The organism is Providencia sp. PROV073, assembly GCF_033688125.1.
Classification (GTDB): Bacteria; Pseudomonadota; Gammaproteobacteria; order Enterobacterales; family Enterobacteriaceae; genus Providencia; species Providencia hangzhouensis.
Genome location: NZ_CP096355.1, coordinates 1 through 56,069 on the forward strand (window position 1 = coordinate 1; position 56,069 = coordinate 56,069).

The 56,069-nt window shown below is 51.2% G+C and carries 62 protein-coding genes (1 of these 62 running past the window's edge); 54 read left to right on the forward strand and 8 right to left on the reverse strand.

The genetic code is table 11. The features are described 5' to 3' along the window. Positions 1-138 precede the first annotated feature (138 nt). From M1F17_RS21270 to M1F17_RS21280, 3 genes are read left to right on the forward strand one after another with little or no spacing between them, the layout of a single operon-like run. Complete coding sequence (locus tag M1F17_RS21270) at positions 139-924, forward strand: ParA family protein (RefSeq protein WP_001151305.1); 786 nt, start codon at positions 139-141, stop codon at positions 922-924. 3 nt (positions 925-927) lie between these two features. After that, entirely contained in the window at positions 928-2,109 is a 1,182-nt protein-coding gene (locus tag M1F17_RS21275; RefSeq protein WP_088212650.1) for a ParB/RepB/Spo0J family partition protein, read from the forward strand. 48 nt (positions 2,110-2,157) lie between these two features. Next, on the forward strand, positions 2,158-2,430 hold the full coding sequence (locus tag M1F17_RS21280) for a helix-turn-helix domain-containing protein (protein ID WP_000703827.1): 273 nt from the start codon (positions 2,158-2,160) through the stop codon (positions 2,428-2,430). A gap of 52 nt (positions 2,431-2,482) precedes the next feature. Here the strand turns inward: M1F17_RS21280 and M1F17_RS21285 are convergent, their stop codons facing one another. Continuing rightward, a complete protein-coding gene (locus tag M1F17_RS21285) occupies positions 2,483-3,118 on the reverse strand; it encodes an N-6 DNA methylase (RefSeq protein WP_119564044.1) in 636 nt (211 codons plus the stop codon). Positions 3,119-3,209: 91 nt separating this feature from the next. Then, positions 3,210-3,353: a hypothetical protein gene (locus tag M1F17_RS21290; protein WP_172693091.1), complete on the reverse strand. Its 144-nt coding sequence runs from the start codon at positions 3,351-3,353 to the stop codon at positions 3,210-3,212. Between the two features lie 318 nt (positions 3,354-3,671). Between M1F17_RS21290 and M1F17_RS21295 the strand changes: the two genes are divergently transcribed. The 8 genes from M1F17_RS21295 to M1F17_RS21330 all read left to right on the forward strand — a co-directional run bounded on the left by M1F17_RS21295 (position 3,672) and on the right by M1F17_RS21330 (position 8,068). Next, positions 3,672-4,049: a hypothetical protein gene (locus M1F17_RS21295; protein ID WP_001125903.1), complete on the forward strand. Its 378-nt coding sequence runs from the start codon at positions 3,672-3,674 to the stop codon at positions 4,047-4,049. Next, positions 4,042-4,323 carry a hypothetical protein gene (locus tag M1F17_RS21300; RefSeq protein ID WP_088212652.1) on the forward strand — a complete coding sequence of 94 codons (282 nt, stop codon included), beginning with the start codon at positions 4,042-4,044 and terminating at the stop codon, positions 4,321-4,323. The genes M1F17_RS21295 and M1F17_RS21300 overlap by 8 nt, the downstream gene beginning before the upstream one ends. Beyond that, entirely contained in the window at positions 4,298-4,972 is a 675-nt protein-coding gene (locus M1F17_RS21305; RefSeq protein WP_088212653.1) for a thymidylate kinase, read from the forward strand. The genes M1F17_RS21300 and M1F17_RS21305 overlap by 26 nt, the downstream gene beginning before the upstream one ends. Beyond that, positions 4,965-5,471 carry a hypothetical protein gene (locus M1F17_RS21310; protein WP_088212654.1) on the forward strand — a complete coding sequence of 169 codons (507 nt, stop codon included), beginning with the start codon at positions 4,965-4,967 and terminating at the stop codon, positions 5,469-5,471. Before M1F17_RS21305 ends, M1F17_RS21310 begins: the two co-directional genes overlap by 8 nt. Positions 5,472-5,476: 5 nt before the next feature. Further along, entirely contained in the window at positions 5,477-5,788 is a 312-nt protein-coding gene (locus M1F17_RS21315; protein WP_002210541.1) for a hypothetical protein, read from the forward strand. 8 nt (positions 5,789-5,796) lie between these two features. Continuing rightward, entirely contained in the window at positions 5,797-6,297 is a 501-nt protein-coding gene (locus tag M1F17_RS21320) for a hypothetical protein (RefSeq protein ID WP_088212655.1), read from the forward strand. Positions 6,298-6,300: 3 nt separating this feature from the next. Next, positions 6,301-7,728, forward strand: coding sequence for a DNA cytosine methyltransferase (locus M1F17_RS21325; RefSeq protein ID WP_088212656.1), 1,428 nt, complete (start codon positions 6,301-6,303; stop codon positions 7,726-7,728). 61 nt (positions 7,729-7,789) lie between these two features. Continuing rightward, positions 7,790-8,068: an ASCH domain-containing protein gene (locus M1F17_RS21330; protein ID WP_227524197.1), complete on the forward strand. Its 279-nt coding sequence runs from the start codon at positions 7,790-7,792 to the stop codon at positions 8,066-8,068. A gap of 90 nt (positions 8,069-8,158) precedes the next feature. On the opposite strand, the gene M1F17_RS21335 is transcribed toward M1F17_RS21330, so the two are convergent. The 4 genes from M1F17_RS21335 to M1F17_RS21350 are packed head-to-tail and all read right to left on the reverse strand — an operon-like array spanning position 8,159 to position 11,650. Further along, positions 8,159-8,611: a hypothetical protein gene (locus M1F17_RS21335; protein ID WP_088212658.1), complete on the reverse strand. Its 453-nt coding sequence runs from the start codon at positions 8,609-8,611 to the stop codon at positions 8,159-8,161. A gap of 14 nt (positions 8,612-8,625) precedes the next feature. Beyond that, on the reverse strand, positions 8,626-10,818 hold the full coding sequence (locus M1F17_RS21340) for a DNA topoisomerase 3 (RefSeq protein WP_088212659.1): 2,193 nt from the start codon (positions 10,816-10,818) through the stop codon (positions 8,626-8,628). Next, complete coding sequence (locus M1F17_RS21345; RefSeq protein ID WP_001191890.1) at positions 10,818-11,051, reverse strand: hypothetical protein; 234 nt, start codon at positions 11,049-11,051, stop codon at positions 10,818-10,820. The genes M1F17_RS21340 and M1F17_RS21345 overlap by 1 nt, the downstream gene beginning before the upstream one ends. Next, positions 11,033-11,650, reverse strand: a complete 618-nt coding sequence (locus M1F17_RS21350) for a hypothetical protein (protein WP_001249395.1) — start codon at positions 11,648-11,650, stop codon at positions 11,033-11,035. The genes M1F17_RS21345 and M1F17_RS21350 overlap by 19 nt, the downstream gene beginning before the upstream one ends. A gap of 167 nt (positions 11,651-11,817) precedes the next feature. Here M1F17_RS21350 and mobH point away from each other — a divergent pair, with 167 nt between their 5' ends. From mobH to traN, 24 genes are all read left to right on the forward strand, one after another. After that, positions 11,818-14,790, forward strand: coding sequence for a MobH family relaxase (mobH, locus tag M1F17_RS21355; RefSeq protein WP_088212660.1), 2,973 nt, complete (start codon positions 11,818-11,820; stop codon positions 14,788-14,790). After that, positions 14,787-16,652, forward strand: a complete 1,866-nt coding sequence (traD, locus tag M1F17_RS21360) for a conjugative transfer system coupling protein TraD (RefSeq protein WP_000178857.1) — start codon at positions 14,787-14,789, stop codon at positions 16,650-16,652. Before mobH ends, traD begins: the two co-directional genes overlap by 4 nt. Positions 16,653-16,701: 49 nt before the next feature. After that, positions 16,702-17,247, forward strand: coding sequence for a hypothetical protein (locus M1F17_RS21365; RefSeq protein WP_247750980.1), 546 nt, complete (start codon positions 16,702-16,704; stop codon positions 17,245-17,247). Then, positions 17,204-17,833, forward strand: a complete 630-nt coding sequence (locus M1F17_RS21370; RefSeq protein ID WP_088212662.1) for a DUF4400 domain-containing protein — start codon at positions 17,204-17,206, stop codon at positions 17,831-17,833. Before M1F17_RS21365 ends, M1F17_RS21370 begins: the two co-directional genes overlap by 44 nt. Before the next feature lie 47 nt (positions 17,834-17,880). Beyond that, positions 17,881-18,057 carry a hypothetical protein gene (locus M1F17_RS21375; RefSeq protein WP_169342285.1) on the forward strand — a complete coding sequence of 59 codons (177 nt, stop codon included), beginning with the start codon at positions 17,881-17,883 and terminating at the stop codon, positions 18,055-18,057. A gap of 241 nt (positions 18,058-18,298) precedes the next feature. Next, entirely contained in the window at positions 18,299-18,676 is a 378-nt protein-coding gene (locus M1F17_RS21380) for a hypothetical protein (protein WP_088212663.1), read from the forward strand. Continuing rightward, positions 18,676-19,338, forward strand: a complete 663-nt coding sequence (locus M1F17_RS21385; protein WP_088212664.1) for a hypothetical protein — start codon at positions 18,676-18,678, stop codon at positions 19,336-19,338. Before M1F17_RS21380 ends, M1F17_RS21385 begins: the two co-directional genes overlap by 1 nt. Positions 19,339-19,518: 180 nt before the next feature. Beyond that, on the forward strand, positions 19,519-19,662 hold the full coding sequence (locus M1F17_RS21390) for a hypothetical protein (protein ID WP_172693090.1): 144 nt from the start codon (positions 19,519-19,521) through the stop codon (positions 19,660-19,662). Positions 19,663-19,673: 11 nt separating this feature from the next. Next, on the forward strand, positions 19,674-20,039 hold the full coding sequence (locus M1F17_RS21395; protein ID WP_001052531.1) for a hypothetical protein: 366 nt from the start codon (positions 19,674-19,676) through the stop codon (positions 20,037-20,039). 144 nt (positions 20,040-20,183) lie between these two features. After that, complete coding sequence (gene traL / locus M1F17_RS21400) at positions 20,184-20,465, forward strand: type IV conjugative transfer system protein TraL (protein WP_088212665.1); 282 nt, start codon at positions 20,184-20,186, stop codon at positions 20,463-20,465. Further along, a complete protein-coding gene (locus M1F17_RS21405; protein ID WP_001049717.1) occupies positions 20,462-21,088 on the forward strand; it encodes a TraE/TraK family type IV conjugative transfer system protein in 627 nt (208 codons plus the stop codon). Before traL ends, M1F17_RS21405 begins: the two co-directional genes overlap by 4 nt. Further along, complete coding sequence (locus tag M1F17_RS21410) at positions 21,072-21,989, forward strand: type-F conjugative transfer system secretin TraK (protein WP_088212666.1); 918 nt, start codon at positions 21,072-21,074, stop codon at positions 21,987-21,989. The genes M1F17_RS21405 and M1F17_RS21410 overlap by 17 nt, the downstream gene beginning before the upstream one ends. Next, on the forward strand, positions 21,989-23,302 hold the full coding sequence (locus M1F17_RS21415) for a TraB/VirB10 family protein (RefSeq protein ID WP_172693100.1): 1,314 nt from the start codon (positions 21,989-21,991) through the stop codon (positions 23,300-23,302). Before M1F17_RS21410 ends, M1F17_RS21415 begins: the two co-directional genes overlap by 1 nt. Next, entirely contained in the window at positions 23,299-23,877 is a 579-nt protein-coding gene (gene traV, locus M1F17_RS21420; RefSeq protein WP_088212668.1) for a type IV conjugative transfer system lipoprotein TraV, read from the forward strand. Before M1F17_RS21415 ends, traV begins: the two co-directional genes overlap by 4 nt. A gap of 78 nt (positions 23,878-23,955) precedes the next feature. Then, on the forward strand, positions 23,956-24,273 hold the full coding sequence (gene traA, locus M1F17_RS21425) for a TraA family conjugative transfer protein (protein ID WP_064754699.1): 318 nt from the start codon (positions 23,956-23,958) through the stop codon (positions 24,271-24,273). 200 nt (positions 24,274-24,473) lie between these two features. Then, a complete protein-coding gene (locus M1F17_RS21430; RefSeq protein ID WP_088212669.1) occupies positions 24,474-29,960 on the forward strand; it encodes an Ig-like domain-containing protein in 5,487 nt (1,828 codons plus the stop codon). A 148-nt stretch (positions 29,961-30,108) separates the two neighbouring features. After that, positions 30,109-30,816: a DsbC family protein gene (locus M1F17_RS21435; protein WP_001259346.1), complete on the forward strand. Its 708-nt coding sequence runs from the start codon at positions 30,109-30,111 to the stop codon at positions 30,814-30,816. Further along, positions 30,813-33,260: a type IV secretion system protein TraC gene (gene traC, locus M1F17_RS21440; RefSeq protein WP_088212670.1), complete on the forward strand. Its 2,448-nt coding sequence runs from the start codon at positions 30,813-30,815 to the stop codon at positions 33,258-33,260. Before M1F17_RS21435 ends, traC begins: the two co-directional genes overlap by 4 nt. A 14-nt stretch (positions 33,261-33,274) precedes the next feature. Then, a complete protein-coding gene (locus M1F17_RS21445; protein ID WP_000351984.1) occupies positions 33,275-33,592 on the forward strand; it encodes a hypothetical protein in 318 nt (105 codons plus the stop codon). Then, positions 33,589-34,119 (forward strand): S26 family signal peptidase, encoded by a 531-nt coding sequence (locus M1F17_RS21450; protein ID WP_001010738.1) that lies wholly within the window; start codon positions 33,589-33,591, stop codon positions 34,117-34,119. Before M1F17_RS21445 ends, M1F17_RS21450 begins: the two co-directional genes overlap by 4 nt. Further along, positions 34,082-35,347 carry a TrbC family F-type conjugative pilus assembly protein gene (locus M1F17_RS21455; protein ID WP_088212671.1) on the forward strand — a complete coding sequence of 422 codons (1,266 nt, stop codon included), beginning with the start codon at positions 34,082-34,084 and terminating at the stop codon, positions 35,345-35,347. The genes M1F17_RS21450 and M1F17_RS21455 overlap by 38 nt, the downstream gene beginning before the upstream one ends. Continuing rightward, complete coding sequence (locus M1F17_RS21460) at positions 35,344-36,015, forward strand: EAL domain-containing protein (protein WP_088212672.1); 672 nt, start codon at positions 35,344-35,346, stop codon at positions 36,013-36,015. The genes M1F17_RS21455 and M1F17_RS21460 overlap by 4 nt, the downstream gene beginning before the upstream one ends. Further along, a complete protein-coding gene (locus M1F17_RS21465) occupies positions 36,012-37,019 on the forward strand; it encodes a TraU family protein (RefSeq protein ID WP_000983282.1) in 1,008 nt (335 codons plus the stop codon). Before M1F17_RS21460 ends, M1F17_RS21465 begins: the two co-directional genes overlap by 4 nt. Before the next feature lie 103 nt (positions 37,020-37,122). Beyond that, positions 37,123-39,933 (forward strand): conjugal transfer mating pair stabilization protein TraN, encoded by a 2,811-nt coding sequence (gene traN / locus M1F17_RS21470; protein WP_088212673.1) that lies wholly within the window; start codon positions 37,123-37,125, stop codon positions 39,931-39,933. A 38-nt stretch (positions 39,934-39,971) separates the two neighbouring features. On the opposite strand, the gene M1F17_RS21475 is transcribed toward traN, so the two are convergent. Both M1F17_RS21475 and M1F17_RS21480 read right to left on the reverse strand, forming a co-directional pair. Further along, the gene (locus M1F17_RS21475) at positions 39,972-40,613 is read right to left on the reverse strand and encodes a hypothetical protein (protein WP_318837464.1); all 642 of its coding nucleotides are present in this window, start codon (positions 40,611-40,613) and stop codon (positions 39,972-39,974) included. Positions 40,614-40,954: 341 nt separating this feature from the next. Beyond that, positions 40,955-41,596 carry a hypothetical protein gene (locus tag M1F17_RS21480; protein WP_088212675.1) on the reverse strand — a complete coding sequence of 214 codons (642 nt, stop codon included), beginning with the start codon at positions 41,594-41,596 and terminating at the stop codon, positions 40,955-40,957. Between the two features lie 293 nt (positions 41,597-41,889). Between M1F17_RS21480 and M1F17_RS21485 the strand changes: the two genes are divergently transcribed. The 19 genes from M1F17_RS21485 to M1F17_RS21575 all read left to right on the forward strand — a co-directional run. Then, a complete protein-coding gene (locus tag M1F17_RS21485; RefSeq protein WP_000547566.1) occupies positions 41,890-42,210 on the forward strand; it encodes a hypothetical protein in 321 nt (106 codons plus the stop codon). A 303-nt stretch (positions 42,211-42,513) separates the two neighbouring features. Beyond that, complete coding sequence (locus tag M1F17_RS21490) at positions 42,514-42,699, forward strand: hypothetical protein (RefSeq protein WP_001186917.1); 186 nt, start codon at positions 42,514-42,516, stop codon at positions 42,697-42,699. A gap of 219 nt (positions 42,700-42,918) precedes the next feature. Further along, positions 42,919-43,887: an AAA family ATPase gene (locus tag M1F17_RS21495; protein ID WP_088212676.1), complete on the forward strand. Its 969-nt coding sequence runs from the start codon at positions 42,919-42,921 to the stop codon at positions 43,885-43,887. A gap of 10 nt (positions 43,888-43,897) precedes the next feature. Then, positions 43,898-44,806, forward strand: a complete 909-nt coding sequence (locus M1F17_RS21500) for a hypothetical protein (RefSeq protein ID WP_088212677.1) — start codon at positions 43,898-43,900, stop codon at positions 44,804-44,806. A gap of 60 nt (positions 44,807-44,866) precedes the next feature. After that, the gene (gene ssb / locus M1F17_RS21505; RefSeq protein WP_088212678.1) at positions 44,867-45,397 is read left to right on the forward strand and encodes a single-stranded DNA-binding protein; all 531 of its coding nucleotides are present in this window, start codon (positions 44,867-44,869) and stop codon (positions 45,395-45,397) included. Positions 45,398-45,491: 94 nt separating this feature from the next. Further along, complete coding sequence (gene bet / locus M1F17_RS21510) at positions 45,492-46,481, forward strand: phage recombination protein Bet (RefSeq protein ID WP_275146225.1); 990 nt, start codon at positions 45,492-45,494, stop codon at positions 46,479-46,481. Positions 46,482-46,543: 62 nt separating this feature from the next. Further along, a complete protein-coding gene (locus M1F17_RS21515) occupies positions 46,544-47,554 on the forward strand; it encodes a YqaJ viral recombinase family protein (RefSeq protein WP_275146226.1) in 1,011 nt (336 codons plus the stop codon). A gap of 199 nt (positions 47,555-47,753) precedes the next feature. Then, positions 47,754-49,016 carry a DUF3150 domain-containing protein gene (locus tag M1F17_RS21520; protein ID WP_275146227.1) on the forward strand — a complete coding sequence of 421 codons (1,263 nt, stop codon included), beginning with the start codon at positions 47,754-47,756 and terminating at the stop codon, positions 49,014-49,016. An 84-nt stretch (positions 49,017-49,100) separates the two neighbouring features. Continuing rightward, positions 49,101-50,897, forward strand: a complete 1,797-nt coding sequence (locus M1F17_RS21525; RefSeq protein WP_000039319.1) for a VWA domain-containing protein — start codon at positions 49,101-49,103, stop codon at positions 50,895-50,897. A 61-nt stretch (positions 50,898-50,958) separates the two neighbouring features. Further along, on the forward strand, positions 50,959-51,294 hold the full coding sequence (locus M1F17_RS21530; RefSeq protein WP_275146229.1) for a hypothetical protein: 336 nt from the start codon (positions 50,959-50,961) through the stop codon (positions 51,292-51,294). Between the two features lie 265 nt (positions 51,295-51,559). Beyond that, positions 51,560-52,099 carry a hypothetical protein gene (locus M1F17_RS21535; RefSeq protein WP_275146230.1) on the forward strand — a complete coding sequence of 180 codons (540 nt, stop codon included), beginning with the start codon at positions 51,560-51,562 and terminating at the stop codon, positions 52,097-52,099. Between the two features lie 116 nt (positions 52,100-52,215). Next, the gene (locus M1F17_RS21540) at positions 52,216-53,100 is read left to right on the forward strand and encodes a DNA adenine modification methylase (protein WP_163440215.1); all 885 of its coding nucleotides are present in this window, start codon (positions 52,216-52,218) and stop codon (positions 53,098-53,100) included. 65 nt (positions 53,101-53,165) lie between these two features. Continuing rightward, positions 53,166-53,390: a class I ribonucleotide reductase maintenance protein YfaE gene (gene yfaE, locus M1F17_RS21545; RefSeq protein WP_163440213.1), complete on the forward strand. Its 225-nt coding sequence runs from the start codon at positions 53,166-53,168 to the stop codon at positions 53,388-53,390. A 60-nt stretch (positions 53,391-53,450) separates the two neighbouring features. Then, positions 53,451-54,002, forward strand: a complete 552-nt coding sequence (locus M1F17_RS21550) for a hypothetical protein (RefSeq protein WP_113847811.1) — start codon at positions 53,451-53,453, stop codon at positions 54,000-54,002. Positions 54,003-54,011: 9 nt separating this feature from the next. Beyond that, positions 54,012-54,464 (forward strand): hypothetical protein, encoded by a 453-nt coding sequence (locus M1F17_RS21555; protein WP_275146231.1) that lies wholly within the window; start codon positions 54,012-54,014, stop codon positions 54,462-54,464. A gap of 4 nt (positions 54,465-54,468) precedes the next feature. Further along, positions 54,469-54,744 (forward strand): hypothetical protein, encoded by a 276-nt coding sequence (locus M1F17_RS21560; RefSeq protein WP_318837466.1) that lies wholly within the window; start codon positions 54,469-54,471, stop codon positions 54,742-54,744. 57 nt (positions 54,745-54,801) lie between these two features. Further along, positions 54,802-54,993, forward strand: coding sequence for a hypothetical protein (locus tag M1F17_RS21565; RefSeq protein WP_318837468.1), 192 nt, complete (start codon positions 54,802-54,804; stop codon positions 54,991-54,993). Between the two features lie 68 nt (positions 54,994-55,061). Further along, positions 55,062-55,415: a topoisomerase II gene (locus M1F17_RS21570; protein WP_275146232.1), complete on the forward strand. Its 354-nt coding sequence runs from the start codon at positions 55,062-55,064 to the stop codon at positions 55,413-55,415. A 629-nt stretch (positions 55,416-56,044) separates the two neighbouring features. Then, on the forward strand, positions 56,045-56,069 hold the start of the coding sequence (locus tag M1F17_RS21575; protein WP_413242994.1) for a phosphohydrolase. The gene runs 758 nt beyond the window's last position; only the first 25 of its 783 coding nucleotides appear in the window; the start codon lies at positions 56,045-56,047; its stop codon lies off the right edge, out of view.

Here is a 56,069-nt window from a genome sequence, read left to right on the forward strand (position 1 = left end):
CGTTTTTTTGTTTAATGTTTGTTTTAACAGAACCATAATTAGATATTGCAGTATCATTTTATGATCGCTACAATCTTTCACATGTGAAAGTTTGGGGGTGGTCTTGATCACCTGCGAGAAACCAAAATAGAGGTGGGTATGGCAAAAGTAATCAGCTTCGCCAACCAGAAAGGCGGAGTGGGTAAGAGTACCCTCTGTATCCAGCAGGCCTTTTATCTGGCGTTACAGAAGAAAAAGAAAGTGCTGGTCTTGGATATGGATGGTCAGGGGAACACGTCCTCTCGACTGGCCCCCAGACGAGAGCTTGAGGATGGTGACTACGAGCCCATCCTCACTGGAACCAAAACCGCAGAGCTGTTCGCTTACGAGCTGGACGGAATTGAGGTCATGCACTGCCCTTGCGGTGCAGACCTCATTCATACGCCGAAGAATGACCCGGATCTGTTTGAGATGGAGGCTGTGCCTCTTGACCAAGCCATGAATCCGGCTCGCCATTTGGCTGAGCTGTTTGAGAACTACGACTACGTGCTGATTGATTGTCCGCCTAGCCTCGGCAGAAAGCTGGTGGCAGCGTTGGTGATGTCTACCCATGTGGCATGTCCGGTAAAGCTCTCTGGCTTCGCTGTGGACGGCGTAGAAGGTCTCCTGAACACGATTATTGGTGTGCGCGAGGCATACAACCAAAATTTGGAGATCCTGGGCATCGTGATCAACGACATGGACCGCTCTGTCAATCACGACAAGGCCCTCAAGTCGCTGGAGAACACAGTTCCGGATCTGCTGTTTGAGAACAAAATTATGCACCGGCCTCCGCTCGATACGGCGACGACTGATGGCATCCCTGTCTGGGAGCTTCGCTATGGACATGTCGCGGCCAAAGAGGTTGAGGCGGTGTTGGAAGAACTATTAGAGAAGGTGGGCTAAGCGATGGCATTGAACAATTTAAAAGGCCTGTCCGAACTTGCTAAAGCCGCCAAAGGCAAGAAAGGCAAAGAGGTTCTTACCGTACCTGTTGACGACGTTGTATCCAAGGTCCAGGTTCGTAAGCGCTTCCGTAACATTGAAGAGCTGGCGGCAACCTTGCTGACCGAAGGGCAGCAGTCTCCGATCATCGTGTTCCCGAAGAACGAAGAAGGCAAGTTCGTCATCCAAAAAGGGGAGCGGCGTTGGAGAGCGTGTAAACACGCTGGTATCGAGACCATTGACTTGGTGGTGAATGATAAGGTCCAGAACAACTTGGACGAGACTGCTGGTGAGCTGATCGAAAACATCCAGCGGGATGACTTGACTCCGGTAGAGATTGCCGAGGCGTTAAACCTGTTTATTGAAGAAGGTTGGAAGCAAAAGGATATTGCTGATCGGCTCGGTAAGAATATCACTTTCGTATCTACGCATCTGTCGTTGCTCAAGCTACCTGACTGTGTGCGTGAGTTATACGATAATGAAGTATGTTCTGATACAGAGACCTTGAATAACCTTCGTCTCTTGTTCGATCTGAATGAAGAAAGATGTCGCGCCGTCTGCGCGGTGGCTATGTCTGACGGGATTACTCGTAAACAAAGCCGTGAGCTGCTGAATGATGCCAAACGTATCAAAGACGAAATGGAAAAAGGCCCACTGACTGGCTCCCACCAGAATGATGAGCTTGGCGCTGGCAACACCGACGAGCAATCCCTCAACTCGGGTGGGGATGGTACGTCGGAACAAACCGGGAATGACGACCTGAACCTTGCCCAGGAGGAACTGGAACGGGGTAAAAATTCCAATGGTCAGGACGATGATGACGAAGACCCTTTGCGTGATGAAGAGGGTGAGCACAAAGATCCTGTCAAGCAGCCAGATAACAGCGGCAAGGACAAAGATGAAGAAGGCGGTGATGCTCTTCCTCCTCTGCCGAAGGACAAGGAATGGAAGAACGTCCGGGCTGACAGTTTGATTTTTGCTGTCAACGTTAACCTGGATGGCGAGACCAAACGTGGAGTCATCATGACCGACCGTGTTGCTCTGGTTCCGTCTACTGTCTGGGTTAAAACGCTCGATGGCGAAGGCAAGGAAAAGCATGTTCATGTGCCTGTGTCAGACATTGAACTCCTGAGTGTCGAAGGCTAATAAAGGAGGCCCAGCCAGAGAGGTTGGGCCTGTCAAGAACAGGTGAATATGAAGATCTCACAGGACATGAAAAGAAAATTTGCTTTGGTGAATGCCCTGTCTAAAACGGAGAAGCCAAGTCTCCAAGACCTTCACAAGGCAACAAATATTCCTGAATCAACGATCAAGAGACAGTTGTCTGCCCTGCGTGATGAGTTCGGAATGAATATCTTGTTCGTCAGGGAGTCTACCGGCGAACGAGGTGCCACCGGCTACTACATGCTGACAGACTGGGGGATCTTAGACAGGTCTTCGTTCTTGAACCGGTACGGAAAACTGTAAGGTGCCATAGAGCAGCGCATTGAATGCAAAACCCGCCAATCGGCGGGTTTTTTTATGCTGCCACGGTAGCGGCGGTTGCTGGAGGTTTTTCGGCGTAGTAGGCGATGTTCTTGGTTCGTCTGCTAAGGGTGTCTATGCCGACGATACTCAGCGTTTTGGGAGTGGTATTGCGGGACTCGAAATAATGGAATAGCTGGATCATGCAGCACTTCACCATCAACGGATCGATGTCTTCCAGGTAGATTGAGGCTTCTCTCAATGCTTCGGGACCGTGGTTCTCGATCAGGTTTTCCATCCAGTGAATGGCGTTGATGCCAGAACCACAGCAGGGCTCATAAAAGTCTGCCGAAGACTGTGAGCCAACAATGAGTGACATCAAGCGGCCAATCTCTGGAGGAGTGGGGAAGTAATTGGTGCCCTTCTTGTGGAAGCCAGACATGCTTAGGACGTAACCCAAAACATCGCTGGTGGGGTCGCGCTTAATGGCGGCAGACAGGACGTGAGAGAGCTCGAAGGCGACCGGCTGAAGTTCTTCCGGGATCTCCTCCTTGGCTGGGTATAGGCCAGTCTGCAAGTATGCCCACTGGTCAATAAAGGCCTCAACAAACCGAGATGTGCCAATTCTGTATCGGGACTGCTCGATGAGAGATAAAGCCTTGGATGTAAGTTGCTGTGTTTCTGGTGACATAAGCGCTCCAGTTTGTTCTGACGAAACATTCAAGAGGTAGAAACGAAGAACCCCGCCGAAGCGAGGTTCTTTGCTTTCCTGCCTGATCGCCTTAATGCCGAAGCAAAGACGTCTTGATAAAGTCGGGGCAACCGGACATTTCCCGGTCGATGAAGTCCTGACGTTTCGCCAGCGACCATTTCATGAACGCCGCGAGCGGGATGCGCTTATTCGTGTTAGTATTGCCTTGCAGCATAACAAAGCTCCTTAATTGCTTGATTGTGTTGTAAGGGCTGCAACGAAGGTCGAAGAGCGATGCGGCCCTTATTTATGATTATTACAGCATCATAAAATAATATCAAGAGACAATAAAACGATGCCAAGAAACAAAACTTTCACATGTGAAAGTCTCCCCGCTGTCCACCTCGCACACTCCAAACGCCCAAATAACTTGTCTATCTGCCCAAAATGGGCGCGTAAGCGTCCGATAGAAAGTAATTGTTACTGAGATATTGACTACACGGAATATGGCTATATCATAGAATCATAAAATGATGCTGTAAAAGTGATATGTATGCCAAAGCAAGCAAATCATCTCCGTTTGAAGAAACCTTGCGCCAACTGTCCATTCCGGAAGGAGGGCGCTATCGAGCTGGCCCCTGGGCGATTAGAAGGCATCATCAACGACATCGTTGAAAACGACATGACGACGTTTCATTGTCACAAGACCGTGCATTCAAAGTCAGGTGGTGAATGGGATGAAGAGGGTAACTATGCACCTTCGGGACAAGAGTCGATGTGTGCCGGTGCTGCGGCTTACTTGATGAAAATAGGCAGGCCGACAGTGGCTATGCGAATTGCCTTTGCGTTTGGTGATGCAAAGGTGTCCGACTGGGACGAAGCTCAAGAGCTGGTTATCGAGCCTTTGGTACAAGGGGACCGAAATGAGTAAGCGATATGCGGTAGTGCCGCATCCGAAACTGAAACGAGAGTACAAAGGTCGGCTGGTCAGAATTACTCGGGTACTAAAAAACGGCTGGGGGTTGATCCCTCTAGGGGCTGTGGCAACGGTCACGCATCAGTCTCCCAAGGGATCAGAACTGACCTTTGAACCATGCGACTGCTGCGGCCTGAAAGCCATTATCAGTCATGTAAGCATGGACTCCATTGAATTTATCGAACCGATTACTGAGGAAGAAGATGGACGAGAACAAGCTCAACATTGAAACGGTCGATGGGCACAACGAGCTGGTAGTCAGCTTTTTGTCCAGAATGGTAAGCCTGAGTGACGAGGAAAAGCAGACAGTGTTGTCCTGCCTTCCTGACACCGACAAACAAACAATCACCCAGCTTTATGAGGCGCTGCGTTCTCAAGGGCACCAGGATCTTGCAGAGAAAGTCGAACCATACCTCCAGCAGGGGATGTTTGGGCCGATCTTCGATAACGCCAAGTCCAAGGTGCCCGTTCGGGACGAAGCGCCTTTTTTCCTCATGGATGAAAATCGTTTGAACTGGGATGACGCTAAAGCATTAAATCGCCTACGTATGAGTACGACCTGTGTTCTTGGCCGTGGCGGCTGGACTATCGGTGAGCGCTTTGATGACCGCTTTGATACCGAGGTGGGTGGAACACAGCTTATCGTCACCCAGTCACTCAACGAAAAAGGTGAGATAGAAGGAGGACTTCCTACCTCGATGCCGCTGAATGACTTTGCTGAGTTACCGAAACAGCCAAGGCCTCCTCAAATAGTTGATTACCAGGAAGACAAGCGATACACGCTTGAGGAAGCGGAAGCTATCCCTGAGCTCGCGCCAGTGGTTCGGCGTCTGAAAGAGCGCATCGAAAAGTATGAGGAGAGAAGCGCCCATGATTGACCTGACATGCCGCCTCTGTGCTGGTTCCGGTGTTTATGACATTTCCCCTTCCAAAGAAACCTGCGGTATGTGCCAAGGGCATGGGAAATTTGCTGACGCCAAAGCAATGCTGATGGCTGCCATCGAGCTGGCAAAGAAGCAGCGCGAGCCTGTCATTGAAGTGGTAATGGGGTTGGTGCTCCAGGGGGTGGATGTTAGAGGGAAGGAGCCTGGAGAGCGGTTCAAGGCTGCTCAGGCCTTTAACGCCCCAGGGCACAACCTATTACGATACGGTTGGGACGCTTGGGAGCTCTATGCCCTCCATGAGGGTGTAAGTCCAGAACTTGCATCGCTTGGCCGAAGTGTGATGCGCGAGTGGCATAGCCATTCATGGGGCCGGTTCAGTGGAGAGGTAGGCTTTAACGCCGCCGAGATCATGATCAAACAGGCCAAAGACAACCCAGAAAAAGCAGAAGAGCGCTGGGCGTTCCTGCTTAGTGAAGAATGGATGGTGGAGTAATTGTCGTGACAGAACAAACCAATAAGAAATTGATGCTGGATGAGTCTCCAGATATGCCCCTGCAATTCAAGTGGAGAAAGTTTGGTGGTGCGATTTTTACTGCCACGCAAACAATGGAGCACGTCAAGGAAGGACGTAAGCTCGGGCCGACTCCAGCAGGGATGCTACCTCAAGAAGTGTGGCTGAACCGCCTGATCGCTATGGAAGAAACCCTGCCACGAGGGAAGTTTTTTGACAGATTCCGCCGCCGCGACAAAAACGAGCAGTATGACTTGGCCGCCGATCATCTCCGTCTTGTCGGACAGAAAAAGCGATAGGGGGATAGATGAAAGCCCAGGCATACCCACCATCAGTCATTCGTAAAGGCGCTGTGTTGTACGAAGCCCTTTATTACATCTCTGATGATGATAAAGCAAAGGTTGAGGTTACAGAGTGGATAGTTCGCTCTATTCAGAAACGACGTAACTCAACCAGCGATCAACGCTATGTCAATCTTACCCAAAAGTTAGATGGGATTACGTGGGGGAAAAGGTCACGGAAGAATGGGGACTTTGGTTGGTTGCCATCTATACCGAGCTGGTGCTTGAAGCAGTTCCGGGAAGGTGGCGAATTGCCTTTTGGCGTTTATACGACGCGACTGGCCGCTCTCAAGTTTGCGAAAGTCAGCTTGCAGGAAGAGGTCCAATATTGCGAGGCCGAGCTGAAAAAGCCTCAGACAGAAGAGGATACTCAGGAACTCCAAGATGAGCTGGCGGAGAACCAGAGACTTCTGAAAGCTGCTGGAGCAATGGTGAAGCGCGAGCAAAACAAGAAGAAAAGAGGTTGACCAATGTTACCGATCGTCTCCCCCTCCGTAGTAACCAAACAACTTGCGTTCAATCGAGTAGGCGATAACCGCAAGGTTAGGGTTTCGTCCAACTTTTTGGATGTTATGGGGTTCAAGCCAGGTATGGGCATCGCCGTTGAGCCAAGGGAGGGGATGGGCGGTTTTTCGGTGATCCTGGCGACCGATGAACTACAGACACATCAAGTTTATCAGCGCCGGTATCAACCAAAGAGTCGCTCCAACAACCCGCTGGAAACCGTTATTGAGTTTTCGGGACAAGGGCTCATAGATAAGTGCTTCCCTCGCTATACAGAGCGTTTCCACGTCGAAATGCGAAAAGGTCGAGTAGTCTTCACTCCCGTCGCAAACAGAGCCTTTGCCATTGCTGATCGGTTCAGAAAAACCAGCCCTTTCCGTGCCTTTGTGGCATTGACTGGCGGGGTAGACATTCATGTTATGGAAGCGCTTGGCTGGAAGGCTGAGATTGTTTTGGAACATCGTCCAGTTGAAGCCAGAGACAGAGCATCCGGGCGGAACCTGAGTGAAGTACATGCGCTCAATACGCTGGTGAACAGCTCCCCGCGTATCCTGCTGAATGAAGACATTCATCACCTGGAGCTGGATCGCCTTGGAGCCTTGCTGGCGGAGTGCCCACCAATTGGTTTGGCCCATTACTCGTTGGGGTGTGATGACCACTCAAACGCCAAAAGTCCAAGGGACAAAGAGCGTTCTCTTGAAGATCTCTCCACCATGCTCGACATGGTTTACCCGGCACTAAAACAGATCGAGGTCGTGAACCCTGCCGTCGTGCTGGTGGAAAACGTCCCGAACTTCAAAGCATCCGGAGCCGGGGCGATGATGGGAACGACACTGCGGCGGATGGGGTACTTCCTCACTGAGATGGTCTTGAACGGTCTGGATTTCGGCGCGTACCAGGGGCGAGAACGCTATTACATGGTGGCGTCGGTCTTCCCTGGGTTCGTTCCACCGAAACCTGAGCAGAGAGCTGGTGGACGATTGTGGCCGGTGATCGAGAAGCACCTCGGGGATTGTACAGACGTCACAGCGTTGAAGTCAATTCAGGCCAGAGAGTCAACTTCTCGCAGGATGCCTGCGTTCTTGACGAGAGAAAGCACCAGTTGCCCGACCATCCTCAAGTCTCAGGATCGTGGGATAAAGGATGCTGTGTACATCCAAGACGGTGGCCGCATTTACAAGCCATCGGTCGATCTGGTTCAGGAGTTGATGTCGATACCTGATAGCTTTGATATTTCGTGGATGGCAAAAGAACAAGCGACAGAAACACTTGGGCAGAGTGTGGATTACAGATTGCATTCAGCGGTCATGGCCGCAGTTCGGGATCACCTGAATGTGAATTGCGGTCGCCATACCGTGGTGCAGCACGGTATCAGAAGTAAGGAAGGTAAATAATGGCAGTCATTTACTACGGCGAGGGAACCCAGATAGTCTGATGAGCTATCAGGTGGTGATTATGAAAAAGAGAATACTTCATCTGCCCGTAAAAAAGATTTACTTCGATCAGATCAAATCTGGAGAAAAACCAGATGAATATCGCCTCGTCACAGACTACTGGATAAAAAGACTAGAGGGGCGCGAGTATGATGAAGTCCATGTTAAGTGTGGCTACCCAAAGGCTGGAGATATGTCCAGGATAGAGATTCGTCCTTGGCGTGGCTTCTCAAGGAGCGTCATAACGCACCCGCACTTTGGAGATTATCCGGTTGAAGTATTCGCCATCCATGTGAATTGATTTTGGAATTCTGATTTAAAACTATTGTAGCTCAGGTATCAAAGGAACTTGGGTAATTAAAGATAAGGGGCCGACGGCCCCTTAATTGTTTTAGTTTGTGAAGCTACCTTTGTTGTTCGTCTTACGCAGTGCCACCAGCTCAACAATCAATTGGCTTAAAGCCAGTGATTGAGGCTCCCAGACGCGCTTGCATTTGTCAGCCATGTTGGCATTTACGTCTGTAATGACGTAGAGGAAATCAGGGACGTCTTTCAAGGTCCCCAGGCCTTTTGCCATATCAACAGCCTCAGGGTTTTGATAGCTTCGAGTGGCGCTCAGGTCATCGTGGGAAATATAGCTGGCAGATGTCTCAGCGAAACCTAACACCATGCCTTTTCCTGCGCTTTTTGCAATGGCCGAGCCGATAGCTAGAGTTGGCATGATGGCCTGACCTATTTGGCGGGTAGATGCAGTTGCCAAGCCTGAGGCGATGTTCTTCCCGGCATCTTCGGCAGTGGCAGAGCTGGTTGTGAGCATCGCAGTTAAAATGATTTTTCCAAACATACTTAATTCCTCTATCAATCCATAAAGTCCGACTTTTTGAAGGGCATAGTGCCTTTGCAATCGGGATACGCTGTGCAGCCCCAGAACTTAGAGGCTCGTTTCTTGCCAGGGGCTTTTCCTTTCCTGAGACGCATCGGGCTACCGCAATCTGGGCAGTCTGGACAATCCTCCGCCGCGATACGTTTCTCGGGTTTCCCTCGGTTGTCTGGGAACGTCTTCTTGCAAGCCTCGTTCTGGCAGCCCCAGAAAAAACCGTTCTTCCCTTTGATCCGGTGCATCTCTCCACCGCAGTTGAAGCATTCGTGTGAAGGAGGCTTCGCGCCCTCGAAGGCTTTAGCCATCGCGCCACCTTCTTTGGTCAGAACCGGTGCGGCCACTTTGAGCTGCTCAACCATTTGGCAGATCCAGGTGGAAATCTGCTTCATGAAGACAGACATGTTCCCGGAGCCGGAGGCAACTTTTTCAAGCTCCTGCTCCCAAGCCGCAGTCATGCCGGGTGATTTGATGGCTGGTGGAAGCACTGCTATAAGCGCATGAGCCTTATCAGTTGCAAGCAGTACCTTTTTCTGACGCTTGAAGTAGCCTTTATCAACAGCGCCCTGGATGATGCTTGCGCGTGTTGCTGGAGTGCCTAAACCGGCTGTGTCTTTGAGGATTTGTTTGAACTTCTCCTCAGTCACGAACCGGGCAATGTTCTCCATCGCGGCAAGCAATGTGGCTTCGGTGAAGTGCGGTGCTGGCCGCGTCATTTTGTTTGCCAGCTCGGCCCCATTTAGCAAGGCAGGTTCGCCCTGGCTAACCCTGGGGAGCTTCTCTTGTTCAACCGGCGCGTCGGTGTCTTCCCCCTCGTCCTTGGGACTGCTTTCACTATCAGAAGCAAACAAAACCTTCCAGCCTTGTTTGGTAGGTGTCTTACCAGCGGACGCAAAGAGGTGACGCCCACACTGCACCTCGATGGAGGTTTTGGTGAACTCGAACTCGCTGTAGAACTGCGCGATGTAGAAACGACGGATGGCGTCGTAAAGATTGAACTCGATCTCAGACATGGCACTGATGTCTGTTCTGGCCGGTGTTGGAATGATCGCGTGGTGCGCGGTCACTTTGGCGTCATTGAATACCCTGGCCTTGCGATGAGGATCTGCGCCAGCCACCAGCCCAGAGACGTTCTGATCGGACAAAATGAGCGCCTGGAGAATGTCCGGAATGTCTTCCTTTTGGCTCTCGGGTAGATAACGACTGTCAGTACGAGGGTAGGTGGTCGCTTTGTGCGTCTCGTACAGAGCTTGAGCTGCATCCAGTACCTGCTGAGCTGTGTATCCCCATCGTTTGCTCGCGTATTGTTGCAGCGACGTTAGATCGAAGGGGAGGGGGGCTGACTCTTTACCTGGTTTGGTTTCTGCTTTGCTGATAACAGCATTGGCACCATTGACCTGGGAGGCTACCTGCTCGGCATAGGCCTTATTGACGCACCGGCCTTGCTCGTCACTGCACTCTTCTGGTGGTATCCATTGGGCGGCAAACTGTCCATTCTGTACGGACACGTTCACACCCAGAGTCCAGTATGGTGAGGGGGTGAAACCGGCGATCTCTCGGTCCCGTTGACAAACAAGAGCGACGGTTGGGGTGATAACCCTGCCAACGTGAAGAGTGTGGTTGAAGCCGACATCTCGGGCCAGCACTGTGTAGAGGCGGCTCACGTTCATGCCTACCAACCAGTCAGCGCGTTGCCGTGCCAATGCGGCGTAGTAGAGTGAGACCGTATCCTTGCCATCCTTTACGTTGTTCAGCGCTTTCTTGATGCTTGACTCATCGAGAGCCGTCAAACAAACTCGGCGAATAGGGCCAGAGTAGCGGAATCGATCCAGAAGCGAACGGGCGATAGCCTCACCTTCTCGGTCGTAGTCCGTTGAGATGTAGATGGTGCTCGCCTTTTTGACCAGTCCCTCAACAATTTTGTACTGTTTGAACGCACTCTTGCGAACGTTGTACCGCCATGACTCTGGTGCAATAGGGAGGGTCTCCAGTGACCATGACTTGTAGCGTTCGTCATAATCGTCTGGCATATACAATTCCAGCAGGTGGCCGAACGCCCACGTAATAACGCGGTTTCCTCCATCATGGAGAAATCCATCACCTTGTTGGGAGGCCTTCATTACGCCAGCCAAATCTTTTGCCTGAGAAGGCTTCTCGCAGATATAAAGGTCCATTAAGCAGCTCCTCTCATCTTTGATTCCAGATTCGCCAGCTCAGTCCAGCTTTGAGCCAGACCTTTGACTTCGGGGTAGTCTCTGGAGAGGTTTTCGAGGACTCCAGAAATGACATAGGCCGCTTCGCTGGAATTACCCCTCGAACCGGCCTCCTGGAGCATGATTAATAAAGCGTCGAAGAGCTCAGCCTTACGGCCTAGCTCTGTCTGGTTTCTTATTTCAGAGCTTTGCATGGGTTCACCACTGAATAGGGACGCACGGACTCGCGCACAATGCGGCGATCTGCGTCAGTTACAGCCTGACTGGTGCAAAAGTGCGTCCAGGCATTCAGATAATCTTTATAGGTGTGGGTAGGTGGTATGCAGCCGGTTACAACGTCCTTGGGGATGTTTGTGGTTCCCTCGGCTTCCACAAAGCGCCAATCGTGCTCGTCCATACCTTTGCCACCATCGCAATAGCGTTCCCAGCGTGACAACTCGTACAGCGAGTAGCCTTTGCCTTTATTCATGGACTTGAAGGTATTGATGGCTTCGTTGACATCCCCGTGCTGTTTGATCCCTGCTGGAGTTTTATCTGAACCAGCGGAGTCATCTTTGACCTTGTTCATCGTTGCGCTGACATTACCGTCGCCCAGCACATGGATATAACCAGGTTGACGTAATGCAGCACCACCGCGCCCCATGTTGTCCCATGCCATCGACAGTTCCCGGCTAACTCTGGCAGGTTTGTCATTTTCGGCAGGGGCAGTCTGGGGCTGAGGCTTTTGCTCGGGGGCGTTAGAGGCACACCCGGCCAGAATTGCCACTCCCAGAATTGCTATCAGTTGTCTCATCGTGTCGTTCCTCATAAAAAATTGTCGATGAGCCCATTCTAAAAGGGGGGGGATGGAAAGCTGGTTTCTCAAACTGCCCAAATTGGACAGATAGGCGTGTGTGCGATCTAAAGGTGTTTTGAGAGCATGTAGCGACGAGAAATACGATAGGAATATGGTCAACCTACATGCTGAAAGCCCTTAACAAGTTATTTGGTGGGCGAAGTGGAGTGATCGAGACCGCGCCGAGCGTCAGAGTATTGCCGCTTAAAGACGTGGAAGATGAAGAAATCCCTCGATACCCACCTTTTGCCAAGGGCCTGCCAGTGGCCCCACTAGACAAGATACTGGCAACCCAAGCTGAACTGATTGAGAAAGTGCGGAACTCTCTCGGTTTCACTGTGGACGACTTCAACCGGCTTGTTTTGCCGGTGATCCAGCGGTATGCCGCGTTTGTTCACCTGTTGCCAGCTTCCGAATCACACCACCACCGTGGCGCTGGTGGTCTGTTCCGACATGGGCTTGAAGTGGCCTTCTGGGCAGCTCAGGCATCTGAGTCAGTTATCTTTTCCATCGAGGGGACGCCTCGTGAACGCCGTGACAATGAGCCGCGTTGGAGACTGGCGAGCTGTTTCTCCGGGCTGCTGCATGATGTGGGTAAACCGCTCTCGGATGTGTCCATTACGGACAAAGACGGGTCAATCACATGGAACCCGTATTCGGAGTCACTTCATGACTGGGCACACCGTCACGAAATCGACCGTTACTTTATCCGGTGGCGCGACAAGCGACACAAAAGACATGAGCAATTCTCGCTGCTGGCGGTGGATCGAATTATTCCGGCTGAGACTCGGGAGTTTCTGTCCAAGTCTGGCCCGTCCATCATGGAAGCGATGCTGGAAGCTATCTCAGGAACCAGCGTCAATCAGCCTGTGACCAAGCTGATGCTTCGCGCTGACCAAGAGAGCGTCTCACGGGACCTTCGCCAGAGTCGTCTCGATGTGGACGAGTTCTCCTATGGTGTGCCTGTCGAGCGGTACGTGTTCGATGCCATCCGCCGCCTGGTTAAAACCGGAAAATGGAAGGTCAATGAGCCAGGCGCGAAAGTCTGGCACCTCAACCAAGGTGTATTCATTGCCTGGAAACAGCTTGGGGACCTTTATGACTTGATCAGCCACGACAAGATCCCCGGTATTCCACGAGACCCTGACACACTGGCCGACATTCTCATCGAACGTGGTTTTGCTGTACCAAACACGGTGCAGGAGAAGGGTGAACGTGCGTACTACCGCTACTGGGAAGTTTTGCCTGAGATGCTCCAGGAGGCGGCGGGATCGGTGAAGATCTTGATGCTCCGACTCGAATCAAACGACCTGGTGTTTACGACTGAGCCTCCTGCGGCTGTTGCTGCGGAAGTTGTTGGTGATGTTGAGGACGCTGAGATTGAGTTCGTTGATCCTGAGGAAGTCGATGACGACCAAGAGGAAGATGTGTCAGCTCTGAACGATGACATGTTGGCCGCAGAGCAGGAAGCAGAGAAAGCTCTAGCTGGTCTTGGCTTTGGTGATGCGATGGAGATGCTGAAAAGCACCTCAGATGCTGTCGAGGAGAAACCAGAGCAAAAAGATGCGGGATCAACGGAATCATCTAAGCCTGACGCTGGCAAGAAGGGTAAGCCGCAGAGCAAACCGGGCAAAGCAAAACCGAAGAGTGATACAGAGAAACAACCCCACAAACCAGAGGCAAAAGAGGATTTGTCCCCTCAGGACATTGCCAAAAACGCACCACCTTTGGCAAACGACAATCCGTTACAAGCACTCAAGGATGTTGGGGGTGGACTGGGGGACATCGACTTTCCGTTTGACGCATTCAGCGCATCGGCAGAGACAGCCAGCACTGACGCAACAAACTCAGAAATCCCAGATGTGGCAATGCCCGGAAAGCAAGAGAAGCAGCCAAAACAGGACTTCGTTCCACAAGAACAAAACTCCCTGCAGGGCGATGACTTTCCAATGTTCGGTAGTTCTGATGAACCGCCATCATGGGCGATTGAGCCGCTCCCTATGCTGACTGACGCACCAGAACAAACAACACCAGCGCCAGCAATGCCACCTACGGACAAACCTAATCTGCATGAGAAAGACGCAAAGACCTTACTCGTTGAGATGTTAGCCGGGTACGGAGAAGCATCGGCGTTGCTTGAACAAGCGATCATGCCTGTTTTGGAAGGTAAAACGACGCTGGGCGAAGTCCTATGCCTGATGAAGGGTCAAGCCGTCATTTTGTACCCGGATGGCGCTCGGTCGCTGGGTGCGCCGTCAGAGGTTCTCTCGAAGCTGTCCCACGCCAACGCGATTGTTCCAGACCCGATTATGCCAGGTCGCAAAGTTCGTGATTTCAGCGGAGTGAAGGCAATTGTACTGGCGGAGCAGCTTTCAGATGCAGTCGTGGCGGCCATTAAGGATGCCGAGGCGTCAATGGGTGGATACCAGGATGCCTTTGAGCTCGTCTCTCCCCCTCGCTTGGATGCAAACAAGAATAAGTCTGCACCGAAACAACAAAGCCGAAAAAAGGCGCAGCAGCAGAAGCCTGAGGTTAACGCCGGTAAACCCTCGCCTGAACAAAAGGCGAAAGGTAAGGACTCCCAGCCACAGCCGAAGGAGAAGAAGGTCGATGTTACTTCTCCGGTTGAAGAGCCGCAGCGCAAGCCGGTCCAAGAAAAACAGAACGTGGCTCGCCTTCCTAAGCGGGAGGTTCAACCAGTGGCTCCTGAGCCCAAAGTTGAGCGTGAGAAGGAATTGGGACACGTCGAGGTGCGAGAAAGGGAAGAGCCAGAGGTTAGGGAGTTTGAGCCGCCTAAGGCGAAAACAAACCCGAAAGACATCAACGCGGAAGATTTCTTGCCGTCTGGTGTTACGCCTCAGAAAGCACTCCAGATGCTCAAGGACATGATCCAAAAACGCTCGGGCAGATGGCTCGTGACACCAGTCCTGGAAGAGGATGGCTGCTTAGTAACAAGTGACAAAGCCTTCGACATGATTGCCGGTGAAAACATCGGCATCAGCAAACACATCCTCTGCGGGATGCTGAGCCGGGCACAGAGACGGCCTTTGCTCAAGAAACGTCAGGGAAAATTATATTTAGAGGTAAATGAAACATGACAATGAGTTATGACCCGCTCGCCTACGAGATGCCGTGGCGGCCCAACTATGAAAAAAATGCTGTAGCAGGCTGGCTTGCCGCCTCCGGCGCGGCTTTGGCCGTAGAGCAAGTCAGCACGATGCCTCCGGAGCCCTTCTATTGGATGACGGGGATCTGTGGCGTGATGGCGATGGCTCGTTTGCCAAAGGCTATCAAACTTCACCTGCTCCAAAAGCATTTGAAGGGGCGTGATCTGGAGTTTATTTCTATTGCGGAGCTCCAAAAGTACATCAAGGACACGCCGGACGATATGTGGCTTGGTAGTGGGTTCCTGTGGGAAAACCGCCATGCCCAGCGCGTGTTTGAGATCCTGAAACGCGACTGGACTTCCATCGTAGGGAGAGAGTCCACGGTCAAAAAGGTTGTCCGGAAGATACAGGGTAAGAAAAAGGAGCTGCCAATCGGCCAGCCCTGGATTCACGGGGTAGAGCCCAAAGAAGAGAAGCTGATGCAGCCACTCAAGCACACTGAGGGGCATTCGCTGATCGTTGGGACCACCGGCTCGGGCAAGACCCGTATGTTCGACATCCTGATTTCACAGGCCATTCTGCGTGGGGAAGCCGTGATCATCATAGACCCGAAAGGGGACAAGGAGATGCGGGACAATGCACGACGTGCCTGTGAAGCTATGGGGCAGCCGGAAAGATTCGTCTCATTTCATCCAGCATTCCCGGAAGAGTCGGTGCGTATCGACCCTCTGCGTAACTTCACCCGCGTGACTGAAATTGCAAGTCGTTTGGCAGCGTTGATCCCGTCCGAAGCAGGGGCCGACCCGTTCAAATCATTTGGATGGCAGGCACTGAACAACATCGCTCAGGGCTTGGTCATCACTCATGATCGTCCCAACCTGACAAAGCTCCGCCGATTCCTTGAAGGTGGCGCTGCTGGCTTGGTCATCAAGGCAGTTCAGGCTTACTCAGAGCGAGTTATGCCCGACTGGGAGGCAGAAGCAGCGGCTTATTTGGAGAAAGTCAAAAACGGTTCGCGTGAGAAGATCGCTTTCGCGTTGATGAAGTTCTACTACGACATCATCCAACCTGAGCACCCAAACTCTGATCTGGAAGGCTTGCTGTCGATGTTCCAGCACGACCAAACCCACTTCTCCAAGATGGTGGCGAACCTCCTGCCGATCATGAATATGCTGACGTCCGGGGAGCTAGGCCCTCTGCTGTCTCCAGACTCATCTGATTTGAGCGACGAACGCCAGATCACTGATTCCGCAAAAATCATCAACAACGCTCAAGTTGCTTATCTGGGGCTCGACTCCCTGACCGACAACATGGTTGGTAGTGCTATGGGGTCCATCTTCCTGTCAGACCTGACAGCGGTTGCCGGTGACAGATACAACTACGGCGTCAACAACAGACCCGTAAATATCTTTGTTGATGAGGCTGCTGAGGTGATCAACGATCCGTTCATCCAGCTCCTGAACAAAGGTCGCGGTGCGAAACTTCGTCTTTTCGTTGCAACTCAGACTTTTGCTGACTTCGCAGCTCGACTGGGTAGCAAAGACAAAGCGCTCCAAGTGTTGGGGAACATCAACAACACGTTTGCTCTGCGTATCGTCGATGGAGAAACACAGGAGTATATCGCAGATAACTTGCCGAAGACCCGGCTCAAGTACGTCATGCGGACTCAAGGCCAGAACTCGGATGGCAAGGAGCCCATTATGCACGGAGGCAACCAAGGCGAGCGTTTGATGGAGGAGGAAGCTGATCTGTTCCCAGCCCAGTTATTGGGAATGCTTCCGAACCTGGAATACATAGCCAAAATTTCAGGCGGAACAATCGTAAAAGGCCGTCTGCCCATATTGACCCAGTAAGAGCAGAGCTATGTGTGACAAGAAGTATAGAAATTACGAGGTAGCCATCATGGTCGATGTGAACCCTTTCGACAGGGTTATGAATGAATTGAAAAGTCGTGGCCGCAAGAACGCTCACATCCTGAGCATCCTCCAATTCGACTGGCCTGCATCGGAGGCCATCATCGAGAAGCTGAGCTGCTACATCACAGACGGGATTAAGGCTAATCAGGAGCCCGTGATTTACCCGATCATTGAAGAAGCTCTGCATCGCTACAGCCAGCTCGTGTTTCATGAGCAGAGAGAGAAATATGAAGACCCGGCCAGAATTGGGGCATTTCTGGAAACCCTGATCACCGAAACCTGCCGGGCGTTGGAAGTGCAAATTGTCGATAGTTGCGGTGATTCATGGTCTGTCGATTCAGGAGAGTCGTTCTCACTGTGGCTTTCTTCCCATCCAGGAGAACTATCCATTAACCCGCAGCCCCATGAGGATGAGACCTCTTTGCGTGGCTTGCTGTATGAGCTCATCACCTGTGAGAGCGTGAAAACTGTTTTAAGGAGAACCGACTATGAAGAAGCCGTGGTTGCTGGTCGCATGGCTGCTGGTTATTGAGTTGCTGGCAATATTGCTGCTGATCCCTGGCGACTGGACAGACAGAGCCATCAAAAGGGAATCCGAGCTGGTGGAACAGAGTCTTGGTGTCGAAGCAAGAGACTGGATACAGAACAAAGCATCTACCTGGTTCAGGTCGAGCGTTATTGATTCAGGATTTTATGAGGGGATGCACCAAACGCTGATCCCATCAGAAGAGGAGCGCCAGAAGTCCAAGGGGATGCAGGACATGGGCAAGGGCTGGTTTGTGTGGGTCAAAGGCCGCATGGAAGCCTTTGTCAACGTCATTTACCAGTTCTACACAAGGTTGGCACTGTTAGCCGCGTGGGCTCCCTATATGCTGATCCTGTTCGTACCTGCGGTATATGACGGGATGATGACATGGCGAATTAAGCGGACCAACTTCGATTATGCGAGTCCGGTTCTCCATCGTTACAGCGTTCGCGGAACGCTGTACCTGATGGCCGGATTGTTCATCGCGTTCTTCATCCCCATAGCGCTCGATCCGGTTGTCATCCCGATAACAATGATGACGTGCTGTGTCCTGGTTGGCCTGACGTTCGGCAACCTCCAGAAACGGGTATAGGGAGGGAGGATGAGCTACTCCGTTATAAATCAAGATGGGGTGCATCTGTGCGACATCCCATTGAACGTCTACCAGGTGATACGTCGCCAATCCTTGTCTGCGTTGTGGCTTTACTGGGCGCAGAGCTTGAATTTGGTGAAGGTGCTCATTGCTTGCGTCGGAAAGATGATCTTTGTGATGCCGGTAATGTGGTTCTGGGTGCTGGTGGTGTGCCGCTTGGTTGAACCAGAACGTATCTCAGACGTGTCAGGACTTATCTCTCCGGACGTGATCGGGTGGGCCGCTGGTGCGGCCATCACCCTCATTATCTTTTCCGTATTTACACGCCCAGCGTTGTACGGATACCACAACTTTTTCAAGCAGCATATTTGCTCAAGAGTAAAGCAAGTAACGCCGGAACTCAGAACAGTCACTGGGCCACTGTTCTTTTACCGAAACGAAATTGGAACGATATAGAGAGGAACCATGAAAGTAACTAATAGACTCCAACTGCTGGCACTGGGGCTGTGTATGGCCGGTACTGCCATCGCGGCTCCTGATGTGCTCAATGACGACGCAAAGCTCAAGAACCTTGAGAAGGTGTGTCCCGACTGTCAGATGGTGGCAAAAGATGTACTCAATCTGCGGGTTGAAAACTGCCAGCTCAAAGACACTTCCAGTGCAATGATGATTGGCACCATGCAAAATGACCCTATGTTTTCGTTTATGCTGGCAGTACACACAGCGGCAGGCTCGGAGGCATACAAAACGGTAGTTGGTGCCGCTGGCAACCATGTTGACTGTGAAAACCCGTTGAACTGGATCAAGCTGACCCAGCAAGCGATTAAAGGAGGCAAAGTCTAATGCGTAAGAGAGATTTCTTTTTTGGAGAGGTGTATGAGGGGAGTGGAGGAGCCACTCTACGACTGAGTGATATGGAACCATTGGCAAGAAAAGTGTCGGCAGAGTTCTTCACTGCACAACTGAACCGTATACTGAAAGAGCATGACGGTCAGTTGACGCTCAGCGATGGAACGTCGTACCCCAGATTTTGGAGCTTCATCGACAAGGTTGATCCAGAGCAGGTTGGTTTCGTGGAGATCTACGCTCGGCAGGATGTTAACGATAATGTTGAAGCGACACTGGCGTGTGACATCGTTTTGGTAAATGGTGTGATCACCGTTAAACCTCACTGGTGTGCTTACAAAGACATCAGGGCTGACGAAGTGATTTCCACCTTACTGGTGCCTTTGCATTTGAAGGCTCTCCAGGGTAAGGCTTACATTCGCTGGGATGATGGTGAAACCGAACCTCTGTTACAAAACGACGACTATCAGGCTGAACTTGAAAATGTGTTTAGTGTTTCCAAGTACCCATCAGCCATGAGCTGGGGCGATACAGCAGACCAGAAGGTTAAGCAGTACAAGATGGACCTTGAGTGCGCCACAGATGTTGGTCGTCGAGGTGTCTCATCAGAGCAAGCATGGGATGCTTATCGAGAACTCCGTTACAATAGAACAGTGTGAAACAAGCGGCCATTGGCCGCTTTGAACTTTCACATGTGAAAGTTTTTCGCCTCCCGCTCTTATCATCTCCTCGAATAAACCTCCATAAAGTGCCCAAAATGGGCCGTAACAGCACTGTTCCTAGATTGATCAATTAAGAGACGATTACTCCGTGATGACGACAAGTTATTTGGAGGGTCTATGTCCGCACAAACTCACGTCAGAGAAAGCGAAAGCTCATCTGGTTCATTCATCTCCTGGCAGTTCCTTGTCTGGCAGGTGATGTTCGTTATAGGTGTTGTTGCAGGGATGAACCTGGAACACGCATTCAATTTTCTAGGTTAATGGGAGGAAGTGTGAACCTTAATAAACAATTTTTCTGGTTTTTGATGAACGCGGTGCTGATGTGCATCTTCATCGTTCCAGTGGCCGTCGCGTTTTGGCTGTCTGCTTTTGCGGCAGGTTTTGACTGGAGTCAGTGGGTTAAGTTGGCTGCTGATACGGCCAACAGAGCTGCAAGTGACCCGGCCAAGGCTCTGGGCACGGTTCAGACCTACTGGGGCATTCTCAGCTTCTTCCTGCTGGCGGCGTACAGTCTGATGTTCAAGTTTAAAGCCAATGCTAACAAGGAAGTGAAAACTCTGGGGGTGGCCCGACCGGCCAATGAAGTTAGCGTTGCGGCTTCGGAAAAACATTCGGAAGCGGTTCCTCAAAATCAATAACCGATCCAGTAAACGCAAAAAAGGCGGCTTAGGCCGCCTTTTTTTATTTGTCGCTGGAAGTGCCCGAAAAGGGCGCGAAGCCGTGGCAGAAAATCAGTGACCCTGAATGAGAATACAGGCCACTAGGAAAAGAAGAGGGTTGCTATGAAGCCTGTAAAGATACCGCGCCGGGTCGATGAGCCCCCGCATCTGCTGTTGTGGAGCGCAGATGAGTTGGCCCCGATGCTTTTGGGGCTAACGATAGGGGTCATCATCGGTAAGGCTCTGATCTGCTTTCTGGGGGGGTTACTTGTAACCAACCTTTATCGCCGATTCAGGGATAACCATCCGGATGGATACCTGCTCCACATGCTCTACTGGGCCGGGTTCATCATGACCAAGGCCAAATCTCTCAAGAACCCGTTTGTCCGGAGGTATTTGCCTTGAACCTGAAAAAGTATCTCAAGACTTGGGAAGGGACCCAAACAGAAAATAAGTGGGGGCGAATCTTCCAGGGTGGTCTTATTGCTATCGTTTTCCTGCTGGTGGTCCAAGTATTCAGCAAGGAAACCATCGTCACTATCCAGCCTTTCACGCTCACGGAAGAAGCCTGGGTGACGAAAAGTAACGCCTCTCAGTCCTATAAAGAGGCTTGGGGTTTCGCTTTTGCTCAGCTCCTTGGCAATGTGACGCCAGGAACCGTTGACTTTGTGAAAGAGCGGATCACCCCGCTTCTCTCCCCGAGCATCTATCAGGACGTGATTGATGCCATCGAAATTCAAGCTCAACAGATCAAGAACGACCGCGTAACAATGCGGTTTGAGCCGCGTTTTGTTGAGTACGAGCCCAAGAGCGACAAGGTGTTTGTCTACGGATATTCCTACGTCAAAGGGGCTTCTTCTAACGAAGAGCGTAGCGAACGCTCCTACGAGTTCGCCATCAAGATTTCAAACTACGCGCCCGTGCTGGACTACATCGACACCTATGTAGGAAAGCCACGCACCAAAACTGTTTTGGAGCAACTCCAGCGCAAAGAAGAAAACCGGAGAAAGCATGAAGAACAACGCTAAACTTTCGCTCCTGGCGCTGTCCTTGGCGCTTGGAACTTCAATGGCCTATGCCTCGGATGACATTCCTGTTGTCCCGGCCAGTGTTATGAAAAAGGATGTTCCTGCCCCTGTGACGTCAGGACAAAGCTCCCATGAGGTTGTGGGCAGCATGAATGAAAACCCCTTACTGACGATGAAGCCGGGGGTTAACCAGATCATCCCGATAGCCGTTGGTCATCCGAACCGAATCGTCACGCCTTTCAGCAATCCTGAGATCGTTTCAACATCTCTGACCGGGGCGACGGATAACGGCCAGTGTGGTGAGGTCTGCATCAAAGAGAATGTGGTCTATGTCGCCACGGATAAGCAGTATCCGGTGACTATGTTCATTACTGAAAAAGGCTCGGAAGCCCAAGCTCTCAGCCTGACGATGGTTCCCCGTCGTATTCCGCCCAGAGAAGTCTTTCTCAAGCTCGATGGTGGTGTAGGTATCACTGGTGCTTTTGCCAATACCAAGGCTGAGACCTGGGAACAGAGCCAGCCTTATGTCGAAACCATCCGGTCGGTATTCCGCAAGATTGCTCTTGGTGAAGTCCCTCAAGGTTACACGTTGAACCGCATCCCTGCTGGTGCTGCGGTGCCGAGCTGCACTCATCCTGGGGTAAAGGTGGATTTCAGCAAGGGGCAATACATGATGGGCCACCACCTTAACGTGTTCATCGGTGTCGCCCTGAACGTCTCTGATCAGCCTATTGAGTTCAAAGAGGCGTTGTGTGGGAGCTGGGATGTGGCTGCGGTGACTACGTGGCCGCTTAACGTGCTTGAGCCCGGCCAGAAGACGGAGATCTATGTGGCAAAGAAGCAGAAGCGTGGTCTCGCACCAACGTCTAAGCGTCCATCGCTGCTGGGAGGTGCCCAATGATTAAGCGATTTTGGACACAGTTAGACCCCAACAAGAAGCGTTGGGTGTCTATCGCTGGCGGCGTCTTCGTTCTTTTTGCGGTCGTGACAATGTTCTCTGGTGAACCCAAGAAAGAAGAGAAGCGCGGTCGCCAAGAAACCATCAAGCACGTTCTCACAGACAAAAACACCCGTGAGATCGGGATAGATTCGTTGTCTGCCGATGTGAAGATGGTGTCTCGTGAAAACTCCGACCTGAAAAAGGAGCTGGAACGAGTCAAGAAAGAGCTGGAGGAAACCAAAACCACTGCCGGGAAATCCAGTGATGTTGGCCGTGAGATGACCCGCCTTCGTCAAGATTTGGACCGCCTAACCCAGAAGAACATGGAATTGGCTAAGAAAGTCGAAACCGGCGCTGCTGGTGGAAAAACATCCTCTTCATCAGAGGATGCCAGAGCCGATGTTAATGGTGCATCTGGTGGTGATGGTCAGTTCATGGAGAAAAAGCTCGACTACAAAGATCCTGCATCCTTTTTTCGGGACGCACCGCTTCCTGACGCGAAGGGTGGGGCTCCTGCAACTGGCAAGGGAGACGGTCGTGATGCAACTAAACCAGGCATCCAAATAGTGAGCTACTCGCAGAAATCGCCAGAAGTTGAAGATAAGGACAACAAGGATGATGAGTCTATCTACCTACCTTCTGGCTCCATCCTGACAGGGGTGCTCATCAACGGTATGGACGCACCAACATCTCAAGGTGCTCGTCGAGATCCGTTCCCTTCGACCCTCAGGATTCAGAAAGAGGCTATTTTGCCTAACCGCTTCCGTGCGGATGTTCGTGAGTGCTTCCTGATTGTTTCAGGCTATGGAGATCTCAGTTCAGAGCGAGCGTACCTGCGTGGCGAGACCTTCTCGTGCGTTCGGGATGATGGGGGTGTCATAGAAGCGAAGCTGGATTCCTATGCAGTGGGTGAAGACGGTAAGGCCGGTGTCCGTGGTCGCGTCGTATCGAAGCAGGGGCAAATCATCGCCAAGAGCTTGATGGCGGGCTTCCTTGGTGGCGCGTCCGAAGCCTTTGACGTCAATCCGGTGCCGGTCGTCAACACTAACCCTGGCTCAAATACCCAGTACCAGTCTGTGTTCTCCGACCAGATGTTGCAGGGAGCAGCAGTGAAGGGAGCCAGTAAGGCGCTAGATCGCATCGCTCAGTTCTATATCGACATGGCCGAAGGCATCTTCCCTGTTATCGAGGTCGATGCTGGCCGTCAGGTAGACATCATCGTGACCAAAGGAACCAAGCTACAAATTCGTTCCACCGGGGGAACCAAGAAATGAAAAATATGAACATTTTGACCAGAAAGGGCAGTTCCAGAGGCGAGGCTCAAAAGGAACAGGCAGTAAGATCCGCAAAGATGTTGGGGGTGGGTGCAGCGCTACTTATTTTGTCGGGCTGTTCGACGTTCAACATCGGCAAGGATGAGTATAGCTGTCCGGGAATGCCGAATGGTGTTCAGTGTATGTCAGCGCGAGACGTTTACGCCGCAACCAATGACGGAAATGTCCCGCGTCCAATGAAACCAGAGGAAGTCGAGGCCAAAGCGGAAGCGGATGGCGAAGGTTCCTCAAACGTTTCAGCGAACTCATCTAGCTCCGGAGACCCAGTGATTGACAACTATGTCGCACCGCGTCTTCCGGATCGCCCGATTCCAATTCGTACACCAGCACAGGTTATGCGGATTTGGGTAGCTCCCTGGGAGGACACCAATGGTGATCTCATCGTGACAGGGTATGTCTATACCGAAATCGAACCGCGCAGGTGGGTGATTGGGGATGGCACACCGCAAAGTGAGCCAGTTTTGAGACCGCTGCAAACGGTACAACACGAACCGAAGTCTGAAACAACCAAATAGGAGATGTTCTTGATGAACGCAAATCAGTTGGCGAATGCCTCAAGTAAAAACAACGCACTCTTCCTCTTCCTGGGGTTGATGGTGGTAGCCTTCCTGCTCGTGCCGGATCAGGCCCACGCTGGTACTGGTGGTACAGCGTTTGACGACGTATGGGTAACTCTCAAGGATTGGACCCAAGGTACTTTGGGTCGAATCGTTGCGGGTGCGATGATCCTGGTCGGTGTTGTTGGTGGTATCGCTCGCCAGAGCCTCATGGCTTTCGCTATGGGTATCGGTGGCGGTATGGGCCTGTACAACTCTCCGACCGTAGTGGAATCCATCATGTCTGCTACTCTGGAACATGCAGAGAAGGTCATCCCGGCTGTTGTGCAACTCAGCAATGGCCTGGGGGTGTAAAAGACACCTTGCCGTTAATCAACGGGTGATAGGGGCAGCCTAAAAGCTGCCCTTATTTTTTGGCAAAAAGTCCAGTCATAACAAATTCAAACTATTTCCTTATTTGCTCAAAAAGGGCACTTCCACAGCCCATGTTTATGCACTCCCTCCCGTAACCTCCAGCATTGGGTTCTTGTAACTCAAAACGAATGGAGAATGCGATGATCAATTTCAAGCCTAAAATTCCGGCGATGCTTGGGGCTCTGGCGGTTCTTACCGCTGGTGCTGCTCATGCAGAGCTGCTGGAATACAACTTTAAGGCTCCAGATGGTACGCAACGGTCTCTGACTCCGAATGCCAACTATGCCAACCCAACGGGCAATATCTCGTTTGCCTTGAGTGCCGGTATCGACCGAAAGGTAAAGATTTCGGTGCTTCGGTCGGATGGAACAGTGGTTTCGACAGCGACCAGTCACCTTCTTGGGGCTACTGATCGCATCACAGTGGGTGGAAAATCCTACTATGGTGCGGAACTTCAACTACCAGCTCCAGTTGGTGGGGCATACACTATCAGGGCGGAAATTCTTGCCTCTGATGGTTCTACAGTACAGACGGATGAATATCCCTTTACTGTCGATGTTACATCACCGACATACTCTTCGCTTGCACCTGTTTATGGCGGTTATGGACAGGTCATTAGTGGCGATGTTTGGAAATTAGGTCTAGGTGGTTCTCAGGATAATGCCTTTTTACTATCAGGTATTTCTGATGAGTCACCCATCAAAGGAGTTAAAGCGAAACTCTACCGTCAGGATGGTTCACTCTACAAAGATGTGGCTGTGAATTACGATGACGCAAATGGACAAGCTAGACAGTCTTACCAGTCTGGATTTTTCCCCGATTCGGACTTAGATGAGGTGTTTACACTTCAGTTTGAGATAAGTGATAGCGCTGGGAATAGCTATCTTACGCCTCGCCAAAAAGTGATGTTTGATAACATAGCCAATGCTCCGTCTGCGCCTTTTGGTGTTTATGATCCTTCAAGTACAAACAACTTAGGCCCTGGATTAACCGGATTTGTTGCTTACACTGAGGGCATGACAGTTAAAACTAACCCAATCAAGTTAGCTTGGCGTGTTCCGCGTGATAACTGGCATGAGTACAGAGAAGGTGGGATAAATATGACCAATGCCTTGGGAGAGATGTCCAAGGTAGGAGAAGATGCCAGCTATGTTTATCTCGTCACAACCGCACCTTATGGCAATACTGACGGCAATTATTGGCGTTGGGTGAACTTCGGCCAGTGGGGTGGAGGCGGTATTGCTTATAACCTCACACTCTCTCCATCAGCGCCTAAAAGTCCCAGACTTTTGGGTGTGGACTACAATTACAGTGATATAGGATGGTCTAGTTTTTACCGCTACTGGGTGAACAATTCTGTTCTTCCTGTCACTGTTAGCAGTATCCGTGTCAAAGTTGAACCAAGGCCTTACGTTCAAACTGCCGTTCACATGGGAAGCTGTGAAATTCCTGTTGGTCAAGATAGCTGCGAGATTGCAAATAGCTTCACAATGGCTAAAGGCACAACAGGGTACGTCCACGATAATGCGACAGTTTTCAATCCGGATAAATCTCTTCGCTCGAATCCTCTTTGGGCAGAGGTTAACTGGAACGATCAGCACTACCCTCTGCTAAGTCAGCAGTTCGATCAAAATAGCAAGGTATTTACCTTATTCGTTAACCAGCCAGGACGAGGCGCTTACTTTGATAGGCTGCGTCTGCGAAGTGCATGGATTGAAGATAGCAAAGGCAACAAGCTGTCTCCAACTGGTGGATTAATAGCCAACAACTGGGAGAACTACACTTACCAGTGGGATCTTAAAACTCTCCCTGAGGGGCAATACAGTCTTGTTGCCGCAGCAGAGGAGATGCACGGGCCTTTAACGCGACAACCAATGTTCCAGATAACGTCTGATAGAACGCCACCAACCATGACACTCAGTGTGGCAGATGGAGCAGCTATCCAGACTCTGGATGATGTTGTTATTACCTTGGCTGATGCTATCGACCCTTCACCTAAATTGACCTCTATTGCCCTTGTAGGGGGGCCTGCCAATGACAAGGTGCAGTTGTCTTGGCGTGAGGAGTCGAAAGGTCGATTCCGCCTTGAGTACCCGGTAATGTTCCCTTCTTTGAAGGAAGGGGAATCTTACACGCTGACTGTTTCCGGTGAGGATGCACAAGGCAATGCGGTTCAAAAGGCTGTTGGCTTCGAGTACAAACCTCGTCAGGTAATGCTGGCGGATGGGATGGATGGCAAGGTCATGGTCCCCGCTGTCACTCATGAATTTGTTCATGCAGATGGAAAACGGATCATCGAAACCAAGCCGCTGACGCTCAGTGATGGTGCTGTCGTGACAGGTTCATACGATGTGTTTGCGACCCTACGTTCTGATGCGAAAGTACCGCTGGTGGTTAATGGGGTGCGTATCGAGCCAGGCCAGACAATGGGGATCATGAGCCAACATGATTTCGGTGCGTCAGGTGGTCGTTTGAGCATTCCGGTTAAACCTGCTGTTCCTGATGTGGTCGGCTCTTCCAGCCTTCTTGTCATGACCTCCGCGCCGAACTCACCCATCTTGGTTGTAGACATCAATACCTGGAAAGGGACGGCTAAGCTCTCTGCTGAATCATGGACAATTCGCCAGGTCATTGACCCAGTGAAAATCTATGCCCTGCCAGAGTCGGGTGTGCCTTGCCGGTTCACCACGAAAGAGGATGTGGCTATGGCCGCAGACCCAATTCGTGACCCGGTGTGTTTGCTCCAGTGGGACAGAACTCCAGATGAGGCTGAACAAACTACGCAGGACAACAACGGGATGAAAGTTGCTGGGCTGGTGGGGCAGGCTGTGAGTATTGGTGAACAACCTGTCGAATACAGCCTGTACCTGTTCAGTGGTGACGGTTCCAAGGTAAAAGTTGGTTCTGGCTCTCAGAACCTGACGGTAACTACTGCCTATGGCTCTGTTGGCTACACCCCGATTGATGACATTGCTCAGGTGAATCGCGTCATTGAAGATTTTGATGTGAACTTCAAGCAGAGCAAGGGGCCAGACTGTTCTATAACCCTCAGCGCAGACCGTGCGAAAAAAGAGGCCGCGAACAAGGCTGTTGGTAGTGCAAGCCGTGCCTGTCTGTTCGAGTGGCAGCAGATCCCCGATGGATTGGTCCAAGACCCGTTATCGGAATCACCTTCGCTCTCTGGTTCATTGGCCTCCAACGGCGTTCATCCACTGGGGTGGCGGGTAAGTATTTTCACCCGTAACGGCACTAGAGTGACGTTGAACGACGAGACTTTCAATGTCGAAGCGGTTGACCCACCAGCTCCGACCGTTGAACTAGCCTCCGACTACAACTTCAAAGACAACATCTACTTGGTGCCGATGACAGGTAACTACCTGGGTGATGCCATTATCAACTCTGAACGAGCTGATCTGGATATTGCCATATCGCGCAACTCTGATGTTCTTGAGTCTGAGACCTTCACTCCGGGATGGGGTGCCACCAATAAGGTGTATCGCCGCATCAATACCGATGAGCGAGCGTTGTGGGAGGAGACCACCTACAAGGTGAACGCGGCCTACAACAAGGTGCCTGATGTGAAGACTGAGGTTGTCTACCGGACTATCTCTGCACCTTCTGACAGTATCCGTCCTATCGTTGAAGTTAAAGGTGATACCGCGATTGACACCCAGGCATTGCCGGTTAGGGTTCTCATCCGTGATCAGTACAAACCTGATGGTGACTATGACGCTAACACGATGGGGGTGTGGAAAGTACGCCTGATCCAGCAAAAGGCCTACAACGAGACGGTTGCGCTCACTGATTATGCGGAAGCATCGAACGGTGAAGCTCAGTTCTCAGTAGACCTGTCTGGTGTGGATACTTCCTCCGTCCGTATCGCTGCTGAGGCTGTTCTGGAAAGCCCTGTTGAGGGTTACAACCGCACAGAGTTGTCTATCAGACCTGCCTTCTTGACAATGCTTCGTGGTGGTGCCATCGGTGCTGGCGTGGAGGCTCGCAAGTTGTCTGGTGAAGCTCCGTTCACTGCTGTGTTCAAGCTATCTTTGGACGACCGTCAGGATCTCCGGGCTACCGGCCAGGTTGTATGGGAAACCAGTAAGGACGACGGTAAAACCTGGGAGCAGTTCATCCCAGAAGATCGATACAAGTATCAGCTTGTGAAGACCTTCGACAAGGGGGAGTACCAGGTTCGGGCCAAGGTGGTGAACGTCAACTCAGGTGCGGAAAAGTACACCGAAGCGGTCAGTGTTGTCGCTTACGACAAACCTGATATTGCTGTTATCGGCCCGACCACGTTGTTTGTCGGAAGTGAAGGCAAGTACACAGCGAACCTGACGTTGAACGATGAGCCAATCTCCGGTGGCAATGCCATTGTTGAGTGGTCTACTGACGGTGGCAAAACCTACGCGCAGACAGGGGATAGCATCACGCTTTCGAGCGATGAAGAAACCCGATACCGCCTGTGGGCTCGTGTGCGCTCTGCCACGGCACCGGCTGATGACGGCTATGCCTATGAAGTTGCGAAAACGGCGGTTGACTTCCGAGCAGTGAAGGCACCTCGTCCTTACGTGACAGGGCCGCGAGTTATTGAGACCGGCAAGAAGTATGTGTTCAAAGCCGAAACCAGCCTGCCTTACCGTGGGATGGACGTGAAGCTGAACGGGTTCTTCACGCTGCCTGATGGCTCGATTGTGCAGGGTGATACTGCTGAGTACGAACCCTCTGACACTGACCTCAATCAGGCTACTGTAGAAACGAAGTACACCACCTGGATCGAAGGATACCGAGATCAGGGTGCAGAGGCTTCGCATAGCCTACGCTCCCGCGTTTGGCAGTATGTATGGCCGAGCTTCGGAATGCAGGTTGGGAAGAACGCAGACGTGGCTCCTGCGACGATCACCGCGTCAGTGCGGCCAATTGCCTTCAACGGCAAGTTGGAAGAGCCGACCTACGAGTGGGAGTTGCCGGAAGGCGCTGTGATTCAGGATCAGCGGCAGGATATTGTCCGGTCCTTTGTGATCAATGAGCCGGGTGATTACAACATCAAGGTCACTGTCCGTGATGCTCGCGGCCATGAGACCGTGATCGAGCAACCGCTCAAGATCGGCCAGGCAGCGCCCTATGCCATTGACTTGCAATACTCTGGCTCGAACAAATACGAGCGTGAGCCTCTGGATGTGCTGTTGCGACCGTACATTTCTGGCGGCCACCCACGCGACCGTATTTCGACTCGTGTTTATTCGGTAGATGGTACACCGTTGGAAAGCAGTGGTTACTACGGCAGAGCAACTCTGGGCGCTGGTGAGCACAGCATCAAGCTGAAAATAACCTCAGAAATGGGGCATGAAGCTGAGGGCGAGGTGAACATCAATGTTGCAGAGAACAAGTTGCCTGCATGTAGCCTGAGCTCACGAGAGACCGTTGGGTCGTGGATCGTCTATGCGAACTGCGAAGATACCGATGGCCGCATGAAGTCCTACGAATGGACCATTGCCGGTGAGTTGCAGAGCATCAGCTCTGATCGAGTGACTATCAGCAAGGGCACCTATAAAACGATGCCGACCATCTCTCTGGTTGGGGTCGATGACTCTGGTGGCAAATCCGAAGCTGTTACCATGAACTAAGGTTCATTCCTCTCAAAGCCCGGTTCAGACCGGGCTTTTTTTTGTATCGAGCTGGAATTGTCCAAATTGGGCTATTACAGAGGCGAGTCTATTTCCATCCCCCGGATACACTGCCCAGCATCCAGTAATCCAATCTTAGGGGATAGACATGCGGACAAAATTACTTGGGGCGCTGATGGTGTTCGGGATTATTACCGGCACGGCTCATGCGTCATCGAAATTGGAAATCACCGATCCCAGAGCGGCGAAGATAGAGGACATTGTAGAGCTACCCATCAAAGGGGTTCGAGCCGTCCAAAGTGATGGGCAGATCATGTTCCTCTCTGAAAACGGACGATTTGTTATTTCAGGACAAATCTACGACCTGTGGAGCAAGAAGCCCCTCAACACGATGTCCCAAATGAGGGATGTAGCGGAGCGTATCCACTTCAAGAGCATGGGCATGGATGTGGACACGCTGAACACTGTGTCGATGGGGCGTGGTGACAAAGAGGTGGTGGTCTTTGTTGATCCTAGGTGCGCGGTTTGTCATCAGCTCATGGGTGATGCCAAATCGCTGGTGGATGATTACACCTTTAAATTTATCGTGATTCCAGCTCTGGGTGCTGAGTCCAACCGCCTGGCAAAAAACTTGTACTGCGCGAAAGACAAAACCCACGCGCTCGATGCGCTGATGAACAACACCCTGGGTTCCCTTCCTTCAAAAGAAACCTGCGACCCCGGCCAATACGACCAAACGCTGCTGACAGCTCATTTCATTGGGATTGAGGGCGTTCCGTTCGTTGTTGCTCCGGATGGTCGTGTCAGCAAAGGACGTCCGAAGAACCTGAAATCATGGTTGGAGAGTGCTGAATGATCGTAACCATCAAAAAGAAACTCGAAGAAACGTTGATACCGGAGCACTTGCGAGCTGCCGGGATTATTCCTGTCCTTGCCTATGATGAAGACGATCATGTCTTCCTTATGGATGATCACAGTGCAGGCTTTGGTTTCATGTGCGAGCCCCTGTGTGGTGCCGATGAAAAAGTTCAGGAGCGAATGAACGGTTTCCTGAATCAGGAGTTCCCGTCGAAGACTACGCTCCAGTTTGTCCTGTTCCGCTCCCCGGACATCAATCAGGAGATGTACCGGATGATGGGTTTGCGTGATGGCTTCCGTCACGAGCTGCTGACATCTGTTATCAAGGAACGGATTAACTTCCTCCAGCACCACACGACAGATCGTATATTTGCCAAGACCAACAAAGGTATCTACGACAATGGCTTGATCCAAGACCTCAAGCTGTTCGTTACGTGCAAAGTCCCCATCAAGAACAATAACCCGACTGAAAGCGAACTCCAGCAGCTCGCACAGCTTCGCACGAAGGTCGAATCATCGCTTCAAACCGTTGGTCTGCGTCCTCGCACAATGACGGCGGTGAACTACATCCGGATCATGAGCACCATCCTGAATTGGGGGCCGGATGCTTCATGGCGACATGACTCTGTGGATTGGGAGATGGATAAGCCCATCTGCGAGCAAATCTTCGATTACGGCACCGACGTGGAAGTCAGCAAGAATGGCATCAGGCTGGGTGACTACCACGCGAAAGTCATGTCAGCGAAAAAGCTGCCTGACGTTTTCTACTTTGGTGATGCGTTGACCTATGTCGGGGATCTCAGCGGCGGCAATTCCAGCATCAAAGAAAACTACATGGTCGTGACCAATGTTTTTTTTCCTGAGGCAGAAAGCACGAAAAACACTCTGGAGCGCAAACGCCAGTTCACTGTAAACCAAGCCTACGGGCCGATGCTCAAATTCGTGCCGGTGCTGGCGGACAAAAAGGAGAGCTTCGACACTCTCTATGAGTCCATGAAAGAGGGGGCTAAGCCAGTCAAGATCACCTACTCGGTGGTTTTATTTGCTCCAACCAAAGAACGTGTTGAAGCGGCGGCGATGGCCGCACGAAACATCTGGCGTGAATCTCGGTTCGAGCTGATGGAGGACAAGTTCGTTGCTCTGCCGATGTTCCTCAACTGCCTGCCATTCTGTACCGACCGGGATGCAGTGCGAGACCTATTCCGCTACAAGACCATGACAACCGAGCAGGCTGCTGTGGTCCTGCCGGTGTTTGGGGAATGGAAGGGGACCGGGACCTATCATGCAGCGCTGATTTCCCGCAACGGCCAGCTCATGAGTCTGTCTCTTCACGACAGTAATACCAACAAGAACCTGGTGATCGCAGCCGAATCCGGCTCGGGTAAATCGTTCCTTACCAACGAACTGATTTTTTCCTACTTGTCCGAGGGGGCTCAGGTCTGGGTTATTGATGCCGGTAAGTCCTACCAGAAGTTGTCGGAAATGCTCAATGGCGACTTCGTTCACTTTGAAGAAGGAACGCACGTCTGCCTCAACCCGTTTGAGCTCATACAGAACTACGAGGACGAAGAAGACGCGATAGTCAGCCTCGTTTGTGCGATGGCTTCGGCTAAGGGCTTGCTGGATGAATGGCAAATCTCTGCGTTGAAACAGGTCCTTTCTCGCCTGTGGGAAGAGAAAGGTAAAGAGATGAAGGTTGACGACATCGCTGAGCGCTGCCTGGAAGAAGAAAATGACCAGCGCCTCAAGGATATTGGTCAGCAGCTCTACGCCTTTACGTCGCAGGGCAGCTACGGGAAATACTTCTCTCGCAAGAACAACGTCAGCTTCCAGAACCAGTTCACTGTACTGGAGCTCGATGAACTGCAAGGGCGTAAGCACTTGCGTCAGGTTGTACTACTCCAGCTTATTTACCAGATCCAACAAGAAGTATTCCTGGGTGAACGTAACCGCAAGAAAGTCGTCATCGTGGATGAGGCCTGGGACCTGCTCAAAGAAGGCGAGGTCTCGGTCTTCATGGAACATGCCTACCGCAAATTCCGTAAGTACGGTGGCTCCGTTGTCATTGCAACGCAGTCCATCAACGACCTCTATGAGAACGCAGTGGGCCGCGCCATCGCGGAGAACTCGGCCAGCATGTACTTGCTCGGCCAAACCGAAGAAACCGTGGAATCTGTTAAACGTAGCGGTCGTCTGACCCTTTCAGAGGGCGGGTTCCACACCCTCAAGACGGTACACACCATCCAAGGCGTGTACTCAGAAATCTTTATCAAATCGAAGAGCGGTATGGGCGTCGGTCGCTTGATAGTGGGCGACTTCCAGAAGCTACTTTATTCGACCGATCCGGTGGACGTTAACGCCATCGACCAGTTTGTGAAACAAGGCATGAGCATACCTGAGGCAATCAAGGCCGTAATGCGAAGCCGTCGGCAGGCTGCATAACCAGGGAGACAGTAATGGACATTAAATCAATCGCAATCGCCGCCATTCTCGGTGCCGCTGGTGGCTTCGGCGGTAGCTACTACGTGATGAGTGAACAAACGGCAAGCATCCATCAGCGTTTGAATCAAACCCCGCCAGTGGTCGTGGTTGACTTCGCTAAAGTGGCGTCGGCGTATCCCGCTGGTGCCTCTCAGGAGGAAGTTGAAAGGCTGATGGTCAAGACCAATGACGCAATTTTGAAGTTGAAAGACGCAGGTTATTTGGTCCTTGACGCAAGTGCTGTCGTCGGGGCTCCAAGTGACGTGTACCTCCCTGATGAGGTGCTGAAATGAATTTTCCACTCAAGAAGTATTTCGTCAAAAAGGAATCCTGGAAGCGCTTCGGGGTTAAGGCTGGTGTGACACTACTGGTTCTTTGGGCTGCTGGTGCGGCCTTTGCCAGCCGCTACCGTATTGGCATTGATCCACAACAGGAGAAGTGCCTGCCGGGTTACACCTTCTTCCTCATTGATCTGAACGACCAAACTCTGGAGAGGGGAGCTGTTTACGCCTTCCAAGCCAAGAACATGCAGCCTTTCTACAAGGACGGGACTCGCATGGTCAAAATCCTCACCGGTATGCCGGGGGATAAAGTCGAGATCAACGATAAGTGGAAGATCACCGTCAATGGTGATGTCGTCGGAGAGGGGCTCCAGCTCGCAGGGAAACTACATCTGCCAGAGAGCCACTTTTACGGCAAGACCACGCTGAAAGAGAACAACTACTGGTTTATGGGCAAAAGCCCATTCAGCTTCGACTCACGTTACTGGGGGACTGTGAAAAATGATCAGATCATTGGCCGCGCATATCCCCTGTTCTAAGAGCGTTCTGGTGGCGTTGATGTTCTCTGTGGCTGGCGGGGCATACGCTCAAGAGTCTCCGCTCACAGAGCAGGATAAGGCGCTTATTGAGCAAGGAAAGCAAATTGCCCAAAAGACCCAGAAGATGGAAATGCCATCTCTGTTGCAAAACCAACACATGGACGAGGCTCAGGCCGAAGCCAAGGCATTTTTCAAGCAGCTCCAAACTACTAACCCAACGCTCAAGGAGATGCACCGGAAACAGGCTGAAAAGGGCATCTACTCTGACCATCGGATACTGGTTTTCGCCTCGTTGTCTCTTGGCGAACAGGGGTTAGATGACGTCCTAACGGCGGTGTCAGGCCAGCCTGATTCTGTAATTGTGTTCCGTGGCATCCCGGAAGGAATGAACTTGGGGCAGGGAGTTAAAGCTATTCAGGCGCTCGCGGCCAAAAAAGACCCAGTGCCGAACATCATCATCAACCCTACGTTGTTCAAAACGTACAACATCACAGCCGTTCCCACGATTGTGATGCTGGAGGATGAGCCGCTGCCTGGCGAACAACCAAACGTCGTCGCCCAGGTATCCGGGTTGTCCGACCCGCTATGGTTGGCTCGGGAAGTGGATAACGGAGAAAAAGGCGATCTCGGCGTTAAGGGGCCGGTGGAGAAAATCAGTGAGCCAGACCTTATTGATGTTGCCAAGAAACGCCTTGCCAATATCGACTGGGAAGAGAAGAAGAAACAGGCTATAGAGCGCTTCTGGACCAAGCAGAATTTCAATGAGCTGCCCAGAGCGCCAAAATCTCGAACACGAGAAATTGACCCTAGCGTCATGATCACCAGTGACATCAGCACTCCGGATGGCACTGTGTTCGCTCACGCGGGTGACGTGATCAACCCATTGTGCGATCCGAAGGAAGTTTGCAAGCCTGGAACGCGGCCATTTACCCAAGCGGTCGTAGTTTTCGACCCTCTGGATAAAAAGCAAATGGAACTACTCGCCAAGAAGCTGCCTGAAATCAAGCTGGAGCCTGGCGTACAACGGATCACCTATATCGCCACAGAGTTCGACAAAGACAAAGGCTGGGATTCCTACAAGAGTGTCACCGACAACTTTGACGCGCCGGTATATCTGCTGACGCCAGATCTGATTACCCGGTTCGAGCTGGAGCACACACCGAGCGTCATTACTGCCAGAGGCAAGAAGTTTGTTGTCCGCGAACTTGCTGAGGAGGGCGGTGAATGATTTTTGCCCCGGCTTTCCAACCAATTAAAGACGTCGGCACAGGTTCGTTTGTCGCTGCTGAGGTACTGGCTCGTTGGTACGACGAAGGCCGGGTTCTTACACCATCCTCTCTGTCATCTCCTCCTTATTGGGGACTGGTGGATATGGAGATGGCACGGTTCGTTCAGGACAACCTTCATTATTGCTTGGATCTGTACCCGGCTCTCTTTCTGAATGTCTCCGAACAAACTTTGCAATCAGACGTCATCTTCAAGGCGTGGTGTAGGGTTGTCCGCGACATTGCTAAAAATCACTCATCACGGCTTGTCATCGAGATTACAGAGGGCATTCAGGACGCCTCTCTCGCATCGAGATGGGAGGCTCTGACCGAAATAGGGGTTGAGCTGGCGCTGGATGACTATGGAGACAAAAACTCTTCTCTGGATCGCCTGAGCCGTTATGACTGGCACTATTGCAAGTTTGACGCGAGAAGACTGCGGTCGCTTGAAGACTACCCGGCCATCCTCCACTGCCGCCGAAAAGGCATACAGCTCATTGCTGAGCAGGTGGAGAGCTTCCCATTGGGGGAGAACGCCAAATTACTTGGACTGTCATGGCAACAAGGTTTCTATCACGGGAAGCCTGCTGTCATGGAGAAAAATTTGAATTACGTAAAGGCCTTACCATGATGCAAAAAATTCTACGGATCATGGCCGTTAGCGCGGTCTTTTGGGTTGGTTCGGTATCGGCTGACCCTGGGTGCCAGAATGCGGAAGTGATCGGCGGAAAACTGATTACTGACATCTGCTGGAGCTGTATTTTCCCTATCAAAGTAGCAGGGGTTCCTATAAGTGGTGGAGGCGGATCATTCCCGAGTGAAGCCGTAAGCAACCCTCTGTGTATGTGCGAGGATAATCTAGGGGTCCCTCGGCCTGGAGTCACCACTTCTATGTGGGAGCCAGCACGGCTCGTTGAATTTCAGAGAGTGCCTGGCTGCTCATCAGTCTTGAATGGTGTCAGGTTCCCGTTTGATAGGACTAACCAAGGGCATCATGGCATGGGAGACATGGATGGTGGTGATGGTTCTTTTATGCACTATCACTACTATGCGTTTCCTCTGTTGGTGATGCTCGATTTATTTATTAAGCAGACCTGTAATGCTGATGGGTATATGGATCTCGACATCATGTACATGTCGGAGCTCGACCCGACCTGGAACAATGATGAGCTCGCTTTTTTTACCAATCCAGAGGCGGCGGCAGTAGCAAACCCAATTGCGGCGGCTGCGTGTACTGCTGATGCTGTCTCATCAACCGCTGGAAAACCTTTAAAACAGCTTTTCTGGTGTGCTGGTTCATGGGGCACCCTGTATCCATTTAGTGGCAACCAGAATGGTGGAAAAGGTGTTATCCGCGATAGCAGTCTTCTTAGCACAAGGGTTCTGGCTGCTTTGCATCGCCGGGGGTTAGCGTGGAAGACAATGGGTTCTGAGGCTATGTGTAGAGGCGTTATTAGCCCAACACTACCCAAAACGCAGTACAAATTCACGCTATTGCATCCGGTTCCAGAGACAAACTCATCTCACGTAATTGGCGAATCCACTCTTACGTGGGGTCTGGCGCGAACTATACCGGCAATTGGGCAAGACCCTATTTACACCATCTGGCGATGGAATGATTGCTGTAACAATTGAGCAGACCCTAACGAATTTGCACGGGCATTTTAGATTATGCCCCAAAAGGGCCACTACACGTACAGGTGGCCCTTGTCTTCTCAGATAGCATGGGAAGGTTGAAATGGAGAACACAATGCGAAGTCATAATTACTTTATGAAAGCTGTGGCCTCGCTGTTGACAGTAACCATGTCTGCGCTGCCGATACATTCCTACGCTAACGGTAGCCAAGACCAGGACATCACAGCGGTGGGTAAAGAGGCCCAGGCTTTCGGACAAAACCTCTCAAACTCATTCAAGTCGAGCTCGGGGACTGTGCAAGATGGCACAATCTCTATGCCGACGTTGAAAGACGGTCAATTCCAAATGAACGGGGGGAGTCAGATTAATGTCAATGATCTATTCCCCGGAACGAGCGGGACCAACAATAAACCTGATAGTTATTACTTCCCTGATGCCAATAAACCTGATGTGGGCGGTCTGCAAGGCATTTACGACTCTGGCGATGACATGGACAGCGTGGGGAATAATGCAAAAGGGTCGCTGTGGAGTGATGCCAATAGTGCTAATCCATCAATTTCTGGTGCGGCATACAAGGTTCTTCTCGATGCCTCTAATCGATCACGCCCTGATTTCAGTAATGACCCGGTACTAAATCTAAGCAAAAAGACCTATGAGGATATGGACCTCATCGCAGGTGGCTTTGGGGATTGTTCTGCCGAAACAACCATCAATCAGAATACTATCAACGCCCACATTCCAGAGTATGAACGGTGTCAGCGTGTTGTAGATCAAAGCGCGGACTGTGAGGTTGTCCATGACTACGACGCCTCTGTGGTGAAGCACTATGATGGCCCATACAACCTCAAGTCCTGTGGTGACGGATGCACGGAACTCTGGATTGGTAAGGTTGGGGACGATTACTGGTCCGGTAACTGTAAAATCTATGAAGAGTACACAAGAGTCCAGGTTAGTAACCCGGATGCTATCGTTTCCGCAACACTTGAATATGTTAAGTGGGATGATTACATGCAAGTGTGGGTCGGTAAGTCCGGCCAAGAGACTAAAGTGTGGTCTGGCCCAGATGGCAACTTCCCTCCAGAAACAGCCGGTAGATGTGAGCTCTCCACGAGTTGGGAGCGAAACCCTAATGTTGATGTCACTCCCTATTTTAAGAACGTGAAAGATGGTGATGTTGTTACATTCAAGATCCGTGTTTCAGTGACCGGTGAAGGTGAGGGTTTTGGCCGCATAAAACTCCGCTATGACCCATCGAAAGCCATTACCAAGGATGAGTGGGCTCCACAGAGCTGCATGGATTCAGCCAAAGGGGTGGTAGATGGTTTTGCGGAAGGCGAGATCACATGTATAGATGACCCGACTGATGCTACTGGCTGCACAGTCATCAATGGGATCAAAGTTTGCGAATCTCAACTCAAGCCGTCACCTTTGCCTGGTATTCCCAAACTATGCAAAAAGGTTCGAGTTAAAGCTGACTATGACTTCTATAAGGGGCAAATGGACTGCTGGACAGACCCTCAAGGTGAAACGCACTGTCCGGTAAACACGGGCGGGAATCTCGATAGCTGTCAGAAATATGAAGAAAACCCTCAGTGCGGCTTCATCAGTTCCAAATGTGTTGATGGTGCTCAGGGAAGTTCTGGTACGTGCTACGTCCACGAGGATACTTATGACTGTGGTACAGATGTTTCTGTTCCGACCTTGGAAAAGGAAACTGAGTACCAGTGCGGTGGGCCTATACGCTGCATGGGAGATGACTGCCTTGATTTGACCAAAACACAAAGCACTGATTTTGCTCGCGCTACTGCGTTGCTCAATGCAGCCCAATTCATGACGCAGGATATGAGCTGCACAGGCCAAGATGGGGATGACAATCCTACCGGGGATGAAAACGTTATTTGCTCTGCTTTTGCAGGGGAAGCTGGCGAATGCAAGATAGCTGTTGGGGGAGTTTCTGATTGCTGTGAAAAGCCAACCAATATATCTCTTGCCGATTATCTGACCCTAATAATGGCCGTTCCAAAGCTCGATGGCGCAGTGATGGGGCTGACTGATGGTAATGCGCTTAAAGGGGCTTATCAGGTACTTAGGGAACCTGCCCTTCAAGGGTGGACAGAAGTCACAAAACCGTTCACAAGTTATATAGAGAACGTTTCAGGTGCTGTTGATTCGTTCTTTCAGCCTGTAGAGCAGTTTGTTGATCAACTCATTGACCAACTCAAAGAGCAAGTCAAAGAAGTGATGATGGATGTCATGAAATCAGCAGGCCAAGATGCAGCAACAGAGCAGGCGGCTGCCGCAGCATCTGAACAAGCTGCCGAAGCGATGATGGAGACTGCGACAACATGGCTTAGCACTGCCATGACGATATATACCGTCTATGTCGTTGCGATGGTGATGATCCAGATGATTTATAAGTGCGAGGAAGAAGAGTTCACTATGAACGCCAAAAGAGCGCTCAAGAATTGCACCTATGTAGGCTCTTATTGTAAATCTAAGGTGTTAGGTGCTTGTATTGAAAAAAGAGAAGCGTATTGCTGCTTCAATTCTCCGCTCTCTCGTATTATACAAGAACAGGTTCGCCCTCAATTGGGGCAGAACTTTGGAGACCCAAAAAATCCTCAGTGTGAAGGGATTCCACTAGATAAAATTGCCGAAATTGATTGGAGCAAAATTAATTTGGATGAGTGGCTTGGGATATTACAGCAGAACGGTAAATTCCCTGATCCGGCCTCAATAAATCTCGACTCGCTGACTGGAGCAGGGAATGACTTCAATATTGACGGGACGCGGAAGAATGCTCAGGAAAGGGCGTTGGAGCGGTTGGAAGGGATTGATATTGACGCGAAGCGAAAAGAGGCGACAAACAGCATAGACCCTCAAACAGGCGCGCCAACTGGTGGTGGTGGATAAAAAAAGGGGCCTTTCGGCCCCTTTCTCATGTAGATTGATTACGCTTCTGGGTAAACAAATAGCTCTGCTTTTCCCTGATCAAGAAGGTAAGGGAAAGCAACTTTTTCGCCATTATCCAGCTCAACCGATTTTGGAGCAAGGTAGAGGTAGGCCCAAGCTGGTAGCTGTTTGCTAATAGCTGCGTAGATCGCTTGCTGAGGAGCATGGCTTGCCGCCCCATTACCGACATTCACAAAGTTGTATGCGGTCTCATGGCCTGATGTGAAGGCATACGCTGTACCTTGAACGCCAGAGACAAAATTAGGAGCTGACCCTAGGCGAGGCTCCACGATTTTCACCTTAACGGAACACATGTCAGCTACCTTACTTTGTCCGTTCACCCACGTCGGGCAACCCCATTCATTCTTGTAGAACTGATAGGTTAGGCGACCGTCTTTGTCATACAGAAGCGTGAAATTGGCACCCAAATCAGTCAGCGCTGACTCAATGGAAACTTTCACATGTGAAAGAAATTTGGCCTGAGCGTCTACCGGTGAAACTGCTTCGTTACCAGGCATCCAAGCGATCAAGCTATTGCGAGCGCCATGCTGTTTGGGGCCGATAGCCCAGTTCGCAAGGTTGACCAAGCCACCTTGCCAGTCGGTCATTCCGAGCTGAGGTGACATGTAGCCAGACAGCACGTAGGCTGCCCCAAACGTTTTGGTGTCGGTCAGACGCTCCAGCTTGTCACGCGGAACAGAAGCGTCTTGGATGCCTGTTACCAAGCCACCGGCCTCCGCGATGTTGTAAGCGCGACTGTGATTGGTTTTGTACGCTGTGGGTTCGTAACTGCTGGTGGATGCACAGCCAGATAGAGCTGCTACAGCCAGAGCCACGGTGGTGATTAAAGCCTTTTTCATGTTGTTCTCCGTTCTTACCTGAGTTGAATCTGATTTACTTCGATAATATCACAGCATCAAAAAATGCAACCATAAAAGACAAAAAAAAGCCCCTCGGGCGAGGGGCAAAGGTTTGGGCTGGGTTATGCTGCTTTTGTTTTCTCGGCTTCGTCTGCGATTTCCTTGTCGCCGGTTGCAGATTCCGGAGCGGCTTCGGCCACTTCACCTTCTTTGCCTTTGCTGTGGGCGGAAATGCGAGCCCGTTTCTCGATGCCTATGATTCGACCGGCCAGCTTGATGAGGCGTTGCTGCCATTGGTAAGTGGCGTCGGTGCGCTGCTTGCTGGTCAGTACGGTGTTCAGCCAGAGAGTGTCAACGATCCCCATCAGGGTATCCAGTTTGCGGATCAGGTGTGCAAACTGAGCAACCTGAGGAGAGTTGATCTCGATGGTGTATTCGTTCGGGTTAGTGTAGCCGGGCATCATGTCGATGCCGTTATCTTCCATCAGCTTGTTGAGCTGAGCGGTCGCTTTGTCCAGATCTTCGGAGACCTTGGAGATATGTTCCAGGATGACGGTTTCAACCTGGTCAATTTCCTCCTGCTCACCGATGATGCGAAGGATCACGTCGATGGAGAACAGGGAGTTGGAAACTCGCTCAAAGCTGCGTTCCATGACGCGCTGAGCTTGGAGGCTGTTTACTTTCAGAACTTGCTTGAAAACAGGGCGAGAGTAGTGGTTGCCGCGGTCGTTGTTTGTGTCCAGTGCTACTTGTGCTTCTGCCATTAGAGATACTCCTAAATTTGAGGTACAGATAAACGCACTGGAAAGGATAAATGCGGTCAATCTGTAACCTGACCTCTCGAAGTGCCCAAAATGGACAGTTACAGCGTTTTCTGTTTAGCAAAGGTGAGCTATATTTGAATCATCTTAGTCGCTCTGCGGCTATAGGTGAGATAGCTGGTCTCCGAAAACAAACAGCATCTAGTCTTATGCCGTATGGCATTACTTAACCCCAAGCCGGGGGCTTCTCCCGGTTTCCGGGTGTTGCCCCTGTTTTTTTACATAGGAGCAACACCATGCACATCATCACTTTCATTGTAGTTCTGCTTGCATCTCTGGGCGCACTGTACGTAGGCGCGAAGGCATTTGCTTTTTCCTTCATCGTTCTCGCTAAAGTGTTCCAGCGTATCGGTTTGTTCCTTTGGAACAAATTCGCAGTTCCTGCAATGCGGTCTGTACAGGCCGTCATCAAAGAACGTGCTGCCAAGGCTGAACAAGCCAAAGCAGTCGTTGAACCTGAGGTAACTCAAGTTCAAGAAGTCGCTAAACAAGAACCTGACTGGGATTATCTCGAAATCCCGACTTACCTTCGTAAGGGCAAGGAACTTGTTTGGTAATAACTGTCGCTGAGTAATCTTCGACACTTTCAAACCCATCGGGGCAACCATACCCCGACGGGGATGTTGCCCCTTTTTGCTTAGGAGCAACATCATGGAAATCGCTATCATCGCTTTGTGTATCCCTACTGGTTGGGCAATCTCTCGTCCTTTCGTGAGAATCGCTGAATCGTTCGGTTACTGCTGATAGTCAACGCAAAGGGAGGGGGCAACCCCTCTCTTTCTGGTCAAGCCTCTGTGGCTTGTCCTCAAAGTCTTCTGGTGTCAGTTGGCTTTGACGACAAGCTACAGGGGGAATGTCGAATGCAACAGAATCTTCATGTTTACGACGATCACGCAGGCATCATCTATCTGGCTGATGGACGCGAGGTGAAATTTGATCCGAAACTGTATTCCAGCTCCTACCAGGCGCACAGTGAAGCAGTGAAGTGGGCCAAAGAAACCGGGGTCATTGGTCAAAACGACGATGTGGTGATGTTCGTCCATTGAGGGAGTAGCCTCCAGGAGAGGCTACTCTCCTCGCTCCTTAAAAGTCTTCTTACTCATGGTGAATACCATCAGTAAGCAGATTTTGTTCTCTTCGGAGAGCGAAAAGTGCGATAGCTGGTCGCCAAAAACAAACAGCAAATTAACGTTAATTTACTAGCCCAACCGGGCGCATCCGCCCGGTTCGGGACGTGGTGCGCCTGTCACAATAGGAGCGCACCTATGTCTCAATACTATCAATTCTCAGTAAGCAAGGTTTTCGGTATGCCCAGCATTCCGGAGAAGGTAACGGCCATCGGCTACGCTGACGGTTCAAACCCTTTCATCCCTGCCACTGATACCAACTACGTTTTCCGCAAAGAGTTTCTGCGAGAGGTCTTGGCCTATCTCAAAGAGCCTGGCGGTGACGCATTGTTCGTAACCGGCCCTACCGGGTCTGGCAAAACCTCAGGTATCACCGAGATCGCTGGTCGTCTCAACTGGCCTGTTCAGCAAATCACTGCCCACGGGCGGATGGAGCTCACAGATCTAATTGGACATCACGCTCTGGTCGCGGAAAAGCCTGGTCAACCACCTGTCATGAAGTTCATGTATGGACCTCTGGCAGTCGCTATGCGTGAAGGTCATCTGCTCCTCATCAACGAGGTGGATTTGGCCGACCCTGCCGAGCTGGCTGGTCTCAACGATGTCCTTGAAGGGCGTCCCCTTGTGATCGCTCAGAATGGCGGGGAAATCATCAAGCCGCACCCGATGTTTCGTGTGGTCGTTACTGGTAACTCTACGGGGTCCGGTGATGCTTCTGGTTTGTACCAGGGGGTGATGATGCAGAACCTCGCAGCTATGGATCGCTATCGTTTCACCAAAGTAGGGTATGCGGATGAGGAAGCTGAACTCAGCATTCTTGGCCGTGTTACTCCGAAACTTCCGGAAAATGTGCGGAAGGGAATGGTTCGGATTGCTAATCAGGTCCGCAAACTGTTTCTTGGCGAAAACGGTGAAGATGGTCAGATCAGCGTCACCATGTCTACTCGGACGTTGGTGCGTTGGGCGAAACTGTCTCTAGCGTTCCGTGGTGCCCCAAATGCTCTTGAATACGCCCTGGATCAAGCTCTGCTTATCCGTGCGGCCAAAGAGGAGCGTGAAGCCATCCTGCGTGTTGCGAAGGATGTGTTCGGGGACCAATGGCGCTAAGGGGTGACGCATGAAGAAAAATGACTGTTTGTGCCGTCGTTACACTGCTAAAGAGTGGGGTAATGACGAAACCACAATAGAAGTCTTCATTGGCTACAAATTGCTCCGGGAGCCCAGCTCCTCGGAGCCAGGCCAATTCACGATGGTCGAGCTACGCCGAACCGTCATTGATGGGAAAGCTGAAAATTGGTCTGAGACAATGCTCGAAGGACCTTTTGAAGCTAACGGCCCGGACACGATCCCAATGTCCTACAAGGACAAAGAAAGCCAGTATGTGTCACAGTTTCTCAGCCAGGGGTACACCTTTCTGGATGAGGTGCTGGTAAACGCAGAGACACAGACGGTGCTGGAAGGGGGGAATGTTTCAGCCGGACAAACAGCCAACTTGGGATCTCTCAACTGGCTGTTATCTCCGCCCTCTGAGTTACCTCCAGGTGACATAAACCTCTTCAAAGGTTTTGTTGCTGGGGTTTTTGCCAAAGGAGCCGGTTTAATCGGCTTTGAGGTTGCTCGGAGCGAAGGCTCAAATGACTTGCTACCCAGTGTGCTGATGCGTACTGACAGCGGTTATGAGCTTGGGGTTAACACTGGACTAGGCGAAAACACTATCCATCCAGCTACGCTGGAAGGCGCTGGTGAACTCCGCCCGGAACATGGTCACAAACCCCTGCTGATGTTGGTTTACCTGCAACAGCGTTTCGCGGATGACTTTTCAAACGTAGAGAAGCCGCTGGTGGCATTCTGTGATGAACAGGGTGATACCTTCGACTACGAACGTTTTGATTCACTAAAACCCCTCATTGAACGGTTTGGTTTCAGTTACGACGAAGTAAGAGCAGATGCAGAAAGGCTTGGCCTTGTATCTGAGCTGATTCGCCTGGCAGAGATCGACGCCGAACAAGAGGATCACTTTTTTTAACCCTTACGGGGGCTTGCTCCCCGAAAGGGGCGTTGGCCCTCTCCAAATAACTTGGAGGTCATGATGTCTAAAGGCGTCAACAAAGTAATTCTGGTCGGTAATCTCGGTTCTGACCCGGAAATTCGCTACATGCCAAGCGGCACTGCCGTTGCCAACTTCAACGTTGCAACAACGGATACGTGGCGCGATAAGCAGTCTGGCGAGCAAAGAGAGCATACTGAGTGGCACCGTGTTGTGCTTAAAGGTCGTTTGGCGGAAGTCGCTGGTGAGTACCTGAAAAAGGGCTCCCAAGTCTATCTCGAAGGGAGCAACCGCACCCGGAAGTGGACTGATAGCCAACAAATCGAGCGCTACACCACCGAAGTACACTGCGTTGAAATGCAGATGCTTGGTGGTCGTGGAAATGCACCTCAGGACAACTCTCAACGTGCAGCGCCCCAAAAAGGGCAACGTACAGGAGCCGGTACGCAATCTGCTCCTGTGCAGCAATCAGCACCGCAAGGTGGTATGGGCGGAGGCTATGGTCCCGCTCCTGATGGCTGGGATGATGACATCCCGTTCATGCGGCTGCACCACTTGGCTGGCGGGTAACACCGCCAACTCTTACTAAACCCCACGGGGGCACTCATGCCCCGAGGGGGTCATGGTGTCCTCAAACCGTTCATTCGTGAATTGGAGAAACACCATGTCTGATAACAAATCTCTTGTAACCCGTATCGCAAGCCGGTTTGGCGTGGACACCCGAAAGTTCTATGAAACTTTGAAGGCGACCGCATTCAAGCAGCGAGATGGAAGTGCCCCGACCGATGAGCAGATGATGACGCTCCTGATCGTGGCTGAACAGTACGGTTTGAACCCTTTCACTCGGGAAATCTATGCGTTTCCTGACAAGCAAAATGGGATCATTCCGGTAGTAGGTGTTGATGGTTGGAGCCGCATCATCAACGAGCATCCCCAGTATGATGGCGTCGAGTTCGTGTATTCGGACAAGATGGTCAGAATGCAGGGGGCGAAAGTTGACTGCCCTGAGTGGATTGAATGCGTGATTTACCGTAAGGACAGATCTCGCCCTATCCGCATCAAGGAGTTCATTGATGAGGTGTACCGTGAACCGTTTCAGGGTCAAGGTCGCAATGGTGCTTACACTGTTGATGGCCCCTGGCAAACGCACACCAAGCGTCAACTCCGGCACAAGTCGCTGATCCAGTGTTCTCGTGTCGCATTTGGTTTCTCTGGTATTTATGACCAGGATGAAGCTGAACGCATCCGTGAAATGGAGCAGGCATCGGCCATTAACCCGGCTATTGCCAATCTCCCTTCACCATCTCAAGTTCAAAGCCAAGAGCCTTTGGCTATTGAGCACAAAGAGCTTGACCCGATCCTAACCAAACTCGCAAATCGCGCCATTGCTGAAAACGCATGGTCTGCGGCGCATGAGTATGTGAAAGGACGGTATGAAGGTTCGGAACTGCAATATGCGACTCAATTCCTTCGTGACAAGGAGATGGATCAAATGGAGCCTCCGAAACCTGACTACCAGGAAGCGCACGAGCAAGAGTCCGTCGCTGGTGGTTCTGCAAATGCTGAACCTGGTGCCGAAGAAATGCCGCCTTTGAGTGACGAGGACATGATCCCTGTTACAGAAGAGGAGGGCGCGGAAGGCAGTTACTACTAACCCCAACGGGGGGGACTCCCCCGCTGGGGGAGATCTCCCTCCTAACCATTGGAGAGAGGTCCATGAAAATAGTCAACCTATCGCAACGCGAGGAAGATTGGCTTGATTGGCGGCGTCAAGGTGTAACAGCCACTGACGCCACTATCCTGCTCAATCGGTCTCCGTACAAAACACGATGGAGACTGTGGGCCGAGAAGACTGGGTATGCGCGTGAAGTCGATCTGAGTCTTAATCCGCTGGTTCGCCGGGGGATAGAAAACGAAGATGCTGCAAGACGCGCTTTCGAGGAGAAGTATGATGACATGCTGCTCCCCGCCTGTGTCGAATCGGTTCAATACCCGCTCATGAGGGCCTCCCTGGATGGCCTGAGAGATAACGGGGAGCCCGTCGAGCTGAAAAGCCCGAGTGCGACTGTCTGGGAAGATGTTTGTGCTGAGAAAGCAAACAGCAAGGCATACCAGCTTTATTACCCGCAGGTGCAACACCAGCTCCTGGTAACGGGGGCCAAGCAAGGCTGGTTAGTCTTCTACTTTGAAGGTCAGATTCAGGAGTTTCCAATACTCCGAGACGAAGCCATGATTCAAGAAATCTTGGCCGAGGCTAAAAAGTTCTGGCAACAGGTAGTAGACAAGAAGGAGCCCGACAAAGATCCAGAGAGAGACCTGTACATACCGCAAGGTGAAGAGGTCAACCGTTGGATTGCTGCTGCTGAGGAATACCGCCTCTATGATGCTGAGATTCAGGAGCTGAAACAGCGACTGTCTGAGCTTCAAGAAAGGCAAAAGCCTCATCTCGACACCATGAAGTCCCTCATGGGGGAATACTTCCATGCCGACTACTGCGGTGTGATGGTAACGAGATACAAAGCGGCTGGCCGGGTAGACTACAAAAAGCTGTTGGCTGATAAGGCGTCAGGCGTGAAGCCTGAGGATGTTGACCAGTACAGAGAGAAGTCATCAGAGCGGTGCCGTGTAACGGTTACTGGCTCTGTGAAGCCACGGTACATTGTTGATGAGGACGTGCTTGCTCCTCTTGATGATTTGCCGGAAGAAGTAGAGACGTTCTACTGGTGAGTGGGGGATTTTCCCCCGCTTTCCCTTGGGGATTCTGGGAGTCTCCAACGGAAAGCAAGATTTTGTTCTCTTCGGAGAGCGAAAAGTGCGATAGCTGGTCGCCAAAAACAAACAGCAAATTAACGTTAATTTACTAGCCCAACCGGGCGCATCCGCCCGGTTCGGGACGTGGTGCGCCCCCAACTTTTTGGAGTGCATCATGACTAAAGTGAACCATCTACAAAGCCTCTGTGTTATCCACGTAGACTTTGACATCTGGAGTGGACAAACCCGTTTGTCTGCATCTGATCTCAAGCTGGGCGAGGGTGGTGAAATTCCACCTGAGAAAGTAGCTCAACTGGGAAGTAAGAAGATCTGTGATCCGGCTAAGCTGAAAGGCTTTCATCGCCTGAAAACAGAAACTCGTCGCCTCCTGCTGAAATTCGGTATGCCGTTCATGAACGGATTTGCCGTACCCGTCAGCAAGACCGATGAAATCTGTAACAAGCTGAATGACATAAACTTTCAGTTTAACCAACTGAAACAGGATTTCATCAAAGGTTACAACAAAGCCGTGGATGAATGGTGTCAGGAGAACCCTGAGTATGAACGAGCTATCCGTGCCGGAGCCCTTCCAAAGGAAACGGTCGAGGAGCGGATTGGCTTTGAGTACCAGGTGTTCATGATCCAGCCTGTGAACGAAGATGAGGCCAACGCCAAACGCCTTAACCGCAAGGTTGAGCGCCTGGGTGACGATCTCATCTCCGAAGTGGTTCAGGAAGCGAATAAGTTCTATATGGAACGTTTGGCCGGTCGAGACCAATGTGCGGTCACTACTCGGCAGACACTCCGTAACATCCGCGACAAGGTGGATGGGCTTAGCTTCCTGAACAGCGCTTTTAACCCTCTGGTCAAGCTGCTCGACCAAACCCTCCGGGGATACGAGCAACATGCCGATGGCCGAAACATCGTTGCGCCTTTCTTTTATCAGGTCGTGGCCGCAGTGCTGATCATGAGCGAGAGGGACCGCATCGAGCAGTATGCCAATGGCTCGATTACTGTAGAGGGCATGGCTAATGACATTGGCGGTTCGGAAGCCCAGATGGGGGACCGTTCTAAAGATGAAAAGGCCGAACAGAAAAGCGATAAAGCCGGTGAGCTTACTCTTGCAACAGAGGGGGGCGAAACCAAGCAGCAACAGATAGGTGGTACTGACTCTGTTCAATCCGAACAGACTAACAGCGGTGGTAACGCTGTTGACCTGGATGAAGACATCGACAACTTCTTCAAGAATTTTGCAGAACGAGGCGAGGGTGAATCGGAAGATGAATCCAATGCCGGTGATGTGGTTCAAGAAGAGCGCGTTGATGTTGAGGATGAGCCTGTTTTGCCTGAGGAAACTCCGGTAGAGCAAGAGCCTGTCCAAGAGGGGCCTCTCAACCAGGAGCCGCCTAAAACTGACGATGATGACTTGTTCTTTTAATAGTCACTTCAACTAAACCGACCCGGAGGGGATAGCCATTCCCTCCAGGGGTGGACTATCTCCTTCCCTACCAGGAGAAAAGATATGTCCAAAAAACGCACCATTTACAGCGCTCTACCAATCGTGGCCGCAGCCTATGGTGAAAAACTCGGTGTCAAAGTCGCCATCGGTAACGATGACGCATACACCGATGGTAAGACCATCGTGGTTCCGAATATCCCCGACGACTATCCTCACATGGATGCTGTCTGGGGGTATTTGGCCCATGAAGCAGCCCATGTCCGGTTTACGGACTTTGGTGTTGAGCGCCGCAGAGGTCTTCATGCTGAGTTGTCCAACGTTTTGGAAGACTGCCGCATAGAACGGGCCATGATGGAACTCTTCCCCGGTACGTCGCAGACCCTGAATGAGGTTGCTCGCTATATGGCTCAAGCTGGTCATTACGAGCACGTCACAGACAAAGAGGCCCCTGCCTCCATTCTGACAGGGTTTTGTTTGTACTGGTTGCAAACCAAGGCTGTAGGGCAATCCGTCCTTCAACCCTATCTCGATTCGGCTACCCCCGTATTCGAGCGCGTGTTCCCTCAGGGTGTTGTTGTTCGGCTGAACGCTTTACTGCGTAAGGCTGTGAACACGAAGTCAACAGCAGAGGTGACATCCTTGGCCGACCAAATCATCAAGATGATCGAGGAGGAAAAGGAGAAAGAAGAGCAAAAGCCCCAGAATGGTCAGGATGGTAACAATCAGCAGAATGCTGGTGGCAACCAGCCTCAAAACAGTCAGGGCGGAAGTGGTAACGATCAAAACCAAGGGCCTGACGCCAATGGTGGTGATCAGCAAGGTAAAGACCAGAAGCAAGACGATGCTAACGGGAAATCTGATCCGAAAGGACAGGGCGACCAAGGCAAGTCGGATACTGATGGTGGCAGCAAGGCAGGACAAAGCCAGGCTGGTGGCAATTCTGACGCGGCGAAACAAGACGCGGCCAAAATGCTCCAGCAGGTTCTGAATGCCGGTGCTGGTGACTTGCGTGGTGACGCGCATGATGCACTTAAAGCCGAGCTCAACCGGGTGGCTCAAGATAAGGGGGACAGTAGCTATATGACTGTTCGCTCTGCTGTGAACACCCAGGACAACCCTGCTGTTGGCAAAAGCCTGGTAGGGGATGTGAAGAGCACCACTTCAAAGATAAGAACGCAGCTTTACGGATTGGTCCAGGCCAGCCAGCGAGTTGCTCACCGTAACCAACGATCAGGGAAGCGTGTGGATGCTCGGAAACTACATCGTGTAGTGACGGGTGATACCCGCGTGTTCCTCAAGCCGGAAGCCAAGAAACGCCCTAATACGGCGGTTCACATCCTGGTTGATATGAGCTCCTCGATGGCCTACAAAGCCGCTAATGGAAAGGAGCGTCAAGACATTGCGCGGGAAGCGTCCTTGGCTATTTCGATGGCTCTGGAAGCAATACCCGGCGTAAATCCGGCAGTCACCTTTTTTGGTGGCAACCGGAACCAGCCAGTGTTCAGTGTCGTGAAGCATGGAGATACGGTTCAGAATCGGGCCGGTCGGTTTGGGTTCAAAGCAACTGGCGGTACGCCTATGGCGGAAGCTATGTGGTATGCAGCTTTTGAACTCACCAAGACCCGTGAAGAGCGAAAAATGTTGATCGTAGTGACTGACGGACAGCCTCAAAGCGCCCCGGCATGTCGCTCAGTGATTGACCTCTGTGAACGAAGCGATGTTGAGGTGATCGGCATAGGGGTAGAGACTACAGCAGTGTCAGGACTGTTCCAAAAGAACATTGTCATTGATGATGCGGCAGCTCTGCAACGCACACTGTTTAAGTTGATGGAGCGGTCATTGACTGCTTTTGCAGCTTAACAGGAAGTGAAACGACAAACGGCTATCCCTTCGGGGGTGGCCGTTTTTATTTGGAGAGTCTATGAACCAATTCCATTCATCTTTGGATTTGTATCAACGGAACAAAGGTAGAAGGGCTACAGTGCCGGAGACGCCTTTTTTACTGCTTGCTAAGCGCATTCCTCCGATGTACTGGAGACTGTTCCAGGGTGTTACTTTGGATAGTCGTATGGGATACACAGGCAGGCGGCAGTTCCACAGTCTTGGGCAAGCAATCGACTGGGCAAAGTCATCAGTTGGCGATTCCTGGTCAAATAAGCGCTTTCACAAGCCGGTAGGCCTCGATGTATTGTTGGCCTGTACTGCGAGTAAGGTGCCTGAACATCTGGTCGAAGAACTGAAAAGACGGGGCAGTTGATGCGTCTTTGAGCTTTGCACCCGAAAAGGGCAGTTTGAGCGTTCCTGTTCGCACAGCTCTCGTGGAACAATCAAAGTGAGGAGGGAATACCCTCCCACTTTCTCAGAGGCCTTCATTGAGGGTTGCTAAGAAAGTGAATTTTGTCCTCCCAGAGGGCGAAAACGTGCGATAGCTGGTCGCCAAAAACAAACAGCATTCAACCTCAGCCTAAGGGCGCACTGCGCCTGACAGGCTCTGTGTGCCCAAGTTATTTTAAGGAGCACACATGTCTCATCTGAACAATCTCAAATCCGTAATGATCTCTCTCGCCGCCGAACATAAGCTGCCTGAAATCTACCAGGATGACATCACTACCGATGTGGAGTCTCTGGATCGATTCGATGGTTTACGTCTGGTCTGGCTGTTGCGGTCTTGCGGCAGCGTATTGGTGCCAACGGAAGTTGGCGTTAATCCGATCTATATCACTCATTGGTTGTGGACTAACCACGGTCAGCAGGTGGTCCCATTCTCTGTGGATACCCGCACGGGGTTGATTGAAAAAATCGACATCGAGCAAGCTGAAAAGCTGATCATGCAGATGCCTTGCAACATCTCTTCATTGCAGAACAAGGAACACCTGGTTGACCAGGTAAACCGAGTTTTGCAACGAGGCTGTGAAATGCGTATCTGGGGTATCTTCGAGTCTCCAAGCTCGGTGGATTCCGTTGGTGGTTGGAAAGAGTGGCAGAGCTATTTCAGTTCTACTGGGAATCGACTGATGGCCGATTTCATTGGTAAAGCCATTCGATTCACGAACCCTCGATAAAGATTGCAATCGCCTTTTCTGGTGGTATGCAGATAAAGCTTGATTTTAATCCCTAACCAGGGGCGAACCGGCCCCTGATGGGAGCATGGTGCGCCCCATCTATGATGGAGGACGCCATGTTCAAATCATCAGTATGCTCCTACGAAAATAGGGGGCCTTACGGAAACAATAAGTACCGAGGCAACTGCTCGGGCTTTATCGTTAAAGACTTCATTGAGTCTTACATGAGAAAGCCGAACGGGCTGGTGGCAGACCCCAGTGTTGGTGGTGGCTCTAGCATCGACGTTGCCAATGAACTTGGTATCCGTTTCAAAGGGACAGACTTGCATCAGGGATTCAATCTGTTGCGGGATGACTTCCTTTCGTTCCTCGGAGAGCCTGCACACCTGATCTGGTGGCACCCTCCTTACTGGGACATGATCCAGTATTCAGGTAAGCAGTGGGGCGAGCCCAACAAATGGGATATGAGCCGCATGAATTTGCCTGAGTTCGTTGAAGCCCTTGAGCTGGCCGTTATGAATATTCATGACGCCTGTGAGCGAGGAGGGCATTACGGAATCCTCATGGGAAACCTGAGGCGCGATGGGGATTATTTCAACCTGTCCAGCCTTGTGGAACGTATCGCACCTGGAAAGCTGGTGGATGAGATCATCAAAACACAGCACAACTGTGTGAGTGACCGAACTCAGTATTCCGGGAAGCTGGTGCGTATCGCCCATGAAAAGCTGTTGGTGTTTCGTCGTAACGACGTTGCCTCATCGCTCTGTCTTCTTGCTGCCGTGCACCGTCGCGCAACCAATATGGTTTCGACTACGTGGAAAGCTGCAATACGCCGAACCCTACAGGGGAAAGCGTTGAAGCTGGAGCAGATTTACAAAGAAATTGAACCCTACGCAAAGCATCGAGAGAACAACCACTGGCAAGCAAAGGTCAGGCAAGTTCTTCAAGATGCCAGGTTCTTTATTCGCATCGAGGTAGGTGTCTATGCACTTGCCGAGTAGCCCAACCGGGGCGTGACATCCCGGAGGGGATTGGTCGCGCTCATCAACAACAAAGGAGCGTGACCATGAACGTACAACTTCAAGCCAGCAACAATGTGCTGTTGGCGCAAATCGAAAACAAAGGCCTCACTGTTGAAACGCATTGTCGCAGTGGCTTTTGTGGCATGTGCCGGGTTCGTCTACTCGAAGGTCAAGTGGCCTATGACGAGACGCCCATCGCATTTGTCAAAGAAGGGGAAGTGTTGGTTTGCTGCGCTAAAGCAAAAACCGATGTGACCTTAGAAATTTAACCCACCCGGAGGGGGCTCTTCCTGCGGGTGAGCCCTCTTCTCTGTAAATAGGAGATTGTTATGGGCTTTTTTAGCTGGCTAACTGCGGATACAAAGAAAAGCATTCCTAATGCTCATTCTAACCGCGAAGTGAAAACTGTTTATTTACTCCAACCACGAGGTAAGAAGCACATTGCTGAACACGCATATCAAGGTTATGGCGTTTTTGGTGATGTAGATGCCTATGTATGGTTGGCTCGTAGAAACGCAGAACATTTTGGATTTAATCCAAATGGAATGGACATTGAAAAACTCCGAAGTTTGGGGTTGTCAATTGATCTTGGTGAGGTATGCAAAGATACGCATACAGGTGACTTCTGGCACATCTTTTCAGATGCGCGGGAGCTGGTGGCTGGAAAATGCTTTCTAGGCACATGGAGCCAAGAAATACCAGAGCTTGGGGCTTCGGCTAATGAGCTTGTGGAGAATGGACGATTTGAAGTGCTTGAAATCAAAGCAGTGAAAGGTCTCCCATATCCTCTCAAGTTTAGCTTTGATGAAAAAGCGGTTTATGAACAACTTCAAGCATCAGAAAACTGTCCTGCACAAGGCTTTTTTTATGATGAGCATTGAGGAGGTAGTATGTTGATAAATCGCTATTCTGCAAAGTTTTCAGATAAAAACCGAGTGCTCAGAGCAATAGGCTGGTGTAAACGCAACCATCTTACACTTGCTGGTCTTCCATACGAAGAAAACCTTTCTGGGAATGATGGAATTGGTCTTGAGATCATCACTCCCCCTGGTATGTCGAGGGAAATGCTAGAGCAAGCTGTCAGAGAGGCGTATTCAGAGCGAGATGTCGTGAGGCATCGCATTCTGGAGTGCCCAGTTGGTTGGTTCATTGAGGCAGATGCAAAGGCTTTTGATCATGAAACTTTCCACGACTACGTGGTAGCTCATGGTCATGGCGAACCTTCCAGCGAAGCCTATGAGCTGGCGGAGCGGTGGTTCTGGCAGGGCAACGATTATGCGTTGATAGCTGCGGAAATAGTTGCTCGTGATCTTTGTGTTCGTGATGACGAAGATGAGGACTGAGCCTATGGATGCTGTAGCGCATATAGCAGCAGATAACCTTGTACCGGCATGTGGAGGTGCAGAGAAGCCGTTTACCGTTAGTGGTAGACAGTGGCTTTACTGCTATCACCCAGTCAGTGGGAGGCACTGCTACTTAGACCTCGATAATGACCGTCCAGTCTGGCATCGAGGATTTCATCCTGCTTTTCATCCTGAGCTTGAGTTCGCTGATGAAGCTGAGTTGCTTCGACCAGTTGAGCGAAAGCCTGACCATGAAGAGCTGGAGGATTTTTACTTTTAACCCACGGGGCTGCTCTTCCTGATGGGAGACGGTCCTCCATTCTCAAAGGAGAAGACCATGAAAGATCACAGTCAAACGATTGTGTTCCCTGGGAACAATGTTGAATCACTTACTGAGGCTAACGCCATGTTGAGCGCTGTGTCGGAAGATGCACGTAAAGCCAGCAATACGGAAGACAAACGTGACCTTGAATCGCTTCAAGGCTGGCTGGAAGAGAACATCAATTCTCAACTGGCAGGCGTGAAGTAACTATGACTGTAACCCCACTGGGGGCTTCATGCCCCTGTGGGGGCATGGTGCCCGTAAAAGGAGTCACCATGAATGCAGTGAAGATGATCCAGAAGGAAAACCAGCTTGAGCTGCCGCTTTTCTTCCTGGATGAAGAACCGAAGACCGCAGAAGTCATTCTATTTGAGCCAAAGCCCGAATGGACTGATGATGAGGTAAGGCAGTTACGTGATGGGCTTTTATGGCATAGCCTTAGAGTCCTTGCTGATGGTCGAGCTGGAAGTGAAATCAAGCAGGAAACGATGGAATGGATGATGTCCGACGAGGTGCATCCTTTCTCATTTTTGGCTTGCTGCGGTGAAGCCGGTTACGATCCATCTGGAATAAGGGAAGGCGTGAAGTCTATCCTAAACCGCTTAGCGCGGGTTAAGGCGGGGGGTTAACCCCCTGCTTTCCCAGTGGCATCTACTTTCACATGTGAAAGTTTTGTGCCACTCGGAAAGCAAGATTTTGTCCTCTCCGAGGGCGAAAACGTGCGATAGCTGGTCGCCAAAAACAAACAGCATCTATCACATATCTCTGCGGCTACAAGGCCCAGTGAACCCATCTTGGTTAACTGCTTTCTCCAAAAGGTGAAAGCCCCTTAGATCATTTCTCCTTACGGAGAAATTAACGCTAGTCCATTGGCCCCTGACGGGAGTTTGTGGACCTACTCATGGAGGCATATATGAATAAAGCATCATCAGATCAATACGATGACCGCATAATAGTACCTGGCGCACAAATGACCTTATTTGGTCTCGAACCGAAAGATATAATAGCGCGCCAACCAGCTATGCCAGGGGTGTATTTCAACGCTCCTGACATTGAGCTTGATTATGACATCGCAGTAGTTTGCATGTCTGGTGGTAAAGACTCTTTGGCTGCGCTCAAATACCTTTTGGACCGAGGATTTCCTGCATCTCGGATAGAATTGTGGCACCACTTGGTTGATGGGCAAGAAGCCGTTGAGAGTTTTATGGACTGGCCGTTTATTGACGACTACTGCGTAAAACTGGCAGATGCGCTGAACATGCCATTGTACTTCTCATGGTTGA

Excerpts from the sequence above, each read along its gene's own strand:
- M1F17_RS21270 (WP_001151305.1), top strand. The coding sequence starts at position 139 with ATGGCAAAAGTAATCAGCTTCGCCAACCAGAAAGGCGGAGTGGGTAAG.
- M1F17_RS21275 (WP_088212650.1), top strand. The coding sequence starts at position 928 with ATGGCATTGAACAATTTAAAAGGCCTGTCCGAACTTGCTAAAGCCGCC.
- M1F17_RS21280 (WP_000703827.1), top strand. The coding sequence starts at position 2,158 with ATGAAGATCTCACAGGACATGAAAAGAAAATTTGCTTTGGTGAATGCC.
- M1F17_RS21285 (WP_119564044.1), bottom strand. The coding sequence starts at position 3,118 with ATGTCACCAGAAACACAGCAACTTACATCCAAGGCTTTATCTCTCATC.
- M1F17_RS21290 (WP_172693091.1), bottom strand. The coding sequence starts at position 3,353 with ATGCTGCAAGGCAATACTAACACGAATAAGCGCATCCCGCTCGCGGCG.
- M1F17_RS21295 (WP_001125903.1), top strand. The coding sequence starts at position 3,672 with ATGCCAAAGCAAGCAAATCATCTCCGTTTGAAGAAACCTTGCGCCAAC.
- M1F17_RS21300 (WP_088212652.1), top strand. The coding sequence starts at position 4,042 with ATGAGTAAGCGATATGCGGTAGTGCCGCATCCGAAACTGAAACGAGAG.
- M1F17_RS21305 (WP_088212653.1), top strand. The coding sequence starts at position 4,298 with ATGGACGAGAACAAGCTCAACATTGAAACGGTCGATGGGCACAACGAG.
- M1F17_RS21310 (WP_088212654.1), top strand. The coding sequence starts at position 4,965 with ATGATTGACCTGACATGCCGCCTCTGTGCTGGTTCCGGTGTTTATGAC.
- M1F17_RS21320 (WP_088212655.1), top strand. The coding sequence starts at position 5,797 with ATGAAAGCCCAGGCATACCCACCATCAGTCATTCGTAAAGGCGCTGTG.
- M1F17_RS21325 (WP_088212656.1), top strand. The coding sequence starts at position 6,301 with ATGTTACCGATCGTCTCCCCCTCCGTAGTAACCAAACAACTTGCGTTC.
- M1F17_RS21330 (WP_227524197.1), top strand. The coding sequence starts at position 7,790 with ATGAAAAAGAGAATACTTCATCTGCCCGTAAAAAAGATTTACTTCGAT.
- M1F17_RS21335 (WP_088212658.1), bottom strand. The coding sequence starts at position 8,611 with ATGTTTGGAAAAATCATTTTAACTGCGATGCTCACAACCAGCTCTGCC.
- M1F17_RS21340 (WP_088212659.1), bottom strand. The coding sequence starts at position 10,818 with ATGGACCTTTATATCTGCGAGAAGCCTTCTCAGGCAAAAGATTTGGCT.
- M1F17_RS21345 (WP_001191890.1), bottom strand. The coding sequence starts at position 11,051 with ATGCAAAGCTCTGAAATAAGAAACCAGACAGAGCTAGGCCGTAAGGCT.
- M1F17_RS21350 (WP_001249395.1), bottom strand. The coding sequence starts at position 11,650 with ATGAGACAACTGATAGCAATTCTGGGAGTGGCAATTCTGGCCGGGTGT.
- mobH (WP_088212660.1), top strand. The coding sequence starts at position 11,818 with ATGCTGAAAGCCCTTAACAAGTTATTTGGTGGGCGAAGTGGAGTGATC.
- traD (WP_000178857.1), top strand. The coding sequence starts at position 14,787 with ATGACAATGAGTTATGACCCGCTCGCCTACGAGATGCCGTGGCGGCCC.
- M1F17_RS21365 (WP_247750980.1), top strand. The coding sequence starts at position 16,702 with ATGGTCGATGTGAACCCTTTCGACAGGGTTATGAATGAATTGAAAAGT.
- M1F17_RS21370 (WP_088212662.1), top strand. The coding sequence starts at position 17,204 with ATGAAGAAGCCGTGGTTGCTGGTCGCATGGCTGCTGGTTATTGAGTTG.
- M1F17_RS21380 (WP_088212663.1), top strand. The coding sequence starts at position 18,299 with ATGAAAGTAACTAATAGACTCCAACTGCTGGCACTGGGGCTGTGTATG.
- M1F17_RS21385 (WP_088212664.1), top strand. The coding sequence starts at position 18,676 with ATGCGTAAGAGAGATTTCTTTTTTGGAGAGGTGTATGAGGGGAGTGGA.
- M1F17_RS21390 (WP_172693090.1), top strand. The coding sequence starts at position 19,519 with ATGTCCGCACAAACTCACGTCAGAGAAAGCGAAAGCTCATCTGGTTCA.
- traL (WP_088212665.1), top strand. The coding sequence starts at position 20,184 with ATGAAGCCTGTAAAGATACCGCGCCGGGTCGATGAGCCCCCGCATCTG.
- M1F17_RS21410 (WP_088212666.1), top strand. The coding sequence starts at position 21,072 with ATGAAGAACAACGCTAAACTTTCGCTCCTGGCGCTGTCCTTGGCGCTT.
- traV (WP_088212668.1), top strand. The coding sequence starts at position 23,299 with ATGAAAAATATGAACATTTTGACCAGAAAGGGCAGTTCCAGAGGCGAG.
- traA (WP_064754699.1), top strand. The coding sequence starts at position 23,956 with ATGGTGGTAGCCTTCCTGCTCGTGCCGGATCAGGCCCACGCTGGTACT.
- M1F17_RS21430 (WP_088212669.1), top strand. The coding sequence starts at position 24,474 with ATGATCAATTTCAAGCCTAAAATTCCGGCGATGCTTGGGGCTCTGGCG.
- M1F17_RS21435 (WP_001259346.1), top strand. The coding sequence starts at position 30,109 with ATGCGGACAAAATTACTTGGGGCGCTGATGGTGTTCGGGATTATTACC.
- traC (WP_088212670.1), top strand. The coding sequence starts at position 30,813 with ATGATCGTAACCATCAAAAAGAAACTCGAAGAAACGTTGATACCGGAG.
- M1F17_RS21445 (WP_000351984.1), top strand. The coding sequence starts at position 33,275 with ATGGACATTAAATCAATCGCAATCGCCGCCATTCTCGGTGCCGCTGGT.
- M1F17_RS21450 (WP_001010738.1), top strand. The coding sequence starts at position 33,589 with ATGAATTTTCCACTCAAGAAGTATTTCGTCAAAAAGGAATCCTGGAAG.
- M1F17_RS21455 (WP_088212671.1), top strand. The coding sequence starts at position 34,082 with ATGATCAGATCATTGGCCGCGCATATCCCCTGTTCTAAGAGCGTTCTG.
- M1F17_RS21460 (WP_088212672.1), top strand. The coding sequence starts at position 35,344 with ATGATTTTTGCCCCGGCTTTCCAACCAATTAAAGACGTCGGCACAGGT.
- M1F17_RS21465 (WP_000983282.1), top strand. The coding sequence starts at position 36,012 with ATGATGCAAAAAATTCTACGGATCATGGCCGTTAGCGCGGTCTTTTGG.
- traN (WP_088212673.1), top strand. The coding sequence starts at position 37,123 with ATGGAGAACACAATGCGAAGTCATAATTACTTTATGAAAGCTGTGGCC.
- M1F17_RS21480 (WP_088212675.1), bottom strand. The coding sequence starts at position 41,596 with ATGGCAGAAGCACAAGTAGCACTGGACACAAACAACGACCGCGGCAAC.
- M1F17_RS21485 (WP_000547566.1), top strand. The coding sequence starts at position 41,890 with ATGCACATCATCACTTTCATTGTAGTTCTGCTTGCATCTCTGGGCGCA.
- M1F17_RS21490 (WP_001186917.1), top strand. The coding sequence starts at position 42,514 with ATGCAACAGAATCTTCATGTTTACGACGATCACGCAGGCATCATCTAT.
- M1F17_RS21495 (WP_088212676.1), top strand. The coding sequence starts at position 42,919 with ATGTCTCAATACTATCAATTCTCAGTAAGCAAGGTTTTCGGTATGCCC.
- M1F17_RS21500 (WP_088212677.1), top strand. The coding sequence starts at position 43,898 with ATGAAGAAAAATGACTGTTTGTGCCGTCGTTACACTGCTAAAGAGTGG.
- ssb (WP_088212678.1), top strand. The coding sequence starts at position 44,867 with ATGATGTCTAAAGGCGTCAACAAAGTAATTCTGGTCGGTAATCTCGGT.
- bet (WP_275146225.1), top strand. The coding sequence starts at position 45,492 with ATGTCTGATAACAAATCTCTTGTAACCCGTATCGCAAGCCGGTTTGGC.
- M1F17_RS21515 (WP_275146226.1), top strand. The coding sequence starts at position 46,544 with ATGAAAATAGTCAACCTATCGCAACGCGAGGAAGATTGGCTTGATTGG.
- M1F17_RS21520 (WP_275146227.1), top strand. The coding sequence starts at position 47,754 with ATGACTAAAGTGAACCATCTACAAAGCCTCTGTGTTATCCACGTAGAC.
- M1F17_RS21525 (WP_000039319.1), top strand. The coding sequence starts at position 49,101 with ATGTCCAAAAAACGCACCATTTACAGCGCTCTACCAATCGTGGCCGCA.
- M1F17_RS21530 (WP_275146229.1), top strand. The coding sequence starts at position 50,959 with ATGAACCAATTCCATTCATCTTTGGATTTGTATCAACGGAACAAAGGT.
- M1F17_RS21535 (WP_275146230.1), top strand. The coding sequence starts at position 51,560 with ATGTCTCATCTGAACAATCTCAAATCCGTAATGATCTCTCTCGCCGCC.
- M1F17_RS21540 (WP_163440215.1), top strand. The coding sequence starts at position 52,216 with ATGTTCAAATCATCAGTATGCTCCTACGAAAATAGGGGGCCTTACGGA.
- yfaE (WP_163440213.1), top strand. The coding sequence starts at position 53,166 with ATGAACGTACAACTTCAAGCCAGCAACAATGTGCTGTTGGCGCAAATC.
- M1F17_RS21550 (WP_113847811.1), top strand. The coding sequence starts at position 53,451 with ATGGGCTTTTTTAGCTGGCTAACTGCGGATACAAAGAAAAGCATTCCT.
- M1F17_RS21555 (WP_275146231.1), top strand. The coding sequence starts at position 54,012 with ATGTTGATAAATCGCTATTCTGCAAAGTTTTCAGATAAAAACCGAGTG.
- M1F17_RS21560 (WP_318837466.1), top strand. The coding sequence starts at position 54,469 with ATGGATGCTGTAGCGCATATAGCAGCAGATAACCTTGTACCGGCATGT.
- M1F17_RS21565 (WP_318837468.1), top strand. The coding sequence starts at position 54,802 with ATGAAAGATCACAGTCAAACGATTGTGTTCCCTGGGAACAATGTTGAA.
- M1F17_RS21570 (WP_275146232.1), top strand. The coding sequence starts at position 55,062 with ATGAATGCAGTGAAGATGATCCAGAAGGAAAACCAGCTTGAGCTGCCG.